Below are 57,671 nucleotides of genomic sequence, written 5' to 3' on the forward strand. Positions count from 1 at the left end.
CCTCGTCGCGGCATCGATCGGTGCGCCGTTGTTCGCCGCATGGGTCGTGATCGACTATCGGCGCGTGATGCGCCGCGCTGCGCAGCCTGTGCCTGAAACCAGCCAGATGTGGGCCAGCGAGTAAGTCATCCATGAGCACGCCCACCGAAGAAGTCGCAATGTCCGAAGCCTCTTTCGCCGCCACGCCCGCATCGCTGGGCGCGACGCCGGCCACCGCGCCGGATCCCGATTCCGCCATCGCAAGCCGCACCCACACGCTCGACACGCCGTCGCTGCGCAAAGACTTCGTCGATCAGGACGCGTTCCTGTATCTCGACGATTTCCTCGCGCCGGAAGTCACCGCGCAACTGGCGCACAGCGCGCGCGAACTGCTCGACAGCGTGAACCGCAATTTCCTGCCGGGTCACAAGCAGGGCGGCAGCGTCAGCCGTCATACGATCGATCGTCTCGCGCCGTTTATCGCGGATCTGTATCGCTCGAAGGAACTGATCGGCTGGCTCGAACAGATCAGCGGCGACAAGCTGATGCTGTCGCCGGAAGACGATCCGCATGCGTACGCGCTGTATTACTACACGCGTCCCGGCGATCACATCGGCTGGCATTACGACACGTCGTATTACGACGGCCGCCGCTACACGCTGCTGCTCGGCGTCATCGACGATTCGTCGTGCCGCCTCGATTACGAACTCCACACGCGCAACCCGGATGTGCCGGATCAGCCGGGTTCGGTCCAATATCCGCCGGGCGCGTTGGTGTTTTTTGATGGCGATAAACTGCGGCATCGGGTCACGCCGGCAGGTCCGAACGAAATGCGCGTCTCGCTGACGTTCGAATACGTGACCGATCCGAACATGCGTCCGTGGCGCCGCTTCATCTCGAACATGAAAGACGCGATCGCGTATTTCGGGTTCCGGCAAGTGTTCCGTCAACTCACCGGCGCGCAAAAATCGCACGGCGGCAACGGAGCCGGAAAGTGAGTCGCGCGGCCGTCATTTTGTTGACGATCGGCGTCGCGCTGTTCGTTTCGCTGCTTGCATGGCAAGGGATGGGTTCGGTTGCGTCGACGCTGCTGAACGCCGGCTGGGGACTCGCGCTGGTCGCCGTGTTCCACCTGGTACCGCTGGTGCTCGACGCGGGCGCGATGTCGGTGATGTTCGACGCGCGCCGCGACACGCTCACGCAACGCGATGCGGTGTTCGCGCGCTGGATCGGCGAATCGGTGAACAGCTTGTTGCCGGCCGGACAGATCGGCGGACCGGTCGTGATGGTCCGTCAACTGTCGCAACGCGGGATGCGGATGCGCGACGCGGCGGCCGCCATCACGGTGAGCACGACCTTGCAGGCGATCGCGCAGATCGTGTTCGCGCTGCTGGGCCTTGCGCTGTTCGGCATTTACGCGTCGCATGGTCCGTTGCACGAATTGCGCACCGCGACGCTGATCGCGACCGTCGTGCTCGGCGGCATGATCGGCGGGTTTTATTACGCGCAACGGCGCGGCCTGTTCGGCCGGATGTTGCGCGTGCTGTCGAAGGTATTCGGCAAGCGCGACTGGTCTTCGCTGACCACCCGCGCCGATGCGGTCGACGAAGCGGTGCAAACGCTGTATCGTCAGCCGCGCCGCGTGGCGGCGAGCTTTGCGCTGAGCCTCGTGGGCTGGATCGTCGGCACGGTGGAAGTGTGGCTCGCGTTGCGTCTGCTCGGCCATCCGGTCGACTGGGTCGATGCGTTGCTGCTCGAAAGCATCGGTCAGGCGATCCGTGGCGCGGCGTTCGCGATTCCCGGCTCGCTCGGCGTGCAAGAGGGCGGTTATCTGCTGCTCGCGCCGCTGGTCGGTTTGCCGCCGGAAGCGGCGCTCGCGCTGTCGCTCGCGAAACGCGCGCGCGAATTGCTGCTTGGCTTGCCCGGCCTGCTGTATCTGCATTTCAGCGAAAGAAACTGGCGGCGGCGCGCGACGCGCGTGCCCGTCGTCGATTAACCCGATTTTCAATAAGGACCGCGCATGCGTGCCATCATTCTCGCTGCGGGCCTCGGCCTGCGTCTCCAGCAACCGCCGGAAGCCCAGTTCCCGAAATGCCTGTTGCGTTTCGACGGCATGAGCCTGCTCGAACGCCATCTGCAGATGCTGTCCGCCGCCGGTGTCACCGAAGTCGTGCTCGCGCTCGGCTTCGAGCCGGAACGCGTGCGTGACGAACTGAAGGACATCGCGTGGCCGCATCCGGTCGAAACCGTCATCAACGACCGTTACGATCTGGGCAGCGTGCTGACCGTGCACACGGTCGCCGAAGCGATGACGCGCGGCGGCGACGTGTTGCTGATGGACGCCGACGTGCTGTACGACGAGCGCATCCTGAGCGCGCTGGTGGTTGGCGAAACGGTGAATCGTCTGCTGATCGACCGCGATTTCGAAGCGGGCGACGAACCCGTCAAACTGTGTCTGAAAGATGGCGTGCCGGTCGAACTGCGCAAGCAGCTCGCGGTGAACGTGGACTACGACACGATCGGTGAATCGGTCGGGTTCTTCCGCTTCACGCAGGCCACCGCGACCCGTTTCGCGGAAATCGTCGCAGGTTATGTCGAGAGCGGCCGCGCGAACCTGCCGCACGAAGAAGCCGTGCGCGATCTGCTGCTCGAACGCAGCCAGGTGTTCGACACCGCCGACGTGACCGGCGCACCGTGGGTCGAAATCGACTTCCCGGGCGACGTGATCCGCGCCACCAACGACATCCTGCCGCAACTGCAACCGCTGGTCAGCGCCTCGCGTTGAACGTCGGCCGATGCGGCCTGAAACCGTACGCCGGGTCGCCCCGGCGTACGGTTTCGTCGTTTTGGGCCGTTGATTTTCAGCGCGTCGTGCGCGCTTTCCGTCGTTCAAGAACTCCGTCATGCCTCTCGCACTCGGCACCTTTATCGTCCCGCTGATCGTCGCGTGCGCGATGTTCATGGAAAACGTAGACGGCACGGTGCTCGTGACATCGCTGCCGGTTCTGGCCCGCGATCTCGGCCACGATCCCGTCACGCTGAAGCTCGCGGTGACGAGCTACGTGATCGGTCTCGGCGTGTTCATTCCGATCTGCGGCTGGGTCGCCGACCGCTTCGGTTCGCGCACCGTGTTTCGCACCGCGATCGGTATTTTCATGGCCGGTTCGTTGATGTGCGCGGTGTCTACATCGCTGGTGACGCTCGTGATCGCGCGGTTCATTCAGGGCATCGGCGGCGCGATGATGGTGCCGGTCGGCCGGATCATCATCTTCCGTTCGGTGCCGAAATCCGACTTCATTCGCGCGGTCAACTATCTGACAGTGCCGGCCTTGCTCGGGCCGGTGGTCGGGCCGCCGATCGGCGGTTTCATCACCACGTATCTGCATTGGCGGCTGATTTTCTTCGTCAATATTCCGATCGGTATTCTCGGCATCTGGCTCGCGAACCGGTACATCCAGAACGTCCGCGAAGCCGATCCCGGCCCGCTCGACTGGCTCGGCTTCGTGCTGTCGGCGGGCGGCGCGTCGCTGTTTATGCTCGGGCTGTCGATGGTCGGCGGCGAACTGGTCTCGAACGTGGTGTCGGTCGGCATGTGCGTCGTGGGCGTCGCGTTGCTGGCGATGTACGCGTGGTACGCAAGCCGCGTCGAACGGCCGGTGCTCGATCTGCGCTTGCTGAAGATTCCGAGTTTCCACGCGAGCGTCGCGGGCGGCTCGCTGTTCCGGATCGGACTCGGCGCGGTGCCGTTCCTGCTGCCGCTGGCGTTGCAGGAAGGGCTCGGCATGACCGCGTTTGCCGCCGGATCGATCACCTGCGCGTCGGCGTTCGGCTCGATCTTCATGAAAGCGGCGGCCTCGCGAATCCTGCATCGCTTCGGCTACCGGACCGTGCTGATGGTCAACGCGGCGCTCGCGGGAATCGTGATTGCCGGATACGGGCTGTTTTTCCCCGGCACGCCGCTCTGGCTGATCTGGATCGTCGTGCTGGTGGGCGGCTTTTTCCCGTCGCTGCAATTCACGTCGCTGAATTCGCTCGCGTACGCGGATATCGACAGTCGCGACGTCGGACGCGCAACCAGCGTGGCCAGCGTGATCCAGCAGCTTTCGCTCGGTCTCGGCGTGACGATAGCGGGGATCGTGCTGCAAATTTCCCATCAGACGCAGGGTCATTCCACGTTCGTCTGGACCGATTTCTGGCCCGCATTTCTCGCGGTCGGACTGCTGACTTTCGCATCGATTCCGGTCACGGCGCGCTTGCCGCACAACGCCGGCGACGAGCTCGCGCGCGGCGGCCGCGGCGACGCGACGATCAATCGGGACACCGGCAAAGCCGCCGCCGAAGCCACCCAGCCGGACGCATGAAACGGTAAGTCAACCGTAATCGCTCGGGTTCGCAAACCGGTTCTCGCGTGATATAAGCCGAAGACGGACTTTTCACGAACATCTGAAGCATTGCCTTGGGAGAGAGTCGATGTCGTCAATCGGTAGAGTCAAGTCGTCCGCAACAGGCTTCGCGCTGATCGCGCTGGTCGCCGTATCCACCGCCTTCGTCGATACCACGCCCGCGTGGGCCAAAACGACGGCCAAACATTCCACCCAGACCCAGCAATCGGCGAAGAACGCGCCGGCCGTGCTCAATGCATCGGCGATTGCCGTCGCCGACAAATACAGCGCCGACGCCGCCGAGCAGATCTTCAAACAAGGCGGCAATGCGGTCGATGCGGCCGTCGCGATTGCGTTCACGCTGGCTGTCACGTATCCGGAAGCGGGCAATATCGGCGGTGGCGGTTTCATGACGCTTTACGTCGACGGCAAACCGTACTTTCTCGACTATCGCGAGCGTGCGCCGCTCGCTGCGACCCGCAACATGTATCTCGACGACAAGGGCGAGATCATCAAGGGCATGAGCCTGTACGGCTATCGTGCAGTGGGCGTGCCGGGCACCGTCGAAGGCATGTGGGAGGCGCAGAAGCGCTTCGGCAAGCTGAAGTGGAAACAGGTGCTCGCGCCGGCCATCAAATACGCAACCGACGGTTTCGAAGTCGACGAGCAGCTCGCGCAGCGCCGCGACAACGCCGCGAAGGATTTCGCCGGCAAGACCAACTTCGATCTGTACTTCGGCAACCTCAAGCAGGGCGTCAACTTCAAGCAGCCGGACCTCGCTACCGTATTGACGCGCATCTCGACCCAGGGCGCGAAAGACTTCTACAACGGCAAGACGGCCGACCTGATCGCCGCGTCGATGCGCGGTCACGGACTCATCACCAAACGCGACCTGCAACAGTACAAGGCCGTATGGCGCGAGCCGGTTCAGGCCGACTGGAACGGCTATCACGTGATCACCGCGCCGCCGCCGAGCTCGGGCGGGATCGGTCTCGTCCAGTTGCTGAAGATGAAGGCCGACCGCGCGTCCGATTTCAACAATGTCGCGCTGAATTCAGCGCAGTACATTCACCTGATTTCCGAAATCGAGAAACGCGTGTTCGCGGATCGTGCGCAATATCTTGGCGATCCTGATTTCTACAAGGTGCCGATCGCGCAACTGATCGACGACGGCTACCTGGCCAAACGCGCGTCCGAGATCAATGTGGACACGCCGTCGGATACCAAGAGCGTGCAGCCCGGTTTAGGCACGACGATGCCGGAGAAGGCGGAAACCACGCATTTCTCGGTGATCGACAAGTGGGGCAATGCCGTCTCGAACACGTACACGATCAACGGCTACTTCGGCTCGGGTGTGGTCGCGGAAGGCACGGGCATCGTGCTGAACGACGAAATGGACGATTTCGCCGCGAAACCGGGCGTGCCGAACATGTTCGGCGTGGTGGGCAGCGACGCGAATTCGATCGAACCGAAAAAGCGTCCGCTGTCGTCGATGACGCCGACCATCCTGACGAAGGACGGCAAGGTGTCGCTGGTGATCGGCACGCCGGGCGGATCGCGGATTTTCACGTCGATCTTCCAAGGTGATCAACAATCTCTACGACTTCAACCTGCCGTTGAACGAAGCGGTCGAAATGATGCGCTTCCATCATCAGTTGCTGCCGCCGAACACGATTTTCTGGGAGCCGTACAAGCCGATCGACGGCGAACTCGCGAAGCAACTCGAAGCGAAGGGCTACGTGCTGCAGAAACAGGGTTTCAACGGCGATATTCAGGCGATCAAGGTGAACGGCGAAACGCCTGAGGCGGTGTCGGATCCGCGCGGCCGGGGTGTGACGCGGGTGATCCCGTAAGCGGCCCGCTTGCGCGTCGGTGAGCGTGCGGGCGGGGCGGCATCGTGAGCGCGGATCGCAGGTCCGCGTCACGATGCCGGTTCGACAATCAAACCCGCAGGCTCAGTCGCGCGCGGTACGCGCCTGTTCGAGCGGCGTCAGCGTCAATTGCAGACGCTGCGCGCCGCGCAACACCGTGACCTCGACCTCGCGCTCGATCCGCGATGCATCGAGCGTGCGCTGCAATGCATCGACGCTATCCACCGGTATCGAATCGATCATCACGATCGTGTCGTCGGTTCGAAGGCCGCCCGCTGCCGCCGGACTGCCTTTGACCACTTCCATCACGTGCACGCCGGTTGCCAGGTCGAGACCGAAATAGCGCTGCACGCGCCGCGAAATTGGCTTGGTCGTGCCGGCCACGCCGATATACGCGCGACGCACGCGGCCATGCGCGAAGAGTTGCATGATGACCCACTTCGCGGTGTCGATCGCAGTGGCGAAGCAGATCGCCTGCGCGCCCGGAATGATGGCCGTATTCACGCCGATCACCTGACCCGCCGAGTTGATCAGCGGACCGCCGGAGTTGCCGGGATTGAGTGCGGCGTCGGTCTGGATCACGTCGTAGATCATGCGGCCCGAATTCGAGCGCAGCGTGCGTCCGAGCGCCGAAATCACGCCCGTCGTGACGGTTTGCGCGAGCCCGAGCGGATTGCCGACCGCAATCGCGATCTGGCCGACGCGCAATTTGCCCGACTCGCCGAGTTCGACGTGCGGCAAGGCTTCCGCCGAGCCGATCCGCAGCACGGCCAGGTCGCTGTGCGGATCGTCGCCGACCAGATCGGCGTCGAACGTCGCGCCGTCGGCGAGCGTCACGCGAATGCGCGTCGCGCCGTGGACGACGTGGCTATTAGTCAGCAGATAGCCGTCGGGCGTGAACAGAAAGCCCGAGCCGGTGCCTGCCGGCGCCGCGCGGCCGGCCGGATCGCCGGGCATGCGCCGCTCGACGGAAATAAAGGCGACCGCCTGCTGAACGCGCTCCAGCGCGCCGATCACCGTGCGCGAGTAGGCGTCGAGCAAGCCGGCGTCGTCGGGTGAATCGAGGGTGTTTAATGGTTGTTGAGGATGTTGCGGGTCGTGCGGATCCGGCGACGCGTGCGCCAGATCGTCGATGAAGCGGGGACGGCTTCCCATGACGAAGCTCCGGATATTCGGGCTGCCAGATGCAGGGCCGTCGGCGCGTTTTCAAGGCGCGAGCCGTGCTTGTGAGAAACTGGATACGACGCGCAGGGCCGCGTCACGGAGAGCGCCAACCATGAACGAGACACACGCGGCATCGGCTGCATCGGCGGCGGCGGATGCGCCGGGAATCGAATCGTTGAGCGCGATTACGCTCGCCACGCGCGACATGGCACGCGCGGTCGCGTTTTACACCACGCTGGGTTTTCCGCTGAAGTTCGGCGGCGCGAACGAGGCGTTCACGTCGTTCGCATTCGGCGGATCGTTTCTGAACCTGATTGCCGACGAGCGTCCGGTGCAATGGTGGGGACGTGTGATCGTCCACGTGACGGACGTCGATGCGGTGTATCACGCGGCATTCGCGGCGGGCTATGCGCCGCAATTCGCGCCGACGGATGCGACGTGGGGCGAGCGCTATTTCCACATCACGGATCCGGACGGCCATGAGCTGAGTTTTGCGAAACCGCTGAAAAGCTGAATTGTGACGGCGCGCGTTTTCCCGTTCGGGATTGTCGCGACTTAACACGGCTGACACGTCGCGCCGTCACAATCGTGTCACCGACGCTGCGGGTCACGCAGCGTGTCAACCTGTTGCCATCGTCGAGGAGAGTCGCGATGAAAGAGCTGGACCCGAGAGCCGACGTCACCGACGCAGCGTCGCAAGCCGAACGGCAGCGGCGCTTCGAGGAAGATCTGATCGATGCGTACGACGAAGAACTCGAAATGGAAGTCGACGACCGCATTCTGGACGGCGAGTCGGCGTTTTCGAGCGAGCAGCGCGAAACCCGCAAGATGTACTTCCGCGAGCTGTTCCGTTTGCAGGGCGAACTGGTGAAATTGCAGGACTGGATCGTGCATACCGGTCACCGGCTCGTCGTGATTTTCGAGGGACGCGACGCGGCGGGCAAGGGCGGCGCGATCAAGCGCATCACGCAGCGCCTGAATCCGCGCGTGTGCCGCGTCGCGGCATTGCCCGCACCGAACAACCGCGAGCGCACGCAATGGTATTTCCAGCGTTACGTGTCGCATTTGCCCGCGGGCGGCGAGATGGTGCTGTTCGACCGCAGCTGGTACAACCGCGCGGGCGTCGAGCGCGTGATGAATTTCTGCACCGACGACGAATACGAAGAGTTTTTCCGTTCGGTGCCGGAGTTCGAAAAGATGCTGGCGCGCAGCGGCGTGCAGATTCTGAAGTACTGGTTTTCGATTACCGACGAAGAACAGGAAATCCGCTTCCAGACCCGTATTCACGATCCGTTGAAGCAATGGAAGCTCAGTCCGATGGATCTGGAAAGCCGTCGCCGCTGGGAGGCGTACACGCAGGCGAAGGAAGTGATGCTGCAGCGCTCGCATATTCCCGAAGCGCCGTGGTGGGTGGTGCAGGCCGTCGATAAAAAGCGCGCGCGGCTCAACTGCATCAATCACTTGCTCAGCCAGGTGCCGTATCACGATGTCGAGCATTCGAGCGTGATCTTGCCGTCGCGCGTGCATAACAGCGAATATATCCGTCAACCGGTTCCGGAAAGCATGATCGTGCCGGAGATCTATTGACGTCGTGACCGACGGACCAACGGTCCGTCATCCGGAATAAAAAAGCGCGGCATAGGAAACCCTATGCCGCGCTTTTTTGCTTGAGATGCGCCGGTCAGAACACCATCCGGAACACCCAATACAATCCGGCCGCCAGCGCGATCGACGCGGGCAAGGTCAGCACCCATGCCAGCACCAGACTGCGCACGGTGTTCCACTGCAAGCCCGAGCCGTTTGCGGCCATCGTCCCGGCGACACCCGACGACAACACGTGCGTGGTCGAAACGGGCAGGCCGTACGCGTCGGCGGCGCCGATCGTCAGCATCGCGACCAGTTCGGCCGATGCGCCTTGTCCATACGTCAGATGCTGCTTGCCGATCTTTTCGCCGACCGTCACGACGATCCGCTTCCAGCCGACCATCGTTCCAAGGCCGAGCGCGATCGCGACCGCCACCTTCACCCAGGTCGGGATGAATTTGGTCGAGTGATCGAGTTGTCCCTTGAAGTTGTCGATCGCCTTGCGGTCGTCGGCGCTGAATGCCGGTTGCTTTGACTTGTCCATCAGACGGATCGCTTCCGACGCTACGTACATGTTGTTGCGCACGTTATCGACGATGCTTTGCGGCACGTTCGCCATCGAACCCGACGCAGCGACCTGGTTGCCGATCACCTGCGACAACGCCGCCAGCGCGGGCACCGTGGCCGGCGTCAACTGCTTCGTGCGCACGTATTCCTCGACTTCCGCGCGGGCGTTCTGCGAAGGCGCGACGCCGTTCGTGTACTTGGCCAGCACGGCCGTGGTCTGTTGCGCGACGGCGAGAAAGGTCTGCGTTTCAGCGGGCGTGACAGCCTTGTTCAACGCGTAGGCGGTCGGCACCGTGCCGATCAGGATCAGCATGATCAGGCCCATGCCTTTCTGGCCGTCGTTCGAACCGTGCGCGAACGACACGCCGGTACAGGTCAGGATCAGCAGGCTGCGAATCCAGAACGGCGGCGGTTCCTTGCCCTTCGGTTCCGCGTACAGCGCCGGAATCTTGACGACGGCCTTCAGGATCATCAGCAGCAAACCCGCTGCGAGAAAGCCGACCAGCGGCGAAAACAGCAGCGATTTACCGACGCCGAGCGCCTGATTCCAGTCCACGCCGCTGGCGCCGCTCGAACCGTGCACCAGCTGGTTCATCAGACCCACGCCGATGATCGAACCGACCAGCGTATGCGAACTCGACGACGGCAAACCGAGGTACCACGTACCGAGATTCCAGATGATCGCGGCGATCAGCAGCGCGAATACCATCGCGAAACCGGCGCTGCTGCCGACCTGCAGGATCAGCTCGACGGGCAGCAGTTGCAGGATGCCGAAGGCCACCGCGCCGCTCGACGTCAGCACGCCGAGGAAATTCCATGTACCCGACCAGACCACCGCGAAATTCGGCGTCAGCGAGTGGGTGTAGATGACAGTCGCGACTGCGTTGGCCGTGTCGTGAAAGCCGTTGACGAATTCGAATCCGAGCGCAATCAGCAATGCCACGCCAAGCAGAATGTACGGCAGTACCGACGATTGGCGCACCACTTGCAGATCGTCGAACAGGTTGATTGCGCAATACACCGCGCCGATTGCGATAACGATGAGAAACACGATCAGGCCCATACTGCGGCCTCGCCCGGCTGCTACATCGGGTTGCGGATACGAAAGTTCCGGCATGAGAGTCCCCTGGTTGGTCGCGTGAACGTCCGATCCTGCGGGGCGTGTGTGTCGTCACGATGACGGTCGCGTGACGACCTTGGCCCCTATTGGATGTTGCATATGGAGCAGTCGCGTAAAATGGGTGTGCGTGTATGAAACGCTTGGTATTCCTCGGTTTTTTGCGGGTAAACGTGGGGCAAAACTGGCGTCGATCGTGACGGCGGCGGTGAATGTGGCGATCGATGCACTCGTCGCGTTCACGCGCGCGATGGACGCGCCCTAGAATGGTTTAAACAACCGGCCGCGCGCTCGATCAGCGGCGTTGCGTGCTACGTTTTCGGACGACGGCGCGGCAAAGGAGGGGACACGTCAGTGTCATTTCGAGTATTCAGGGTGCGCCGACGGTTGCGCCACGCGATGCGCGCGGTCGGCACGCGCGTGTCGCATGCGATCGGCAATCATCCGTTCGTGACGGGTCTGACCGGCACCGTCGTCGCGCTTGCAATGGGCGCGCTGACCTTCACGACGCTCTACGCGGGCCGCGCCGACGCACTCCAGCATGCAAGGGAAACCTCGGAGAACCTGGTTGCGATCATCTCCGGCGACCTCGAACGCAACATCGAAATTTACGACCTCTCGTTGAAAGCGATGGTCGATGGCGCGCGCGATCCCGTGCTCGGCACGTTGTCGCCGGACGTGCAGCGCGCGGTGCTGTTCGATCGCGCAACCACCGCGGCGTTTCTCGGCGGCGCGTATATCCTCGACGCGAACGGCAAGCTCACCGCGTCGCAAGACACCGATGTCAGCACGTCGCAGTCGTTCGCCGACCGCGATTACTTCAGCGTGCATCAGCGCAATCCGTCGGTCGGCCTCTACATTTCGCATCCGTACCGGTCGCGTCTGCGCGACGACAAATGGTCGATCGGGCTGTCGCGCCGGATCGATTCGGCGAACGGCGGCTTCGCCGGTGTGGCGTTGCTGGCGATCCGGCTGGACTACTTTCGCGGCCTGCTGGATCGCATCAACACCGGTCATGCCGGCTCGGTGTTCATCCTGCTCGATGACGGCACGATGATCGCGCGCAAGCCGTTCAACGGCAGCGATATCGGCTCGAACGTCTCGCACTCGCCGACCTTCGTCAACATGGCGTCGGGCGAAGCGGGTTCGTATGCGTCGGTGTCGCCGATCGACGGCGTGCGCCGGATGTTCACCTATGCGCACGTGCCGGGCACCCCGCTGATCGCGGCCGTCGCGCCGGCCGAAGACGACGTGCTCGCGCCGTGGCGGCGCCGCAGCGCGATCGTCGGCGGGTTGACGCTGTGTTTCGGCGCGGTGTTCGTGCTGGTGTCGTGGCTGCTGGCGTTTGCACTGCGCGACAAGCTGAGCGCGCAAACCGAGCTGATCCGGCTCGCCGCGACCGATCCGCTGACCGGCCTCGCCAATCGCCGGCTGCTCGACGCGCGACTCGACGACGAATGGCAGCGCGCGCGGCGCACCGGCAGTCCGTTGTCGGTGCTGTTTATCGATATCGATCACTTCAAGCGTTTCAACGATACACACGGACACGCGTCCGGCGACGACGCGCTGGTCGCGGTGGCGGAATGCATCGCGTCGACGGTGCGGCGCTCGGTCGATCTGGTGGCCCGTTACGGCGGCGAGGAGTTTGCGGTCGTGTTGCCGGACACGCCTGCGGACGGCGCGGCGACGGTCGCCGAATCGATCCGCCGCAAGGTTCAGGCGATGCAGTTCGACGCCGGCATCGGCGCGATCGCAACGGTGACGGTGAGCATCGGCAGCGCGACGGGTGCGCCGGATAGCGTCGGCAGCGCACTCGCGCTGCTCGCCACCGCCGACGAGCGTCTCTATCTCGCGAAGTCGGCGGGACGGAACCGGGTTGCGTCGGGCATGAGCGCGGGCGTCACGTAGCGGCTCGCGCGGCAATCAATGCTTGCCGCCTTCGCCCGCGCGGCGCGGCGCGAAACTGCGTACGGTGACGGGTTCGTCTTTGCGCTCGACGCGGGTTTTGGCGCGGGGCGTGCGGCCCGTGGCGGCGTCGGGCATCCACAGCGGCTCGACCGGATAGCCGCGCCGTTCCCACGCGTCGAGACCGCCGCGCAGCGCCCGGATTCGCGTGAACCCTTTCTGGCGCATTTTCATCGTGATGTCCTTCGCGGCGGCGTCGTTCGGACACACGCAATAGACGACGATATCGTGCGCGAGAAGCGCGTCGTCGACCTTGCCCGGTGAGTCGAGATCGAGCGGCAACGCGCCCGGAATCTTGCGCGGTTCGTCGTTGCGCACGGTGGATGGCCGCGCGTCGAGCACGACGGGCGGCGTCGGCGAACGCATCATCGACTTCAACTGTTCGGGCGATACGCGAGTGCGTTCGATCCAGCGTTTGAAACGCCACCGCTGCACCAGCCGGTAGACGAAATAGATCAGCGCGGCGGCGGCCAGCAGATCCAGCACCGTGCCGCCATGCGCGCGCGCCTCGGTCACGAGCCGACGCAACTGACGCTCCGCCGCCGCGCCGCCGAGCAGCCAGAACGCCGCCCATGCGGACGTGCCGACGACGTCCCACGTGAGATAGATGCGCGTATCGACGGGCGTGGTGCCCATCAACGGTGGCGTGATAAAGGCGAGACCCGGCACGAACTTCGACAGCGACACGAGCGGCACGCCGAAGCGTTCGAACATCGTGCGCGCCTGCGCGAGCTTGCTTTCCACCAGCGGCGACAGTTTGCCGAGCGTGGTGAACAGACGTCGTCCGTAGACACGGCCGGCGGCGAACCAGACGCTATCGCCGAGCATCGCGGCGACCACGGCGGCCAGCAGGATCGACCAGAACGACAGCGCGCCGTGCGCGATCGCGGTGCCCGCGAACAGCAGCACCGGCACAGCCGGAATCGGCACGCCGAGGCGGGTGATCAGCACGTTGAGGAACACCACGGCCGCGCCCCAGGTGCCTATCGCGGTGGTCGGGATTTCGATCAATTGCGATGCTCCGGGATAGGACGATCGAACCGGTGAAGTGTCGCTGTCAGGCGAGCTCGGATGAGTGTTGCATCGTGTGGCGTCATGCTCGCCGGATCAGTATCGCATGCACGGCGAATCGGCACTTGCGCGCGTATGCCGGCGAGCGCAATGCGTGGGACGCTACGCAATTCGTGGCTGTCCCGCAGTTTTCGGGCCCGCCCGCTTCGAGTCGCCGGGCGCCATTGCAATGCGGCGATGTTCCGTCAGCGCTCGAGATCAGGTTTCGTCCGGGAAGACGGCCTTGCCCTGGGTCATGTCGAACAGTTCGTGACGGGCGGCTTCGACGGCGGTGACGGGCAGGCGGATCGAGAGCCGTACGTCCATCTGGTATCCGCTGTCGGCAAGCGCGTACTCGTTCGATTCGATCCAGCGACGCACCCGCGCTTCGTCTGCGTAGCCGACTTCGACCGTCAGCTGCGCGAATGCGATCCGTTCGACGCGCGGCGCGTCCTGCAGCGTTTTCGCGATCGCGTCCGTGTACGCGCGCACCAGGCCGCCCGCACCGAGTTTGATGCCGCCGTAGTAGCGCACGACGGCGGCCAGCACGCCGTCCAGATCGTGATGGCGCAGCACTTCGAGGATCGGCCGGCCAGCGGTTCCGGACGGCTCGCCGTCGTCCGACATACCCGACTGGCCGCCCGCCAGCAGCGCCCAGCACACGTGCGTCGCGCCCGGATGCAACTCGCGCAGCCGACGCAATTCATCCATCGCGGCGTCGCGGTCGGCGACGGGAATCGCGTATCCGATGAAGCGGCTTTTGCGGATTTCGAGTTCCGTGGTGAGCGGAGCGGGCAGCGTGTAAGTGGGCAAGGCGCGAGTCGAAGAAAGAGGACGAAGGCAACATGTTAGCGGAAGCATCGACGGCGGCGATGCGTGCGTAATCCGCGCTTCATCCGGTACGTCGCGTCAGATTGTTGCGATGAAACCGCGATGCTTGTTTAACATGGCGGATTCGTTTCGACTCAGGAGGACAACGATGCAGCAGGTGACGGTGACGTGGGAAAGGGCAGCGCGAATCTGGTGGGCGTTTACGTGGCGGGCCACGCTGGTCGCGCTGGCGAGCGGCGTGCTGGTGGGATTGGTGTTCGCGATCATCGGCAAGCTGACCGGCACCACGACGGACGTCTGGGTGACGGGCGCGTGGTCGCTGCTGAGCGGGGTCGCCGCGTCGCTGTACGGCATGCGCCGGGCGATGAGCAAGCGCTACGCGGATTTCCGGATCGTGCTGGTTCAGGACGATCCGGCTGAAGACACGGCGCGCCCGACGGGCGTGTGAACCCGTAGAAAACAGAAAGCGCGACGGCTTGCGGCGTCGCGCTTCTGGGCGGGGATTACTTGTCGGTGTGCTGGCAGAACAATCTGCCGGGTACGTGAGAGACGACGGCCTGGGCGATTTCGAGCGGGGTGCTCTCCGCAGGAACGACACGCCGGCACGATTCGGGCACGTGCTTCAGCGTCCATTCGACGAGTCTGACCGAGCGTCCCCAGGGCGGTTGAAGGGGATCGGAGATCGTGCACGAGTGGATCTGACGAACCCATTCATTGCCGGGCATCGCCCGAAGGTGTTCGAATACCGCGTCTTCTACCATGATGTGGCTCCTTGCTCGCTGGCCTACGCAGTGTTGTGCGACGCGTGTGTATCGCCTAAAAAAATGCCGCCGGTGCAACGGCGGCTAACAGGGGATACTGAGCGTGATAGTTGCAGCAAAGAATTAAGCCAAACTTAAAAGCACGTTTCGACGTGCGATCAGGCATCCGGCGGCACACCGAGCAATTGCAGCGCACCCCCTGCAACACCGCTGAAAACCGGTCCCGCGACCGTGCCGCCATAAAACGCCTTGCCCGCAGGGTCGTCGATCATCACCGCAACGATCAACCGTGGATCGCTCATCGGCGCCATGCCGACGAACAACGCGCGATAACGGTCTTTCGCATAACTCGCGCCGATCTGCTTGCGCGCGGTGCCGGTCTTGCCACCAATCCGATACCCTTCGATCGCCGCCGCACGGCCGGTGCCGCCAGGACCCGTGGCCATTTCGAGCATCGTGCGAATCTGCCGCGCGGTGGCGGCGGTCGTCACACTGCGCGGCTGGGCGAGCGCGGACGTGCCCGATGCGTCGTCGTCGGCGGGAAGGTCGATCAGCAGACGCGCGGGATGCAGCACGCCGTCGCCCGCATACGCGGTGTAGATCTGCGCGATCTGCAACAACGATGCCGACAGCCCGTAGCCGTACGCCATCGTCGCCTGTTCGATCGGGCGCCAGCGTCCGAACGGACGCACCTTGCCGGCCGCCGCGCCGGGGAACGTCAGCGAAGGTTTCTGGCCGAGCCCGTAATCCTGATACTTGTCCCAGATCGTTTCGGCGCGGAAGGTCAGCGCCAGTTTGGCGAGCGCGATATTGCTCGATTTCTGGATCGCTTCCTGGATCGTCATCGTGCCGTGATTCGACGTGTCGTGAATCACGGCAGGCCCGATCCTGTACCAACCGGGCGACGTATCGATCCGCGTTTGCGGCCGCACTTTGCCCTCGTCGAGCGCGAGCGCGACCACCAGCGGCTTGATCGTCGAACCCGGTTCGAAGGTGTCCACCACCGCGCGATTTCGCAACTGACGACCCGTCAGCCGCTTGCGGTCGTTCGGATCGAAACTCGGATAGTTCGCGAGCGCGAGAATCTCGCCGTTGCGCGCGTCGAGCACCACGACGCTGCCCGCTTCCGCGTGGTGGGTTGCGATCGCCGTCTTCAACTGGCTGTACGCGAGTTGCTGGATGCGCCGGTCCACGGTCAGCCGGACCGTCGCGCCGTTGTGCGCGGGCACGCTCGGCCGCGTCTCCAGCACCACGCGGCCGAGCCGGTCGCGGATCACTTCGCGCTGGCCCGGCGTGCCGGACAGATGATCGTCGGCGGCGAGTTCGACGCCTTCCTGACCGGCATCTTCGACGTCGGTAAAGCCGACCACGTGCGCCGCCGATTCGCCTTCCGGATAGAAGCGTTTCGAATCGGCGACGCGGGTGATGCCGGCCACGTCGAGCCGGTCGATGTGGCCGACGGTGTCGGCATCGACCTGACGCTTCAGCAGCACCAACGAGCGGTCGCCGGCGAGGCGTCGGCGCAGTTCGGCGACCGGCATGTCGAGCAAGCGCGCGAGCGGCCCGAACGCGGCTTCATCGACGAGTTTCGGCGTGGCCCAGATTTCGTAAGTGACCAGGCTGACCGCCAGCAGCGAGCCGTTCCGATCGACGATCCGGCCGCGCATCGCGTCGAGTTCGAGCGTGCGTTGATAGCGCTTCTGACCTTGCACGACATAGAACTCGCTGTCGATCACCTGAATCCACAACGCGCGTGCGATCAAGGTTGCGAACGCCGCGAACATCAGCATGATCACCAGCGTCGAGCGCCATTTCGGCAGGCGCGACGCCAGCACCGGATGTTTGGCGACAGGCGCGTAAGTGTCGGACGGCGGCGATTTTCGGCGATGGATCATGGGCGCTCGGTGAATCGTGAAGCCCACATGCTGGGCGAATCTGGATGACTGTAATGCTAACGTAAGAATAACGTGCCACTCAAGCAAGGATTCGGCGTGCAGTGCGTGGCGATCTGCCCGCGAGTGCGCGGCAGATCGACCGGAAGCGGGCGAACCGGCGTTGCCGCGCGCGTTCGGCCGGCCAAATAAAAAAGGCGCGGATATTCATCCGCGCCTGAAAACCTCGCCAGTGCTTCTCTGTGCTGCGTTTTTTCTAATACCCCGCGCGCCTTCAATCTGAATTGGGCGTGTGTTAAGTGTGGTGGAATTCCCTGTCGCGACTTTTATTCGCCGCTTTAATCGTGTGCGATTCGATTCGAATCACGTTCTAAAACCGGTCAGGCGGGTAATGCAAAACTGCCAATGGCGTCGCGCAGTGCGCCGACCTGATCTTTTAGCGAATGGGCCGCCGCAGCCGCCTCTTCGACGAGCGCCGCATTTTGTTGGGTGACCTGATCCATTTCGCCCACGGCGCGATTCACCTGTTCGATTCCGGCGCTCTGCTCGCGTGACGCATTGCTGATCTCTTCGAGAATCTCGTTGACGCGATGCACCGATTGCACGATCTCGCCCATCGTCGAACCCGCGCTCGACACCAGCGACGCACCGGCTTCGACCGTACCCGTCGACGTTTCGATCAACGCCTTGATTTCCTTCGCGGCCGTCGCCGAACGTTGCGCGAGACTGCGCACTTCGCTTGCGACCACCGCGAAACCGCGACCCTGTTCGCCCGCGCGCGCCGCTTCCACGGCCGCATTCAGCGCGAGGATGTTGGTCTGGAACGCGATACTGTCGATCACGCCGATGATGTCGCCGATCTGCCGCGAACTCGTGGTGATTTCACCCATCGTGCGCACCACGTCGTCCACCACGCGACTACCGCGGGTCGCGACGTCGGCGGCCTGATGCGCCAGTTTCGCCGCTTGCAGCGCGCTGTCCGCGTTCTGCTTCACGTTGACGGTCATCTCGTCCATGCTCGACGCGGTTTCCACCAGCGCGGCGGCTTGCTGCTCGGTCCGCTGCGACAGATCGGTATTGCCCGCCGCAATTTCGCTCGCGCCGACGTTGATGTTTTCGGTGCCGCTGCGCACGCGCGACACCGTCTCGATCAGACCGGCCTGCATGGCTTGCAATGCATACAGCAGACTCGTGCGGTCGCCGGATTGCAGCGGCACGTGTTCGGCCAGATTGCCGCGCGCGATCCGTTGCGCGACCGTGACGGCCAGTTCGAGATCGCCGCCGAGCGAACGTCGCACGCTGCGCAGCACCAGCACCATCGCGAGCGTCGCGATTGCGCCGAGCACGGCGGTAATCAGCACCCAGCGCAACAGCGCCGCGTAGAACGCATCTTGCACGTCGTCCATATACATGCCGCTGACGACATACCAGTCCCACGGCGTGAAGTGCAGCGCGTAGCTGGTTTTCGGCACCGGTCGATCGTGGCCCGGCTTCGCCCACAGATAGTCGACGAAGCCGCCGCCACCGCCGCGATTGGCCGAGTTGACGATTTCGACGAACACATGCGTGCCGGCGGGATCGGCGAAGTTCGACATGTCCTTGCCGTTCATCTCTTTCTTGAACGGATGCATCACGATCACCGAATGCGAATCGTTGATCGACACATAGCCGTCGGTGCCGTAACGCAGGCTGGCGATCACGTCGAGCGCCTGCTTGCGGGCGTCGGCGTCGGACAGCGCGTGTTGCTGCGACAGCGTGTAATAACGGTTCGCAATGCTGGTCGCTTCCTCGACGACGGCGGTGAGTTGTTGACGGCGGTCGTCGAGCAGCGACGTGCGATGTTGCCAGGCGCCGAACCCGCCGATCAGGATCAGACCGATCCATAACACGGCGATCATCGAACCGAGCTTTTTATTCAGGGTCATTGGGGCCTCTTGTTGCGTATTCCAGTTGTCGTATTCATGCAATGCCTGAATGTGTTTACGGCAGCGCTTTACGCCGGAAATAGCAGGGGAAACCCGACAGCCCGTTTTGTGATTCTTCTGAAGGATCGAATGCAGCGATGTTTGAATGCGCATGCGGATTGCCATTCAATCGAATGAGCGCCGTTTGCGCGGGAATTAATCCGCTTTAAAAAAGCATTGATTAATACGGCGATAAAACCGCGTTCCATGCATCGCAAAAGATTTAAAACTGACAATTACAATACAACTTCAATTGCACATTTTTCCGAAAAATTCCAAATTTCGCCAATTATGTCCGCGAGAACCACGAGGCAAATTCATTTCCGCTATAGTCCCGTTTTTCAGCGATCACAATGCCGCCGGACGCAGCGGACAAACTGAATAAATCATGTGGCCGCTTAAGGCCAAGGAGTATCGAGTCAAATGAACGCCCCCGAAAACGCCTTTGTATCTCGTACCGCTTCGCGCAGCGAACGTCTGCGTCAGATGCTGACCAGCAACGAACTCGAGTTCCTGATGGAAGCGCATAACGGCCTGTCCGCGCGAATCGCGCGCGAGGCCGGATTCAAGGCGATCTGGGGTTCGGGACTGGCGATTTCCGCGCAGTACGGCGTGCGCGACAACAATGAAGCGAGCTGGACGCAAGTGGTGGACACGCTCGAATTCATGGCCGACGCCAGCGACTTGCCGATCCTGCTCGACGGCGACACCGGCTACGGCAACTTCAACAATGTGCGACGCCTCGTGCGCAAGCTCGAACAACGCGGCATCGCAGGCGTGTGTATCGAAGACAAGCAGTTCCCGAAGACCAACAGCTTTATCAACGGCGAGCGCCAGCCGCTCGCGGAAGTCGATGAATTCTGCGGCAAGATCAAGGCCGGTAAAGACTCGCAGACCGACGCGAATTTCTCGATCGTGGCGCGCGTCGAAGCGTTGATCGCCGGTTGGGGCATGGACGAAGCATTGCGTCGCGCGGAAGCGTATCGCCAGGCCGGCGCCGACGCGATCCTGATTCACTCGAAGCTGTCGCGCCCGGACGAAATCCTCGAATTCGCGCGCGAATGGGCTGGCCGCGGTCCGCTGGTGATCGTGCCGACCAAGTACTACAGCACGCCGACCGACGTATTCCGTGAAGCCGGCATCAGCACGGTGATCTGGGCGAACCATCTGATCCGCGCATCGACGTCGGCGATGCAAGCCGTGGCGCGCACGATCCACAGCAGCCAGACGCTGGTCGACGTGGAAGACCGGATTGCACCCGTCAACGAAATTTTCCGTCTGCAGGATGCGGACGAATACTCGGAAGCGGAAAACCGCTATCTGTCGAACTCGCGCACGTCGGCGTCCGCCGTCGTGCTCGCGGCAAGCCGTGGCGCCGGTCTCGAAGCGCTGACCGCCGAGCGTCCGAAAGTGATGCTGCCGATCGCCGGCAAGCCGCTGTTGCGCTGGCTCGTGGACGCATTCAAGAAGCAGGGCGTCAACGACATCACCGTGGTTGGCGGCTATCGCGCCGACGCGATCGACACGGCCGGCATCAAGCTGGTCGTCAACGAGCGTCACGAGCAGACCGGCGAACTCGGTTCGCTGGCCTGCGCGGTCGATGCGCTGCAGGGCGACACCGTCGTGTCGTATGGCGACCTGCTGTTCCGCAGCTACATCCTGCGCGATCTGGTGGAAAGCGAAGCCGCGTTCAGCGTCGTCGTCGATTCGTCGCTGACCGAGCCGGACAATTCCAGCGTGAAGGATTTCGCGTGGTGTTCGGCTGCGGACGATCGCGGTCTGTTCGGCAACAAGGTGCTGCTGCGTCGCGTGTCGAACGACGTGCAGGGCGACGGCAAAGAACAGCCGAACGGCCGCTGGGTCGGTCTGCTGAACGTGCGCGGCGAAGGACGCGAACGTCTGCAAGCGGTGCTCGGTACGTTGCGCGCGCGTCCTGATTTCGATTCGCTCGATATGCCGGCGTTGCTGAACGCGCTGGTCGAAGCGGGCGAACAGGTCGAAGTGCAATACGTGCACGGCCACTGGCGCGGCGTGAACGACCTCGACGATTTCCGTCGTGCGGGCGATTTCGCGCACACGCAGACGCCGTTCTCGGCGGAAGGTGCCGCGAACGGAGCCGCGCGATGATCGAAGCGGCACAGTTTGTCGAAGCCGCGCGCGAGCGGGGTTTCGACTGGTATGCAGGCGTGCCGTGTTCGTATCTGACGCCGTTTATCAATTACGTGTTGCAGGATCCGTCGCTGCATTACGTGTCGGCGGCGAACGAAGGCGATGCGGTCGCGTTGATCGCGGGCGTGACGCTCGGCGCGCAGAACGGCCGTCGCGGTATCACGATGATGCAGAACTCGGGTCTCGGTAACGCCGTGAGTCCGCTGACGTCGCTGACGTGGACCTTCCGTCTGCCGCAATTGCTGATCGTCACGTGGCGCGGCCAGCCCGGCGTCGCCGACGAACCGCAGCATGCGTTGATGGGTCCGATCACGCCCGCGATGCTCGATACGATGGAGATTCCGTGGGAGACCTTCCCGACGGAAGCCGACGCAATCGGCCCCGCGCTCGACCGTGCGACCGCGCACATGGATGCCACCGGTCGACCGTATGCGCTGGTGATGCAAAAGGGCAGCGTTGCGCCGTATGAGTTGAAAGCGGCCGCGCCGGCCGCGCGTCGCGATGCATGCGTGCCGCGCATGCATGCATCCACGCATGCGCCCGACGCATGGCCGACGCGTCATGCCGCGTTGCAGAAGGTGATTGCGCATACGCCGGTCGAATCGACGGTCGTGCTGGCGTCCACCGGTTTTTGCGGACGCGAGTTGTACGCGATCGACGACCGGCCGAACCAGTTGTACATGGTGGGCTCGATGGGATGCGTGACGCCGTTCGCGCTGGGGCTGGCGATGTCGCGCCCCGATCTGAACGTGGTGGCCGTCGATGGCGACGGCGCCGCGTTGATGCGGATGGGCGCGTTCGCGACGCTCGGTGCGTACGGCACGTCGAACCTGACGCATGTGTTGCTGGACAACGGCGCGCACGATTCGACAGGTGGCCAGTCGACGGTTTCGCCGCAGGTGTCGTTTGCGGGCGTGGCGTCGGCGTGCGGTTATGCGTCGGCGGTCGATAGCGACGAAGTCAGTGCGCTCGACGACGTGCTCGGCACGCCGGCATCGAGTGCATCGATTGCATCGACTACATCGACTACATCGAACGGACCGCGCTTCGTGCGCATTGCGATTCGCCGCGGTACGCCTGACGGCTTGCCGCGTCCCACGATTACGCCGCCCGAAGTGAAGACGCGTCTGATGCGTCACATCGGCGCGACCGATGTTATTGCCGTCACTGAAGGAGCGCGTTGATGCTGCTGCTGAACCCTGGCCCCGTCACGTTGACGGAGCGTGTGCGCAACAGTCTGCTGCAGGCGGATTTGTGTCATCGCGAGAGCGAGTTTTTCGATTTGCAGGACGAAGCGCGTTCGCGGTTGCTGGGCGTGTACGGACTGGACGGTTCGCAATGGCAGGCCGTGTTGATGACCGGTTCGGGCACGTCGGCGCTGGAGAGCATGATCGCGGCGATGGTGCCGGAGAACGGCAAGCTGCTGATCCTCGAAAACGGCGTCTATGGCGAGCGGATCACGCAGATCGCGACGCAGTACCGGATTGCGCACGAGAGCGTGAAGCATGACTGGATGCAGGCCATCGACCTTGCGCGCGTGACGGCGCGGCTCGATGCAGGCGAAGGTTTTACGCATGTCGCGGTGATTCATCACGAGACCACGACGGGTCGTCTGAACGACCTGAACGCGTTGGGTGCCGTGTGCCGGGCGCGCGGCGTGAAGTTGCTGGTGGACGGCGTGAGCAGTTTCGGAGCCGAAGCGATCGATTTCAGCGACACCAGTCTGGATGCGGTTGCAGCGACGGCGAACAAGTGTTTGCACGGCGTGCCGGGCGTGTCGTTCGTGATGGTACGGCGCAGCGCGCTCGACGCAGCCGCGAGCCGGACGTACTACCTGGATCTTCGACGTCTTGCGACGTTGCAGGATGCGCGGAGTACGCCGTTCACGCCGGCCGTGCATGTGTTTTATGCGTTGGTCGAGGCATTGCGCGAGTTCGAGGACGAAGGTGGGCTGGTGGCGCGGCACGAGCGGTATGCCGCGCTGGCGGAGCAGGTTCGCAGCGGATTTGCGGCGTTAGGGGTCGAGGGGGCGTTGCCGGCGGATGAATGTTCGGTGGTGTTGCGGGCTTATCGGTTGCCTGTGGGCGTCGATTATGCGTCGTTGCATGATGCGCTGAAGGCTCGGGGGTTTGTGATCTATGCCGGGCAAGGTGGGTTGTCGGCGGCGCTTTTCCGGATATCGACGATGGGGGCCATCGTGGGGGGGGATGTTGTTCGGTTGGTGGAAGGGGTAGGGGGAGTGTTGAAGTAGAGGTTCTGGTTTGGTTCTGGTTTTGGTTGTTCTTGGTTCATCGTGCGTGGCCTGTTTTCACGTTGGTTTGCCTGGATCGGCTTGGTCGTCCCGGTTTCGCGTTGGTTTGCCTGGATCGGCTCGGTTGTCCCGGTTTCACGTCGGTTTGCCTGGATCGTCCCTGTGCGGGACCGCACCTACTTTTCTTTGCTCGCGCAAAGAAAAGTAGGCAAAAGAAAGCGCGTTTACACCGCCACTTTGTAGCGAGTGGCGTCCTTCCAGAACGGGTAGTGGACCGCGCACGATTTGAGTTGTCGCACCGCTTAACCTGGTGACAAATGGTATGGACGCCTCCCCCTCGCGAGGGCTGCTGACCGAATGGTCGGGGCGCGACCAGGAAGGTGGGTTCTCGCAACCGACGGCCTCAGATGTGCCAGAGTGGAAGTTGGGCAACGTACCACTTGAGGAAGGAGAACCCAAATGAAGCTTACTCCGGTTGGTGTCGATATTGCGAAGCAGGTGTTCCAGGTCCACTGGGTTGATCCGCAAACAGGCGAGGTCGTCAGCCGGCAGATCCGACGCGCCACGTTTCTGTCGCACTTTGCAAATCGCGCGCCGTGCCTGATCGGCATGGAAGCGTGTGGCGGTTCCCAGCACTGGGCGCGTCATCTGGAGCAGATGGGTCATCAGGTGAAGTTGATGCCGGGCCAGGCGGTCAAGGCGTTTGTGAGCGGTAACAAGAGCGACGTGGCTGATGCACGGGCAATCTGGACCGCGGTACAGCAGTCGGGCGTGAGGTCCGTGACGGTCAAGACTGAATCGCAGCAGGCCGTGCTGGCATTGCACCGGATGCGCCAGCAACTGATCAGGTTTCGCACGATGCAGATCAATGGATTGCGTGGGCTGCTGACGGAATACGGTGAAGTGATGGCGGTAGGCCGCGCCGCGCTGAACCGGGCGATGGCTGATGTGCTGGCGCGCCTGGAGGCGCGTTTGCCCACGATGCTGGTGGACACGCTGCGTGAGCAGTGGCAGCGGCTTGACGTTCTCGATGAGCAGATTGCGCGAATCGAACAGCCAAACTCTCGGACTGGATGAAGGAAGAGCGTGCCTGTGGCAGATCGCCGACATTCCCGGCGTCGGGCTGCTGACAGCGACCGCTGCTGTGGCGACGATGGGCGACCCCAAAGCGTTTCATTCAGGACGTGAGTTTGCGGCCTGGCTGGGTCTGGTGCCCAGACAGACCGGCACCGGTGGCAGGATCAGACTGCATGGGATCAGCAAACGCGGTGATGTGTATCTGCGCACACTGCTGATCCACGGTGCACGATCGGTGCTCGCGCGCGCGAAAGAGCCAGGCCCGTGGCTCGAGCAGTTGGGCCGGCGGCGCCCGCATAACGTGGTAATCGTTGCGTTGGCCAACAAGATGGCCCGAACGATTTGGGCGCTGCTGGCGCACGGGCGTACGTACGAGAAAGGCTATGTGAGTACGCGAGCGGCGTAAGCGCTGCAATGACTGAATAAACCGGTTTTGCAGGAGATGGGATGTCAAAGGTTGCGCAAGGTAATTGAGTGTGATGGCACACAGGTCAGACCGGGACTCACCAAACCTGAACTGCCTTGCGGGCTAACAGCCCGTGTGTCAAGTGAGGCGTGAGCCAGCGGATTCCATCGAGGCCAGCGGGTTCGACCTGCAACAAGGCCGGATATAAAGCCGCAACCTTCCTGTCTACCAACACACACGAAAACCCTTGGCAAACGGGAGGCGTCCATATAAAGGCAGTCATTCGTTCCGGCTGTTCGCTCCGCGACAGCCGTTGGGCACAGCCCCGTCTTTTTCTCTCGGCGCTCTTCGCGCGCTGCACTCCGTTTGTCACAACATCCATTTTCCTGGCATGCGCCGGTCCGTTCTCGCGCGCAAAATTCCTGGCTACGCCGAGCGTCGAAACCATCGTGAAGACGGGTAAATGCCATGGCGCAACCAGGCCTTGAGACGGACGCCGGAGCCGTCGAGAAGGCCGAAAAATAGCGTGGCGAAAATAGGTTTTTAAAGCAGGCTACCGCCGCGAAGCGGGCGGGATGTGCGGGCGCGGACCACCGGGAAAAACGGACCGCCGAGTCCAAACGTGCGCGGTCCACTACCCGAAAGTCAGTAGACGCCACTCGCTACGAAGCGCGAGGTAAACGCGCTTTCTTTTGCCTACTTTTCTTTGCGCGAGCAAAGAAAAGTAGGTGCGGTCCCGCACAGGGACGATCCAGGCAAACCGACGTGAAACCGGGACGATCGAGCAAAACCAAACCGACCGACGTGAAACCGGGACGATCGAGCAAAACCAAACCGACCGACGTGAAACCGGGACAACCGAGCAGACCAGCGCAAAGACAGGCCACGCACGCCAACACAACAACAACCAAACCAACCCCAAACCCAAAGTCAACCCCTGACCACAGGATCCTTATCCGGCGGCCCTTCCGGCCGCTGCGGCTCATCGTTATGATGCCCTGGCGACGCCGGCGAAAGCGGATCCCCTTCCGGATCACGGGTCGGATCAGCGAGCGGATCGGGTAACGGATTAGTGTGCATATAAAACATGATCGAATAACCTCAAAAGAAATCCCACCGCGCAGCGGTACATCAAAAGCGTAGACGATCCCCACCTCGATAGAGAACCGATCGCAAAACAAATCCCGCGCCACTTTCAGTGACGCCCCAAACCCCGCCGCGTCACGTTCAAACTCCAGAACCGCTCGTCCCCGAACACGTCGCCATACCCGTCGGCGCCGAACGCCCTCAACTGACTCCCATACGCACTCACCGCCTCGCGCTTCAACGCGTCGCGCCGCTCGTCGTCCAGCGCAAACCGCGCCCACGGCTGCGCGGGTGTCGCCACGATCCCGCGCTTCGACAGATCGGCGAGCCGCGCATCCACGACGCCCGGCTGACACCGATGGATCGCTTCCGCATACGCGAACCACGCAAGATGCGACAACCTCGGCACCAGCTCACAACACGCTTCATACACGAGCTGGTGATCCGGATGAAACAGCCCCAGCGGCATCAGCAAAACATTCGCCGTAGACCGGTAAATCGTCTCCTCCAGCGCGGCCGCCAGCCGGTCGATCGACGGCGAATCCGCATACTGGCAATCGCGAAACGGCATGCGCAACGGAATCGCATCCAGCACGTCGAGCGCATTGTCGTCCTCCACCGTGCGCGCATGGATCGCATCGTGCGAGTCGGCAAAACCGGCTTTCATGTCCCACTCGGTATGCATCGGATGCTCGGGCGGCGCGGCGAAAACGGTGCACACGGCGGCGTCCGGATGCGCAGCCATCAACGCGCCGCAACTGAATACGGCGTCGTCGAAATGCGGTGATACGACAAACAGGCGCGGACTGGTTTCGCTCATACGTTCTCGACGGATTTCATCGGTGAAAGCACGACATCGGCATGGATCGAAAGCCCCACATGAGCTTAGACAAATTTCTCGCGAATTGCGCAACGCATGTCCCGTCCGCAAACCTCATGCCAGCACGCCAACACCAGAATCGATGCGGACTGAACTCGAGCCTCGGCTGGCGAGTCCATCGGAAAAGCGGCATCCTGACGGCAACGCGAAAGGAGGGCGGTTGAAATCATCGACACGTGCGAATCCGGCGTCCACACAAGCCGAACTGTCCGGACCGGACCCGGCGTCGAACGACGCCGACGCCGCGCCCGACGACGCTGTTCCCGATACGTCGACGCCACAGCCCGCCACGCGCCGCGCACCGCGCGCCCGTCGGGTGCCGAAGACCCGCGAGCAACAGGCGAAGGACGACGCGCGCGCGGCGGCCGCATTCCATTCCGAACCGTTTTCCGTCGATACGACTGCGGCCGCCCAGCCGTTCGAGACGCGTCTGCAACGCTGGTTCGACGTGCGCCGCTGGCAAGCGTTCGATTTCCAGCGCACCACATGGCAGGCCATCGTTCGCGGCGAAAGCGGGCTGCTGCACGCGACCACTGGCTCCGGTAAAACCTGGGCGGTCTGGTTCGGTGCGCTGGCCGCGTTCGCCGACCACGCGGCGCGCGGCGTCGACACGCGCAACCCGCAAGCCGATCCGCTGACAGTGCTGTGGATCACGCCGATGCGTGCGCTCGCCGCCGATACCGCGCGTGCGCTGCAATCGTCGGCGCTCGAACTGGCGGTGCCGTGGACGGTCGGCCTGCGTACCGGCGACACGCCTTCGGCCGAACGCGCGCGGCAGAATCGACGGATGCCGTCGGCGCTGGTGACGACGCCCGAAAGCCTGTCGCTGATGCTGACGCGCGCCGATGCCCGCGAAGCGCTCGCGCACGTGCGGCTGGTGGTCGTCGATGAATGGCATGAACTGATCGGCAACAAGCGCGGCACGCAGACCCAGCTGGCGCTCGCGCGCCTCGCGCACTGGCGCGCCGGTCTGCAAATCTGGGGCGTGTCGGCGACGCTCGGCAATACGGCTTTCGCCGCCGACGTGCTGCTCGCGCCGACGAACACGCCGCGCGCGTTCGTGCCCGGCGCGCAGCCCAAAACGCTGATCGTCGATACGCTGATTCCCGACACCATCGAACGGTTTCCGTGGGCGGGACATCTCGGCACGCGCCAGGTCGAACGGGTCGCCGACGAACTCGACGCGGCAGGGACGTCGCTGGTGTTCACCAACACGCGTTCGCAGGCGGAGCTGTGGTATCGCGCGCTGCTCGAAGCGCGTCCGCAATGGGCCGGGCTGATCGCGCTGCATCACAGTTCGCTCGATCAGGACGTGCGCGAATGGGTCGAAAACGGCCTGAAAGACGGCAAGCTGAAAGTCGTCGTATGTACGTCGAGCCTCGATCTCGGTGTCGATTTCCTGCCGGTCGAGCGTGTGTTCCAGATCGGCTCGCCAAAAGGCGTGGCCCGCTTGATGCAACGCGCGGGACGCTCCGGTCATGCGCCGGGACGGGTCTCGCGCGTCACCATCGTGCCGACTCACGCGCTCGAACTGGTCGAAGCCGCCGCCGCGCGCCGCGCGGTCGAAGCGCGTCAGATCGAAAGCCGCGATATGCCGCACAAGCCGCTCGACGTGCTGGTCCAGCATCTGGTGACGGTGGCGATCGGCGGCGGCTTTACCGCGGACGCGATGTTCGACGAGGTGCGCACGAGCTTCGCGTATCGCGACCTGACGCGCGCGGAGTTCGAGTGGGCGGTTGCCTTCGTCGAACGGGGCGGCACGTCGCTGACCGCGTATCCGGATTTCCACCGCGTGGTTCGCGACGACGACGGCATGTACCGCGTGCCGCGCGTCGATCTCGTGCGCCGTCATCGCAACAACATCGGCACGATCGTCGCCAACGCGACGATGCAGGTTGCGTACGTCAACGGTTCGCGCATCGGCGCGATGGAAGAGTCGTTTATCTCGCGGCTCAAACCCGGCGATGTCTTCACGTTCGGCGGCCGCGCGCTCGAACTGGTGCGGGTGCGCGAGATGACCGCCTACGTCAGACGCGCAACGTCGACCCGTGGCGCGATGCCGCGTTGGGCGGGCAGCCGGATGCCGCTGTCGTCGGAACTGGCGGACGCGATGCTCGCGATGTTCGAGGAAGCGGATCACGACATCTACGCAGAGCGCGAAATGGAAGCGGTGCGGCCGCTGCTCGAATTGCAGCGTGCATGGTCGGCGTTGCCGGAACCCGGCGTGCTGGTGGTCGAGCTGTTGCGTTCGCGCGAAGGCCATCACCTGTTCTGCTATCCGTTCGCCGGGCGCACCGCGCATATCGGACTCGGCGCGTTGCTGGCGTGGCGCGCGGCGCGCGAGATGCCGGGCACGTTTTCGATTTCGATGAACGACTACGGCTTCGAACTGCTGTCCGCGCAGCCGTTCGACTGGGCGTCGCTGTTCGATGCGCAACTGCTGTCGGCGGACGGCCTCGAACACGATCTGTTCGCGAGCCTGAACGCATCCGAACTCGCGATGCGGCGCTTTCGGGAAATCGCCCGCGTCGCCGGACTGGTCTATCAGGGCCATCCCGGACAACACAAGAGCGCGCGGCAATTGCAGGCGTCGAGCGGACTGTTCTACGAAGTGTTTCGCCAGCACGACAGCGGCAATCTGCTGCTCGCGCAAGCGGACACGGAAGTGATGCTGCAGGAACTGGAGGTCGTGCGGATTCGCGATGCGTTGGTGCGCATGCGCGCAAGCCGCCTCGTCATCAAACGTCCAAAGAAGCCGACGCCGTTCGCATTTCCGCTGATCGTCGGACGGATGCGCGAAAAAGTCAGCACGGAAAAGCTCGCGGACCGCGTCAACCGGATGCTGGCCGAACTCGAAAAGGCGGCCCGATGAACGTGCGTCGCGACGCGTCCACGCTGACCGTGACCGTGCACGGTCATGACTTGATTCTGTCCGCGCATCGCGCCGCATTCGATCCCGCACTGAAGCTGTTGCTGGTCGCCGACGCGCACTTCGGCAAGGACGCGGTGTTTCGCTCGCACGGCATTCCGGTGCCGGTTGGTTCCACCGACGAGAATATCGCGCGGCTCGATGCGTTGATCGCCGCGCATCGGCCCGCGCAGATCGTGTTTCTCGGCGACGTGCTGCACGGCGCGCAGTCGCACGCGCCGGAAGTGCTGGATGCGCTGCACGCATGGCGCGCGCGGCACGCCGGAATCCGGCTCGTGATCGTCGAAGGCAATCACGACCGGCACGCGGGTTTGCCGCCCGTCACGCTCGACTACGAAGCGGTCCAGGAACCCTGGCGGATCGGACCGTGGGCGCTATGCCACCATCCTCAGCAGGTGGCGGGCGCGTATGCGCTGGCCGGACACGAGCATCCGGTGTATCGCGTGACGACGCGTATCGAATCGGTGCGTTTGCCGTGTTTCCGGTTCGGTGCGGAAAGCGGCGTGCTGCCTGCGTTCGGTAGTTTTACCGGTGGCTTCGTCGTCAATCCGGGCGGCCGGGCGAGCGCCGGCGACGATGCCGTGTATGTCGTCGCGCAAGGCCAGGTGATGGCGGTCAAGCCGCCGACCGGATAACCCGGGCCCGGTCTATGCTGGCCGCCGGGTCCGCCGGACGGCTGTCAAATTCGCATGCAAAGCTATGTCTGGCGGGGTACGCGGGATAAACTTGCGTATTGACTACGATTCGCGGCGCGCCTTGCCTCGACATGCCAAAGGACATCACCATGGTGGCAAGCAGGGAAGCGCCTCGCGGCGACGAAACCGGCAGCCCGGCCCACGAAGCCGCGCCGGGTCCGTCGTCGCCCGATTTTCCTGTGGTGGGAATCGGCGCGTCGGCTGGCGGCGTGCAAGCGTTGCTGCGGTTTTTCGAAAACGCCCCGGCCGACATGAACATGGCGTTCGCGGTCGTGCTGCATCTGTCGCCCAAGCATGAGAGTCTGGCCGATCAGGTGCTTCAGCGCGTCACGCAGATGCCCGTCATCCAGGTCACGTCCGAAACGCACATCCGCAAGAATCACATCTACGTGATTTCGCCCGCCAAAGATCTGGCCATGCGCGACGGCATGCTGAGCGCGTCCGACGCGAGTCACGCGCGCGGCCGTCCGGTATCGATCGACCGGTTTTTCCGCAGCCTGGCCGACGCGCATGGCGAACGCGCAATCAGCATCGTGATGTCGGGTTCGGGCAGCGACGGCGCGGTGGGTATCGGCCGGATCAAGGAACAGCTCGGCATCACGCTCGTGCAGAGTCCGCTCGACGCCGAATATCCGGAAATGCCGCAAAGCGCGATCGAAACCGGCATGGTCGATTTCGTGTTGCCCGCGGTCGAGATGCCGCAAAAGCTGATCGAGCTGTGGCGCATCGCACAGGCCATCGAACTCTCCGACAAAGACGCGAATACCGATGAGCCGGTGATTGCGAGCACGGGGTCGCTGCATGGCACGCCGGTCATCGAGCGCGCGCTGTCAGGCATCCTCAAGCAGTTGCGGGTGCGCACCGGCCACGACTTCAGCCACTACAAGCGCGCCACGGTGTTGCGCCGCATCGAACGGCGGATGCAGGTCAGCGCGCTAACCACGCTGCCCGATTACCTCGACTATCTCACCGGTCAGCCCGAAGAAGCGCAGGCGTTGCTGCGCGATATGCTGATCGGCGTCACGCACTTCTTCCGCGATCGCGAAGCGTTCGAGGCGCTCGAACGCGAGATCGTGCCCGCGCTGTTCGAAGGCCGTGCGGCCGAAGACAAGATTCGTGTCTGGGCGGCCGGCTGTTCGACCGGCGAGGAAGCCTATTCGCTCGCGATGCTGCTGGCCGAGCAACAGGCCGAACGCGCCACGGAACTGCATCACGAAGTCCCGCCGTTCCAGGTGTTCGCCACCGACATCGACGAACGCTCGATCATGGCGGGCCGCAAGGGGCTGTATCCCACGTCGATCATCACCGACGTGCCGCCTGCCCGTTTGCGCCAGTTCTTTATCCGGGAGCCGCTGCATTACCGGGTGGTGAAGCCGCTGCGCGAGCGTCTGCTGTTCGCGCAGCACAACGTGTTGCGCGACCCGCCGTTTTCGAGCGTCGATCTCGTGTCGTGCCGCAACATGCTGATCTACCTGGACCGCGACGCGCAACGTCAGGTGCTGCAGCTGTTCCACTTCGCGCTGCGTCCCGGCGGCGTTCTGTTTCTCGGGACTTCCGAATCCGCGGAAGTCGCTAACGAGCTGTTTATCGCCATCGACAAGAAAAATCGCATTTTCCGCGCCCGTCCGTCGGCCCGTAAAGTTCATCCGCAGCCGACCGTCCCGGTGCCGCCCGCCACTCAGGCGCCGCTTGCGCTGCTTGGCGTCGTGCTGCCGCAATTGCCCGGCCGCGTGTCGTTCGCTGCAGTGCATCAGCGTGCGCTGACGCAGTGCGGCCCGGCCAGCGTCGTCGTCGATCACGCGTCGGATATCGTGCATATGTCCGATCAGGTGGGCCGCTTTTTGCGATTCACCGGCGGCGAGCCTTCGCAGAACATCGTCGATATCGTGTTGCCGGAATTGCGGCTCGAACTGCGCACCGCGCTGTTCCAGGCTACGCAATCGCGACGCAGCGTCGACGCGCGGCGCGTGCGGATCGTCACCGATTCCTCAACGCGCTACGTGAACATGACGGTGCGCCCGTATCACGACGACATCGCGAACGCCGACTTCGTGCTGGTGCTGTTCAGCGAGGTGGACGACGCGCCGGCGTCGCTCGCGGGCGATGCGGCACCGGTCGCGGCCGACCCGCTGGTCGCACAACTGGAAGATGAACTGCGTGGCACGCGCGCGCAATTGCAGGCCACCATCGAGCATGCGGATGCTTCGACGGAGGAATTGAAAGCGTCGAACGAAGAATTGCAGGCGATCAACGAAGAACTGCGCTCGGCCACCGAAGAACTCGAAACCAGCAAGGAAGAGCTGCAATCGACCAACGAAGAACTGTCTACCGTCAACGGCGAATTGCGTGCGCGGATCGACGACGCGAACAAGGCCAACGACGATTTGCAGAACCTGATTTCGTCGACGGAAATCGCGACGATCTTCGTCGATCGCGCGATGCGCATCAAACGCTTTACGCCGAAAGCGGTCGATCTCTTCAACCTGATTCCGTCCGACCTCGGCCGTCCGCTGTTCGACATCACGCATCGTCTCGACTATCCGCAACTCGCCGCCGACGTCGCCGCCACGATCGATTCATTGCAGGTGACCGAACGCGAAGTGCACGGCATCAACGGCGCCGTGTTTCTGAGCCGGATGCTGCCGTATCGCACGGCCGATCACCGGATCGACGGCGTCGTGATGACGCTGATCGACATCAGCGCGCGGCTCGACGCCGAAGCGCAGGCGCGTGAAAGCGAAGAGCGCCTGCAGGTCGCGGCGCAGACCACGCAGGACTACGCGATCATCGTGCAGGACACGCACGGTCATATCGTCACGTGGAATCGCGGCGCCGAGCGCATGTTCGGCTATCTGGAAGCGGAAGTGACCGGCGAACTGATCGACACGATCTTTCTGCCCGACGACCGGAATATCGGCGTCGCGGCGGCGGAACGGCGTCGCGCGCGTATCGAGGGACGTTCGAAGGACGAGCGCTGGCATGTGCGCAAAGATGGTTCGCGGCTGTTTTGCGGCGGCGTGACCACGCAGATCGAAGCGCGTAACTTCACCGGCTACGCGAAGATCATGCTCGACATCACCGATCGCAAGGTCGAGGAGAGCGCGCAGCATCTCGAACTGATTCACGAGCGGACGGTGCGCGAAAAAGTGGAAGCCGCGAACCGGCTGAAAGACGAGTTTCTCGCGGTGCTGTCGCACGAACTCAAGCATCCGCTGAACCTGATTCAGGTGAAGGCGGAACTGCTCGCGCGCGTGCCGGAAGCGCGCGGTCTGCCGGTCGTTCAGGAAGCCGCCGAAGCGATCCGCCACAGCGTCGCCGGGCAGGCCACGCTGATCGACGATCTGCTCGACCTGTCGCGCCTGCGTACCGGCAAGCTCGCACTGCATCCGGCCGCCACCGATATCGCGGCGTTGCTGAGGTCGGCGGCGGAGACGATGCAAGCCGATTTCACCGGCCGTGGCATCGCGCTCGACATGCAGGGCGTCGCGGAGCCTTTCACCGTGGATGCCGATCCGGTGCGGCTCGAACAGATCGTCTGGAATCTGGTCAGCAATGCGCTGAAGTTCACGCAGCAAGGCGGCCGGATCAGCGTGACGCTGTCGCGCGACGGCGACTCCGCCTGCATCGAAGTGCGCGATAACGGTCAGGGCATCGACCAGGCGTTGCTGCCGAGCATTTTCGACATGTTTATCCAGGCCGAAGGCGTGACCAGCCGACGCCGCGGCGGATTGGGCATCGGTCTCGCGCTCGTCAAGCAGTTGACGGAACTGCACGGCGGCCGGGTCGCGGTCGAGTCGGGCGGCGCGGGAATGGGGGCGCGGTTTCGCATCTGGTTGCCCGCCAGCCGCGACGTGACGCTGTTACCCAGCGTCACGCCGGACGGCCTGCACAGCGATCCGAACCTGCTGAAAGGCAAGCGCCTGTTGCTCGTCGACGACGCAACCGACGCGCTCGACGCGTTGCGCACGCTGCTCGAACTCGAAGGCGCGAGCGTGCGCGCGGAGTCGAGCGGGGCGGCGGCATTGCGCGCGGTCGGCGAGGAGTCGTTCGATCTCATCGTGTCCGACATCGCGATGCCCGGCATGGACGGCTATGAACTGATCGCGCAATTGCGGCGCGCGGCGGCCACCGCGCAGGTGCCGGCGATCGCGTTGTCGGGTTTCGGGCGGCGTCAGGACGCGATGGCGGCGCGCCAGGCCGGATTCGACGCGCACCTCGGCAAACCCGTGTCGCTGACCACATTGCTGCAGACCATCGGCGGGGTAATGCGCAATCGCGTGGCGTGAGCGTCATCGGTTGCCGGGCGGTGTTTCCGCCCAATGTTCACGCACCGTTGCCGCGCATCAATCCAGCGGTATTTCCAGCGCCGCCATCGACATGCCCGCCATATAGCTCGTATGAAAATAGCCGCAGCGCGCAAACGCGGAAATGCGGGCGAGCCGTTCGGTTTCCGGGCATCCGTCGTCGGGATCGGACAGCGTGGTTCGCACCGTCGCGGTGCTTTCCGTGCGGGCAGGTGACGACGGTTGCGCCGTCGGTGAATCCGGACGGAACGCGGCAATGCCGCGTATCGACAGACTTTTTTTCAGCAAGGCGGTAAGCGTGGGCATCGCGCGGGTCTCCGTGCGGGAAGAGCGTCTGTTGAATCTAGACGCTGCGGTGCACAATCGCAAATACGCTTTCGTGAAATGCTTTGCAATGGCGGTTCGATACGGAAATCTGCCGTGTCGGAGGCGGCGCCCGCCGATGCCATTTCGAACCGTTAGAATGCGGAATCGTCCACGAGAACAGCGCGTTTTTTCAACCGACCTATGCATCCGAACCACCCTGCACGACAACTCGACATCATCCCGCACGACCAGCTGTCCGACCGCTTGCCCGCACGCGTGGCCGACACCGTGACGCCGCACGAAGTCGTCGTGTTTGCCGTCACCGACGACGCATCCGACACCGCCGCGTTCAGCGAACGCTACGGCTTCGGCCTCGAAGACTGCGCGAACACCATCGTGCTGCGTTACAAAAAGGAAGGCGCGGAGCATTATGCGGCGGTCGTATCGCTCGGCTCGCTGCGGCTCGACATCAACGGCGCGGTGAAGGCGCAGCTCGGCGCGCAGCGACTGTCGTTTGCGAAACGCGAAGACGCGGTCGAACACACGGGGATGGAATTCGGCGGCATCACCGCGTTCGGCATTCCGGACGGCTGGCGCATTCTGGTCGATAGCGCGGTGATGGAACGCGCGCAGGTCGTGATGGGCGCGGGCGTGCGCGAAGCGAAACTGCTGTTGTCGCCCGCCGTGCTGCAACGCCTGCCGGGCTGCGAAGTCGCGCCGCTGACGCTGGCCGTCCAGTAAGCGCGGCACGGCCACCGGCCGCGCGCATCGAAATAAATACGCGAACATCACCGGTCAGGCACGCGATCTGCTGACCGGGCTCGGTTGCACGCGCGCTCGATGCGGCGTCGGCCGTAGGAAGGACAACAAACAGGGGATGCGTTGTGTCGAGGAGAGTGTGTTGAAGAATCCGGCTGAATCGGTGACCGGCGCGACGAACGCCGGCGCGGCGCCTGCCTTTCTCGCGGGCGGCGGCGAGATGGGCGCATTGATCCGTGCATACGACTGGGCCGCGACGTCGATCGGCGCCCCTGAAAACTGGCCGCAAGGTCTGAAAACCGCAATCCGCATCATGCTGACGTCGCGTCAGCCGATCTGGATCGGCTGGGGACCGGAACTGCTGTTCTTCTACAACGACCCGTACAAATCGATCATCGGCGGCAAGCATCCGGTCGCGCTCGGCGAGCCGACGTCGGTGGTGTGGCGCGAAATCTGGCCGGATATCAGCCCGCTGCTCGACACCGCGTTAAACGGTTCCGAAGGCACCTTCGTCGAGCAGAAGCTGCTCATCATGGAGCGCAACGGCTTCCCCGAAGAAACCTATTACACGTTTTCGTACAGTCCCGTGCCGGGCGAAGACGGCAGCGCCGGTGGCATCATCTGCGCGAACAGCGACGACACCGCGCGCGTGGTCGGCGAACGCCAGTTGACGTTGCTGCGCGAACTCGGCGCATCGGTGACGGACGCGCGCACGTGGCGCGACGCGTGCGAACGCAGCGTCGGTGCGTTGCGGGTCGATCCGCAAGATATGCCGTTCGCGATGCTGTATGCGCTCGACACCGAGCCGACCGCACATGCAAGCGCTACGAGCCCTACCAACGCCACGCACGGCCCGCGCGCGAGCCTGATCGGCGCGAGCGGGATCGCGCACGGCCATCCGGCCGCGCCGGAATGGCTCGATCCCGCCGACGCATCCCCGTGGCCGCTGGCCGACGCGTTGCGGATGCAAACGCCGTTGCTCGTCACCGATCTCGCGAGCCGTATCGACGGCGCGTTGCCGTCCGGTCCGTGGCATCTGAAACCGACTCAGGCCGTGATCGTGCCGGTATCGCCGGGCGGCGATTCGGGGCGCGCGTACGTGCTGATCGCCGCGCTCAATCCATGCCGTCTGTTCGACGACGGCTACCGCGCGTTTCTGAATCTGGTCGCGGGCCAGATCGGCGCGGCGATCGCCAACGCGCACGCTTACGAGGAAGAACGCCGCCGGGCCGAAGCGCTGTCCGAAATCGACCGCGCGAAAACCACTTTTTTCTCGAACATCAGTCACGAATTCCGCACGCCGTTGACGCTGATGCTCGGGCCGCTCGAAGAACTGCTGGAAAAGCCCACGCTCGACGATCCGGACGACCGCAAGCTGATCGAAGTCACCCATCGCAACGGCTTGCGTCTGCTGAAACTCGTCAATGCGCTGCTCGATTTCTCGCGCATCGAAGCCGGGCGTTTTCAGATCGATCCGCAACCGACCGACATCGCCGCCTTCACCGCCGAACTCGCGTCGATTTTCCGCTCGGCGATCGAAACGGCCGGGCTGCAACTGGTGATCGATTGCGGTGACGAACCGGCGATTGCGGCCGTAGATCGCGACATGTGGGAAAAAGTCGTGATGAATCTGCTGTCGAACGCGTTCAAGTTCACGCTGTCCGGTTCGATCGCGGTGTCGGTGCGCGTCGCGGCGGACCGTGGCGTCGAAGTGAGTGTTGCGGATTCCGGCATCGGTATTCCGGAAGAGGAAATCCCGCGTCTGTTCGAACGCTTTCATCGGGTCGCGGGCGCGGCGGGGCGTTCGGTCGAAGGCAGCGGGATCGGGCTTGCGCTGGTGCACGAGCTTGTGAAGCTGCACGGCGGCACGGTGCGCGTGGACAGTACGCTCAACGTCGGCAGCCGCTTTACCGTGGCATTGCCGCCGCTGTCGGCGGGCGTGCTCGCGAACGACGCGGCAACGCCCGCGCCCGCATTGACGAGCGCGAATGCCATTGCCTATGTCGATGCCGCGTTGCGCTGGATGCCCGACGCGCCCACGCTGGTTGCGCCGGACGAACCCGCTTCGCTGCTCGCCACGGATGCGTCGGCGGCAACGTCGGGGGCGCGTGCGATCGGCCGGCTGCTGGTGGTGGACGACAACGCGGATCTGCGCGACTACATGCGCCGCATCCTGAGCGCGGCGGGCCATGACGTCAGCGTCGCCGAAGACGGCCAGGCCGCGCTCGACGCGGCGCGCCGCGCGCCGTTCGAGCTGATCGTCAGCGACGTGATGATGCCGCGCCTCGACGGGTTCGGGCTGCTGCGCGAACTGCGCGCCGACGCCGAACTGCGCGATACGCCGGTGCTGCTGCTGTCGGCGCGCGCCGGCGAGGAAGCGCGTGTCGGCGGTCTCGATGCGGGCGCGGACGACTATCTGATCAAGCCGTTTTCCGCGCGCGAACTGCTCGCGCGCGTCGCGGGCAATCTGCAACTGGCCCGCCTGCGACGCGAAACCGAGCGCAATCTGCGCGAGGAGTCGCGCACGCTCGAAATCCTGAACCGGGTCGGCAAGGCGGTCGCCGCCGAACTCGATCTGAGCCGCGCGGTGCAAGTCGTCACGGACGCTGCGACCGAGCTGACCGGCGCGGCATTCGGCGCATTCTTCTACAACGTGCGCACCGAGGACGGCGGCAGCTACATGCTGTACGCGCTGTCGGGCGTGCAGCCGGAGGCGTTCTCGCAGTTCCCGATGCCGCGCAACACGGCCGTGTTCGCGCCGACATTCAACGGCGAAAGCATCGTCCGTTCCGACGACATCACGAAAGATCCGCGCTACGGTCACAACGCGCCGCATCACGGGATGCCGTCGGGACATCTGCCGGTGGTCAGCTATCTGGCCGCGCCGGTCGTGTCGCGTACCGGCGAGGTACTGGGCGGTCTGTTATTCGGTCATCCGGAACCGGGCGTGTTCACCGCGCGCGCGGAACGGATTCTGGTCGGCATCGCCGCGCAGGCCGCGATTGCGATAGACAACGCGCGTCTCTATCAGGACGCTCAGAACGAGATCGTCGAGCGCACGCGCGCGCAGGCTGCGCTGCGCGAACTGAACGAAACGCTGGAACGGCGCGTCGTCGAAGCCGTCGCGGATCGCAACCGGATGTGGGATCTGAGCGAGGATCTGCTGGTGGTCGCGAGCTTCGACGGCACGCTGCAGCGCGTCAGTCCGTCGTGGACGCGCGTGCTCGGTCATCAGCCGCACTGGCTGGTGTCGCAAGGCTCGTTTGCGCTGGTGCATCCGGACGACGTGCCGGCCGTCAAACAGCAACTCGACCAGTTGCGGCGCACGGGCACGCCTGTGCTGCACGAGACGCGCCTCAGGCGGATCGACGGCTCGTGGCGCTGGATTGCATGGACGCTCACCGTCGACCCCGCCACGGACCGCGTACACGGCGTAGGACGCGATGTCACGACCGACAGGGAAACCACCGAAGCGCTACGCAACGCCGAAGAAGCGTTGCGGATGGCGCAGAAGATGGAAGCGATCGGCAAGCTGACCGGCGGTGTCGCGCACGACTTCAACAATCTGCTGCAAGTGATCGGCGGCAATCTGCAATTGCTGGCGAAAGACGTCGCCGGTTCGGACAAGCCGGAGCAGCGCGTGCGCAATGCGCTGGCGGGCGTTGCGCGCGGCGCGAATCTGGCGTCGCAACTGCTCGCGTTCGGCCGCCGTCAGCCGCTCGCGCCGAAGGTCGTCAACCTCGGCCGCTTTATTCGCGGTCTCGACGACATGTTCCGCCGCGCGCTGGGCGATGGCGTCGAAATCGAAACGGTGGTGTCGGGCGGCTTGTGGAACACGCTGGTCGATCCGTTCCAGGTCGAGAACGCACTGCTGAATCTCGCGATCAACGCGCGCGACGCGATGAACGGTCACGGCAAGCTGACCATGGAAGCGGGCAACGCATCGCTCGACGACGCCTATGCGCAGCGCAACGCCGATGTCGTGCCCGGTCAGTACGTGATGCTCGCCATCACCGATACCGGCGCGGGGATGCAGGCCGATGTGCGTGAGCGCGCGTTCGAGCCGTTCTTTACGACCAAGCCGGAAGGTCAGGGCACCGGGCTCGGTTTGAGCATGGTGTACGGCTTCGTCAAGCAGTCCGGCGGTCACGTGAAAATCTACAGCGAGCCGGGTCACGGCACGACGATCCGGCTGTATCTGCCGCGCGTGCGCGAAGAAGAGGACCGCGAAACCGATGTCGAAGCGGGACCGGCGAAGGGCGGTGCGGAAACGATTCTGGTGGTCGAAGACGATGAGGACGTACGCGCAACCGTGGTCGAAATGCTGTCCGATCTCGGCTATAGCGTGCTGAAAGCGAAAGACGCGCAAAGCGCGCTGGCGATCGTCGAAAGCGGCGTGGCGATCGATCTGCTGTTTACCGACGTGGTGATGCCGGGACCGTTGCGCAGTCCGGAACTCGCGCGCAAGGCGCGCGAACGTCTGCCGTCGATTGCAGTGCTGTTCACGTCCGGCTATACGGATAACGCGATCGTTCATGCCGGCCGTCTCGACGAAGGCATCGAACTGTTGAGCAAGCCTTATACGCATGAAGCACTGGCGCGCAAGGTGCGTCACGTGATGCGCACGCAAGCGGCCGAAGCGGTGGCCGAAGCCGAAGCCGCCGCACAGCAGACGCAAGCCGACGATGTGCCCGCCACCGTGCTGCCGACCGACGCGATCGGCAGTTTGCGCGTGCTGTATGTCGAAGACGACGAACTGGTGCGTTCGAGCACGACCGAATTGCTGGGTCTGTTCGGCGTCGATGTGGTCGAGGTCGATGGCGCGGCGGCGGCGATGCGAATCTTGCAGAGCGAGCCGGTCGATGTGCTGTTGACCGACGTTGGATTGATCGGTACGTCCGGCGTCGATCTCGCCATCGACGCCTGCAAGTTGCTGCCCAACCTGCGCGTGATCTTCCTGAGCGGCTACGACCTCGTGCTCGATCACGCCCAACGGCAAGCGTTGCCCAACGCAACGCCGCTGCGCAAACCGTACGATCCGCAAGCGCTGGTCGATGTGATCAGGCGTACGGGAAGCTGACCGGCTTTACGCAGTGCATCCGGTTGGTTTAGCGCTCCGACCACGCCGGATCGCGTTCGCTTGCAAACGCATTGCTGGTTGCAGGCGCAACGTTTCGCGCAGCACTCGGCGACGGCGGGACGGCCTTCGCCGAGCCTCGGGATTTCAGCCTGAGAATCGGCGCTTCGATCAGTCGCCATGACAGCATCGCGATGCCCAGCGACACGAAGAACGACAGCGCAATGCCGATCCCGTGCGCCCACACGGGCACATGTCCGCCGAACAGCGCATTCACACGCCGCGTACGGGTCGGATCGGGAATCAGGTTGTGATACAGATAGAAGCCGTAGCTGATACGGCCGAGTCCCGCGAGCCAGCGCATCTCCAGAAAGCCGATCACGGTCGCGCTGCTACAGCATGCAATCGAGCAGACCAAGGCGGCGATAGACGCGCCGTAGGTCGCGCATACGGCCGTATAAAACAGCGCATTGTCGAGCGTGCTCCATACGGGTTCCAGCGCGCCGAACGCCAGTACGCAAGCCGCCAGCGCAAATACCGTGGACGGACGCGCAAGCGCGATATGAAGCCGGGTCTGTTCGTTGCCGATCAGCAGACCGCCTGCGCCGCCTAGCGCGAGCAGCCAGAAATTCGTCAGCGGACTCGTATAGACCGTGATTTCGGGCCAATGCGCGGCGCGCATCGCAAACACCGATGCAAGCCCGATTGCCACGATCAGACCGCACACCACGCGATGCCAGCGCATTGCCACCACCAGCAGCAACGGCGCGAACACCAGATAGAACTGCTCTTCGATCGCGAGACTCCACAGATGCGAGTAGCGTCCCGGCCAGTAATGCAACACCGACCCGATCCAGATATTCGACAGGTAAGCGAAATGAAACGGCATGCCGCTCGCAAGCTCGGGACTGGCGAATCCGAAAGCCATCAGCGCGCACATCACGATCAGCATCAGGTAGTAGATCGGAAAGATGCGCAGCGTGCGGCGGAACAGAAAGCGCTTGAGTTCGATCCAGAACGTGCTGCCCGCGCGTTCGATTCTCGCGCGTTGCGACGACAGGATACGGATGATCAGAAAGCCGCTCAGCGCAAAGAAAATCCATACGCCGAGATGCCCGATCTCGCCGACATCGTCGAACAGACGGTGCTGAAGAAACACCATCAATACAGCGATGGCGCGCAAGCCGTCGAAGCCTGAGATTCGTTTGTTCATCGTGCCTGATATCCCACGCCGGCGCGCATCGACGCCGCGATTGATTGCGTAGCGGAGACCGGGCGCGTGACGACAGGAAGCGTCGGATCGACGCCTGGGCGTGCTGCTGAACAGACGCCGGGCCGGTAGGTTCCGCTGCTGATGAATGGCGGCCGTCGTGTCGATTGGCGAGCTGGCGCTACGACGCGACGGGCGGGTGTGAATCAAGCCTACGAGAAAAAAAATGCGAAAAAAATCGCGAAGTGTGGATTGATCTATTTTTATTGCGCACGACGGCACACCACTCGCATTACATCGCGTAAACCGCTTGAATTGCGGGTCGAAATTACTGGCGAGAGAAGTGCGCGCGTCAGATATTGCCGGTGATTAGCGATCCGATATAAACGTCGGCTCGAATGCGGGATCGCACCGGTTGCGGTACAAAATGCTTACACGTGGCGAAGGTCGTCGGGTGTATCGACGTCGCGAATGATGCCTGGATCGTCGACATCGATGCGGGTCACGCGATGCGATGCAAACAATGCGCGTGCGCCCGTATCGCCGTCGAGCGACAGCAATGCGTCCCGATGCTCGACACCGAAGCCGACCGGATGGCCGCGCTGACCCTGATAAAACGGCGCGACGATCGACGCACCTTCATCGAGCGTGCGCGCGACGGCTTCGATTGTGGGCAATGCGATACGCGGCATATCCGCCAGCGCAACGATCCAGCCCTCGGCGTCGGCGCTGGCGTGAATGCCGGCAGCGAGCGTTGCGCCCATCCCGCGTTCGGCGTCGGCGGCGAACATCACGTCGCAGCCAGCATCGTTCAGTTCGCGGGCAAGCAGTTCGGAGCCGGGCCGCACGATCGCGACCACACGCGTGACCACCTGTAGCAAACGTTGTGCGGATTCATGCGCGAGCGGCATGCCGTCGGGCAGCCGTGCAAGGAGCTTGTTGTGAATGCCCGACGGGTCGAAGCGCGAGCCGTAGCCGGCGGCGAGCAACACGCCGGTTGCGAGCGAGGCATAGGCCATGACGGGCACCATGAAGAGGGGAATGCGCCGATTGTGCGGTGCAATCACACAGCGCGCAAGCGTCAATCCGCACGGCGCATGCATGCGTTGTGCGCATGCAGCGTCGTGTGCCTCGACAGGGTCCGCGATGACTTCGCCGGTTCAGGTGCGCATCACCTTGTCCAGCGTGATGGGCAGATCGCGCACGCGCACGCCGGTTGCGTGATACACCGCATTTGCAATCGCCGCCGATACGCCGGTAATTCCGATCTCGCCGATTCCCCTGACGCCCAGTGGATTGATATGAGGATCGGGGCGATCGATAAACGTGATGTCGAGCGCGCCGATGTCCGCATTCACCGGCACGTGATACTCGGCAAGATTGGCGTTGGTAAAGCGGCCGTAGTGCGGGTCGAGCACCGTCTCTTCCTGCATCGCCGCACCGATCCCCCACACGATTCCGCCGATCATCTGGCTATGCGCGGTCTTTCGGTTCAGCACGCGACCGACATCGTAGACACCCACCACGCGCGCGACGCGAATCGTGCCGAGGTCCGCATCGACGTGCACCTCCACGAACACCGCGCCGAACGAGTGAAACGCGTACTGCTGTTTCTCCGCGCCGGGTTTGACGGTCGCGACGACTTCGATCGGCTTGCCGCCCGCGCGCGCCAGAATCGCGCCGGTCGGATCGCGTCGCGACGGATCGGTGCGACTGACCACCCAGCCGTTTTCGACGGTTACGTCGTCGATGGCGGTGCCGTGGATCGGCGACGCCGCATCGGCCAGCGCCAGCGCGATCAACTGGTTGCGCGCTTGCAGACAGGCTTCGCGCACGGCCGGCGAAACGCTCGCGGCAGACTGCGAGCCGCCCGATACCGGCGCCTTGGGTAACGACGAATCGCCCAGCGCGAAGTGGATGTTTTCCGGCGCGAAACCGAGCGCGTCGGCGGCGACTTGGGTCATCACCGTGTACGTACCGGTGCCGAGATCCTGAGTGCCCGACGCGACCATCGCCGTGCCGTCCGGCTGGATTCGCGCGAGCGCCGCCGCTTCGCTGCGGTTCGCCGGATACGTCGCGGTCGCCATGCCCATGCCGATCAACGTGTGGCCGTCGCGCATCGAACGCGGCGTCGCGCTGCGCTTCGACCAGCCGAATTTTTCCGCACCGATGGCATAGCAGTCGCGCAAGGATTTGCCCGAAAACGGCCTGTGCTCCTGCGGCTCTTCTTCCGCATAATTCTTGATGCGCAGCGCGAGCGGGTCCATCTTCAGCGCCCACGCAAGCTCGTCCATTGCCGACTCCAGCGCGAACGAACCGGTCGTTTCGCCGGGCGCGCGCATGAAAGTCGGCGTGCCCAGATTCAACTGTACGAGTCGATGCGACGTCACCTGATTGGGCACGGCATACGACATCCGCGTCACCATGCAGCAGGTCTCCGTCCAGTCCTCGATCATCGACGTGTTCGAGAAACTGTCGTGCCGCATCGCCGTGAGCGTGCCGTCGTGCTTCGCCGCGAGCGTGAAATGCTGTTCGGTATGCGGCCGGCTGCCGACCGGGCCGAACATTTGCGGACGTTCGAGCGCGATCCGCACCGGACGCCCGACCTGTTTCGCAGCCATCGCGCACAGCACGACGTGCGACCACGCCGAGCCTTTGCAACCGAATCCGCCACCGACAAACGGCGAGATCACGCGAACATTGTCCGGGTCGATGCCGAGCGTTTTGGACACGGCGGTCCGGGTGCCGGTCACGCCTTGCGTCGAGTCGTACAACGTCAGTTGCGGGCCGTCCCACTGCGCCATCGTCGCGTGCGGTTCCATCGGATTGTGATGCTCGATCGGCGTGGTGTAGACCGCGTCGATGCGCACCGGGCCGTCGGCGAGACCTGCTGCGAAGTCGCCGCGCGTGGTGTCGGTTTGACGCCCTTGCGGTTTGTCGGGCGCATGCGCATTCGCTTTGGCGCGGGTGAAATCGAGCGTTGCCGCCGTGTCGCGATAGACGATCCGCAACTGATGCGCGGCGTCGGTCGCGTGTTCGAGCGTGTCGGCGATCACCACCGCGACCGGCTCGTTGTTGTAGTGGACTTCGTTGTCCTGCAGCAGCGACAGGTGGCGGCCCGCGGGCGGCGCGAGTGCGGGCCGTCCGCCGTTCGGCAGACGCGGCGCGTTCTGATACGTCATCACCAGCAACACGCCCGGTAGCGATTGCGCGCGGCCAGCATCGATCGACGCGATGCTTCCGCGCGCAATCGTGCTCGTCACGATGACGCCATGCGCGAGCCGCGCGCCGGGGAATTCCGCCGCGTAGCGGGCCTCGCCGGTGACTTTCATCAGACCGTCGATGCGGTCGAGCGGCTGGCCGACCAGCGGTTCGTTCATCTTCATGCGACACCTCCGGTCCCGCCTGCGGCCAGATTCACCGCGCGCACGATGGCGCGTTGCGCGAGCTGCACCTTGAATGCGTTGTCATGCTGGGGCCGCGCGTCGCGCAACGCCGCTGCGGCTGCGCGGTTCAACGCGGCGTCGGTCAACGGCTGGCCGCTGAGCATCTGTTCGGCGACGCTCGCGCGCCACGGTTTGTGCGCAACCCCGCCCAATGCGATGCGCGCCTGTCTGATGGTGCGGCCATCGAGTTGCAAAGCAGCCGCGACCGACACCAGCGCAAACGCATAGCTCGCGCGATCGCGTACTTTCAGATAGTGCGCGTGATCGCCGAATAGCGGCGGCGGCAGATCGACTGCGGTGATCAGTTCGCCGGGCAGCAGCGTCGTGTCGGTATCGGGACGATCTTCCGGCAAACGATGAAACGCGGCGAATGGCACGACCCGTTCGCCGCGCGGTCCGACGACCCGCACGACCGCGTCGAGCGCGGCCAGCGCCACGCTCATGTCGGACGGATTCACCGCGATGCATTGCGCGCTCGCGCCGAGAATCGCATGCGTGCGGTTATGGCCTTCGATGGCCGCGCAGCCGCTGCCCGGCGTGCGCTTGTTGCATCGATCGAACGCGATATCGTAAAAGTACGGGCAACGTGTGCGTTGCATCAGATTGCCGCCGACAGTCGCCATGTTTCGCAATTGCGCGGATGCACCGGCAAGCAATGCTTGCGACAGCAACGGATACTGCGTGCGGATCGCCATGTGATTCGCGGCGTCGCTATTGCGCACCAGCGCGCCGATCCGAAGCCCGCCGTCCGGCAAGCTCGCGACGGTATCGAGTCCGCCGATATGCGTGATATCCACCAGCCGCATCGGCCGTGCGACACCGCCTTTCATCAGATCCAGCAGATTGGTGCCGCCGCCGATATACATCGTGCCGGGTTGTTGCGCGGCGCGCAGCGCGCTCGCGACGTCGCCCGCGCGTTCATAGGAAATCGCTTCCATGCCGGGCCTCCGTCAGCTATTGCCGGGCGTGCCGTCATGCGCGGCGCGCACAGCGGCAACGATGTTCGAATACGCGCCGCAGCGGCAGACGTTGCCGCTCATGCGCTCGCGAATCTCGTCATCCGTCAGATGCGCTGGACGCATGCGAACATCCGCGCTGACGGTACTGACGGTGCCGTCGCGGAATTCGCTCAGCAGCGCGGTCGCCGAACACAATTGACCGGGCGTACAGTAGCCGCACTGAAACGCATCGTGTTCGACGAACGCGCGTTGAATCGGGCTCAACATGCCGTTGCTCGCGAGTCCTTCTACGGTCGTGATGGCTTCGCCTTCGTGCATCACAGCCAGCGTCAGGCATGAATTGATCCGGCGGCCGTCCGCGATCACCGTGCATGCGCCGCACTGGCCACGGTCGCAACCTTTCTTCGTGCCCATTAGTCCCGCGTATTCGCGCAGCGCATCGAGCAGCGTCACGCGCGGTTCGAGATGCAATGCATAGTCGCGGCCGTTCACGTTCAGTGTGACCGCGCGCGGCGGCGCGGACGGACGCGCTTCCGCAGGCGGCGCGACAGCGGGTGATTGCGCGCGCGCGTGCGGTGCTGCGCTTACGGCGGCAGCGGCCGCCGCCGATTGCAGGAAGCGCCTGCGCGCGGGGCGGCTCGGGGATGATTCGCACGCGGACGTCGCGCATTCATCACGCGTCGCGGCGTTCGAATCCTGGCATACGGGGACTTTGGACATGACGTTCTGCTCGCTCCGTGAAAGGTCGTTGCAGGCTGCGCGTACTGTCGGGACGAATGGGGAAGGCGAACGGCGCAGCGATATCGATGCGTCCAGCAATTTAAGTGCCTTGTTTACACGCGTTGCAGTGCGTTATGGCGCTGCGGGTCGGGCGCACTGACGACGACAAGCAATATAAACACGCGCCGCGGCCGCGCACGGTCGCAATCGCGAAAGACTGTGTTGTGTGGAATGCGGGGAGTGGGATGGGTTCGCATGCGTGTGGCGCATGCGTGCAACGGGGCATGCATGCGCATGCCCCGCGTACCGGCTTCAGTCGATGCCGTGAAATACCGCGTCGTCCGGACCGAGATACGCAGGCGGACGCCACGCGGCATCGCGCATCGAATGCTGGACCAGCCGTTCGACGCCGAGCAGTACCGCGAAGATCGCCATCCGGATCGGGATGCCGTTGTCGGTTTGACGGAAGATCGCGAGTCGCGAATCGTGATTCAGATCGACGCTCAGATCGTTCGCGCCGGGCCGGCTGTCGCGCGGCAACGGATGCATGATCAGCGTGTCGATGCCGCAGGCGGTATCGACCAGCGCCTGATTGATCTGGAAGTCGGGCGTATAGCCTTCGAACGATTCGTCGGTAAAGCGCTCTTTCTGGATGCGCGTTGCGTACACGACGTCTGCGCCGCGCAAGCCTTGCGAGAGGTCGTGGGTCTGCTCGATCACGTGGTCGTTACGCGAAATCTGCTCGATGATGTAGCTCGGCATTTCGAGCATCGGCGGCGAGATCAATGTGAACTTGATGCCGCGATACAGCGCGAGCAGTTTCACCAGCGAGTGCACCGTGCGCCCATATTTCAGGTCGCCGACCAGTGCGATATGTGCGCCGTCCACGATTTTCCCCAGCCGCGAAAACTCGCGCTGGATCGTGTACAGGTCGAGTAGCGCCTGGCTCGGATGTTCGCCGGGACCGTCGCCGCCGTTGATCACCGGCACGTTGGTCGCCCGCGCGAATTCCGCGACCGAGCCCTGGTCCGGATGACGGATCACGAGTGCGTCGACGTAGCCGCTCATCACGCGGCTGGTGTCGTAGATCGACTCGCCCTTCGCCATTGATGAAAACGTGAAGCCGGTGGTGTCGCACACCGAGCCGCCGAGACGGCAGAACGCCGCGCCGAAGCTGACGCGGGTTCGCGTGCTGGCTTCGAAGAACAGGTTGCCGAGCACCGCGCCTTCGAGCACGCGCGAGATTTTCCGGCGTCGTGCGATGGGCTGCATGATGTCCGCGACGCGAAACAGCGCTTCCACCGATTCCCGCGAGAACTGATCCACCGAAACCAGCTGCGGCTTGCCTTCATACAGCATCTGACTCGCCAGCGACTGCGAATCTACGCTTTGCGTATAGTTGTCGCGCGGTTCGGCTTGCACGATCTCCGACACGAAGCGCTCGACGATCTCCGGCATGGCCCGCGATTCCTGCGAATCGTCAGGTAAAAGCCAGGTGTCGAGTGCCCGGCGAGAGACGCCGATACGGGTCGCGAACGCGTCGCGCGTCATGTTCATGCGGCGCATCGCGTCGCGGAGGAAGGCTTGTTGCGGAACGCTCATCCGGGCCACCTGTTGTCTTGTTAAATGTACGCGGTGCGTATATTAGTTCGGCGCTGGATGAAGTCAAGATATTTCGCGTTTTGCGCAGGTTCGGGCGCGTCGTGACGTGGGCTCGTTGCGTGGTCTGTCACCAATGGTTTGCGGAAACGTTGCAAACGCGGCTAGACTAATGGGCATGCAAAACGGCCAAACGTCCTCGAATCGTCCGCTGCGCGTCGTCCTGACGACCGCCGCCGACGCACGTCGGGACGCGGCGGTTCGTGTCGTTGCCGGTTTCGAACCCGCGTACACGACCGGTTCCACGCCCGTTTTCGCTAAAGCCAAAAAACAGCCGCTCATCTGACCGGAGCTTGCTGTTCCGTCAGATGTGCGACGGAGCAGCCGGTCACAGTCCTCTTCGACTTCCCTGATTTGCTTGTCCTGCGCACCGCTGACGGTCCGATACGGTCGCGTTAGAGGTGAAGTCATGTCTATTTTTTCGGGTATCTGGGTGCCGTTGGTGACGCCGTTTGCCGATGGTGTCGTCGATCACGCGGCGTTGCGCGGACTGGTGCGGCTGTATCGCGACGCCGGTGTGTCCGGGCTGGTGGCGCTCGGCACGACCGGCGAACCGGCGTCGCTCGACGAAACCGAACAGCGCGCGGTGCTCGCGACCGTGCTCGCCGAGGCGGGCGCGCTGCCGGTTGTCGCCGGCGTGTCCGGCAACAACACCGCGAGCCTGCTCGCGCGGATCGCGGAACTCAACACGCTGCCGGTGGCGGGCGTGCTGGTGTCCGCGCCGTACTACATCCGGCCGTCGCAAGCGGGGATGATTGCCCATTTCACCGCGCTCGCCGACGCCAGCACGCGGCCCGTCGTCCTCTACGACATTCCGTACCGGACCGGCGTGCGGCTCGAACTCGACACGCTGCTGACGCTGGCCGCGCATCCGCGTATCGAGGCCATCAAGGATTGCGCCGGTTCGCTCGACACGACGCTCGCGCTGATTCAGGACGGCCGACTCCAGGTGCTCGCCGGTGACGATATCAATCTGTTCAACACGCTGTGTCTGGGTGGCAGCGGCGCGATCGCCGCGTCGGCGCATCTGTGGCCGGAGCGGTTCGTGGCGGTGTATCGCGCGTTGCAGGCCGGTCGGCTGGCCGACGCGCGGACCATGTTCTACACGCTCGTGCCGCTGATTCATGCGCTGACGTCGGAGCCGAATCCTGCGCCGGTGAAGGCGGCGCTCGCCGCGCAAGGGGCCTTGCACAACGCGCTGCGCGCCCCGTTGACGCCCGCGTCCGAAGCGCTGGCGTTGCGTTTGCGCGAGATGCTGGCGGCTTGATTCAAGCGTCGATCACGCTTGATCCGGGGTCGCTTCCGACCTGACCGACTTTGGCTGGACGCGGATTCATCGGTGATGAATCCGTGTGGATCGACGCGCCGTCGTGTCCCCGAATTTGAGATGCTGCTTCGACGAGGCCCGTCATAATTTGGCCCTCGTCTTTTCAAATATCGTCGGTTTTCGACGCAAGCAGCATGCTGTTCATCCTTATTGTGTCTTCTCCTCGTGATGTCGTGTGCGTGCTGCCGTGCGAAGGGAGCCGCTGATGGCGGCGATCGCCGGCACCGGCCGTAAGCTCAGCAGCGGCGACGTCCGCTTCGTCACGCGGCGCCGCGCGCTTGGCGTGACGCTTGCCGTCGCGTGTGCGGCCGCCGTGTTCGCGCTGGGCGTCGGCGTGGCGCTGGGCGCGTATTTTCTTCCGCGCGTTTTCCTGCGCGACGCGATCCACGATGCCGCCGTCGAACCCAAGACAAGCCGCGTCGAGCGCGACTACACGATCGACCAGCTCGGCAAACTCGACGCGTCCGTTGCGCAGATGGCGCCGCGAATCGCGCGTCTTGCGGCGCAGGTCGGCGCGCTGAGCAGTTTCGAGGCGCGGCTCGGGACGCCCCGGTCCGCGCCGCGTCCGGCTGTCGCGCCCGCTGGCGGTGGCAGTCGTGACGAAGACGCGGAGGGCGGTCCGTCGTTGCCGCCGCGCGATTGCGTCGCTCCGCCGGCGAAGCGCGCGCGTGTGGATGCGGCAGCGACGCGCCGGCAACTCGATTGCCTCGGCGCGATGCTATCGATGCTCGAACGCGACACGGCCGCGCACGCGATGGTCTACGCCGCCTTTCCCGGCCGGATGCCCGCCGATGGCGCGCGTTTCGGTTCGCCGTTCGGCAATCGCACCGATCCGTTCGACGGTCATCTCAGCTTTCATCCGGGCATCGATCTGGTCGCGCCGACCGGCACGCCGATTCTCGCGGCGGCAGGTGGTCGCGTGATTTTCGCCGGGCAGAAGAACGGCTACGGCAACTGCATCGAAATCGATCACGGCAACGGCCTGATCACCCGATACGGCCACGCGTCGCGACTCATCGCGCATCAAGGCGACCTCGTGCTGCCGCTTCAGCGCGTCGCCGATGTCGGCTCGACCGGTCGCTCGACCGGGCCGCATCTGCATTTCGAAGTGCTGGTGAACGGCGCACCCGTCGATCCCGCCGCCTATCTGATGCTGTTCGGCGGAGCGCGCAATGGCTGACCTCCGCGTTGCTCAGCGCGCTTACGCGTTGCAGCCGGTGCGATCGCGCGCGGTGCGCGTCGCGCGTTCGGTGCTCGCGTTCGTGATTGCCGCGGCGCTGGGCGCCGGCGCGCTGCACCTTTACGCGAGCGCGCATGCGACGTATGCCGACGCGTCGCCGGGTGCTTGCGTGACCGCGGCTCCCGTCGCGCGCGACGCGTTGCAGGCCGATCTCGAGCGTGCGCAACTCGCGCTGGCACAGGAGTCGGCGTCGCGGACAGCCGTGCAGAAATCGGCGGATGCGGCGGCCACCGAAGTCGCGCGGCTCAACGGCGAACTGCAATTCCTGCGCGGCCAGGCGCTCGCGCAGTCACCACGGACGCGTCGTTGACGACGCCAGGTTGATCGATCCGGCGCGCCGTCCGGACTTACCTGGCGCGCCGCAATTTTTATTTTTCAGTTAGAGATGGCTATGTTCAGCAAGAAAAAACCCACCGGCGTTCAGCACACCAGGCTCGCCACCCTGATCGCTCATGACGTGCGGATTGCGGGCGATATCGAGTTCAGCGACGGTTTGCGACTCGACGGCGCGGTGAAGGGCAACGTCTGCGGCAAGAGCGGCGTGCAAACCCTGCTCGTACTCAGCGATCGCGGGTCGATCGAAGGCAATGTGCATGGTTACGATGTCGTGGTGAACGGCAAGATCGTCGGCGATCTGATTGCCGATCACTTCGTCGAACTGCAACCGAACGCGCACGTGACGGGCAATATCTACTATCAGCAGTTGCGGATGGATGTGGGCGCATCGGTGGATGGCAAGCTCACGCGGCGCGAAGCGCCGTCGTCCGATGCGGACACCGGCGAGCCGCAAGCGGCGTGACACCAGCCGCGCGGAAAGCGAAACGGCGCACCACGTGGTGCGCCGTTTTGTTTTCTGGCGTGTGAAACAGGCTGCGCGCCGGTTCGTCAGGCGGCTTCGATCCGCTCTTTCAGCAGGTCGGCGAATGCGTCGGCGGTCAGTGGTCTGGCCAGCAGAAAGCCTTGCAGTTCGTCGCACGCCATCTCTTTGAGTTTGTCGCGCTGCGTTGCGGTTTCGACACCTTCGGCGACCACGTCCATATCGAGCGAGTGCGCCAGTGCGATGATCGCCGACACGATCGCCGCGCCGCCGGGGCCGCCGCTATCGAGACCGTTGGTGAAGAAGCGGTCGATCTTCAGTTGCTTGACGCGGAATCGCTGCAAATACGCGAGGCTCGAATAACCGGTGCCGAAATCGTCGATGGCGATTTCGAATCCGCATGCCTGAAATTCGCGGATCATTTCCGTCGTGCGCTGCGCGTCGGTCATCGCGACGGTCTCGGTGATCTCGAACATGATCTGTTCGCACGCAACGCCTTCCGCCTTCACGATCTCCAGAATTTTCGACACGAGCTTGGGCTGCGAAAGCTGACGCGGCGACAGGTTGATCGCCACCTTGACCTGCGGCAGGCCGTCGGCGGCCCACCGGCGAATCTGGCGGCACGTCTCGCGCACGACCCAATATCCGATCTGGACGATCTGCCCCGAACGTTCGGCAATCGGGATAAATTCGAGCGGGCCGAGCAGGCCGAGCTGAGGATGATTCAGCCGGATCAACGCTTCCGCGCCCGCCAGTTCGTCGCCGTCGCCACGGAATTTCGGCTGGAAATGCAGCGAGAAATATCCTTTGGTCATCGCGTCGTGCATCGCGTTCTGGATATTCAGCGTGCGGGTTGCCGCTTCGTTCATCTTCGCTTCGAAGAACCGGTACGTGCTGCGGCCGCCGCGTTTGGCTTCATACATCGCGGCGTCGGCGTTCTTCAGCAGTTCGTCGACGGTTTCGCCGTCTTGCGGAAACAGCGCAATCCCGATGCTCGGCATCACCTGCAACGGCTGGTTGTCGGTCCACACGCCTTTGCGCATCCGTTCCAGCACGGTTTCCGCGATCTTGCCCGCGTCGTCGTGACTCGTCAGGTTTTCCGACAACACGACGAATTCGTCGCCGCCGAGCCGCGCCACCGTGTCGCTGGAGCGCACGCACAGTTGCAGCCGCTGCGCGAACGACGCCAGCACTTCATCGCCGGCCGAATGTCCGAGCGAATCGTTGATCGTCTTGAAGCCGTCGAGGTCCATGAACAGGATCGCGAACATTCCCGAACGGCGGCGCGACTGATCGATCGCGCGTTCGATCCGTTCTTTCAGGGTCTTGCGGTTCGGCAGGCCGGTCAGCGTATCGATGGTGGCGAGCCGGACGATCTGTCCGTTCAGGCGGCTGACGGCGCCCATCAAGGTTGCCGCGCGTGCGTCGAGGCGTGACAGGATCAGCGTGAGCGCGATCACCGCGAGCGAAAACAGCGTGACGACGGCCGCCAGCCAGTGCGAGTCGACGCCGCCGGCCGCACCGCAAATCGAGCCGGCCGGGAAGCCGACGCCCTGCATGCCCGAGTAATGCATGCCGCTGATCGCGATAGCCATGATCAGCGCCGCCGCGCAGCGCTTGCCGAAGACGTTGTGCTGATCTTCGTCGCGCAAGGTACGCGCAATCCACAACGCCGCCGTCGCCGCACCGATCGCGATCACGATCGACGCCGCGTACCAGCCGGTCTGATAGTGGATCGCCGGGTCCATCTTCATTGCGGCCATGCCGGTGTAGTGCATGCCCGCGATGCCCAGTCCCATCAGCAGGCCGCCGCACAGCAGGTGCGGCGTGGTCAGTACCTTGCGCGTCGTGACGAACAGCGCGAAGTACGACACCACGATCGCGAGCGCGAGCGACAGCCCGGTGATCGCGAAATCGTAGCCGAGCGGGATCGGCAGCGAGTACGCGAGCATCGCGATGAAGTGCATCGACCAGATGCCGACGCCCATCGCCACGGCGCCGCCGGCGAGCCACGCGTGCCGCAGCATCGGCGAACCGACGCGCAGGATGCGGCCCGTCAGGTCGAGCGCGGTGTAAGACGCGAGCAACGCGACGACGAACGAGGTGGCGACAAGCCAGAGGTTGTAGGAACTGATGAGCATGAGAATTCCAGCCGCGAAAGGGTTTGCGGCTGCACATGTTATCGACCTCCAGCGGAAATAGTTGAGGACTTTCTGCGGTGAATTCTTTCTATTGCTGCAATTTTCTTTAGCGATCCGCCGATCCGGCCGTGTCGGGTCGCGGCGGCACGGCCAGTTCGAAGCCTTCATCTAGCCAGCCGGTCACGCCGCCGATCATGATTTTGACCGGGCGGCCCAGCCGTGCGAGCCGGATCGCGCCGCGCGTCGCGCCGTTGCAATGCGGTCCGGCGCAGTAGGTGACGAACAGCGTGCCCGGCGCGAAAGCCGTCAGTTTCGACTCGACGATCTTGCCGTGCGGCAGGTTGATCGCGCCCGGCACATGGCCTTGCGCGAACAGCGCCGGGCCGCGCACGTCGAGCAGGACGAAGCCGGGCGTCGCGCGTTGCAACGCGCTGGAAACATCGGCGCAATCGGTTTCGAAGCGCAGCGACGCCTCGAAGTGCGCGAGCGCCGACGCGGCGTCCGCAGCGGTCACGGCGGTGACGCTGTTGATACCGTCGTTTGAAGCGTCGTTTGAAACGACGTTTGAAGATGCTGCGACGACAGAACCGGCGAGTGTGGACATGACAGTGAGCCCCGAAAAGTTGAGTTGAAAATCGCGTCGATGAGGCTCCACTATCGCCTGCGCCCACTTCTGGCGACAGTGGCGTAATCGTCAATCTTCGGTAACATCACGCCATGCACAATCACCTCGTCGTTGCGCTGGTCTACGACCGGCTCTGCACCTTCGAATTCGGCTGCGTGACCGAAATGTTCGCGCTCGAGCGTCCGGAACTGGAGCGCGACTGGTATCGCTTCGCCGTCTGCGCCGCCGAGCCGGGGCCAATCCGCGCGGCCGGCGGGATCACGCTATCCGCGCCTTACACGCTGCAGATGCTGGATCGCGCGGACACCATCGTCGTGCCCGGCTGGCGCGATCACACTGAACTGCCGCCCGAGCCGCTACTGAAGAAAATCCGCGCGGCATCGCGGCGCGGCGCGCGGCTGTGCTCGATCTGTTCGGGCGTGTTCGTGCTCGCGGCAGCGGGTGTGCTCGACGGCAAGACGGTGACGACGCACTGGCGTTACGCGGACGCGTTGCAACGGCGTTATCCGGCGCTGCGTGTCCAGCCGGACGCGTTGTATGTCGATGAAGGGCAGGTGATCACGTCGGCGGGATCGGCGGCCGGGCTGGATATGCTGCTGCATCTGGTGCGCCGCGACCACGGCGGCGCGGTCGCGAACCGCGTCGCGCAACGGCTGGTGGTGCCGCCGCATCGCGAGGGCGGACAGGCGCAGTTCGTCCCGCGTCCGATGCCGCGCGACGAAAGCGGGCGGCTCGCCCGGCTGATGGACTGGGTCCGCGCGAATCCCGCGCTGCCGCACACGCTGACCACGCTCGCCGAGCGCGCGGCGATGAGTCCTCGCACGCTGCAACGGCAGTTTCGCGACACGACCGGCATGGCCCCTTACGACTGGCTGCTGCGCGAACGGGTCGCGGTCGCGCGCGAGTTGCTCGAAGCCGCGTCGCCGCTGCCGATGGCGCGTGTCGCGCAACTCGCCGGCTTCGGTTCCGAAGAGTCGTTACGACGCCATTTCCGGCGTATCGCGTTGACGAGTCCAGGCGCGTATCGCAAGGAATTCGGCGCGCACGGCGCTGAACTTTGACGCGAAGCGCTGCGCAGGGCATGCCTTTGCGCGCGGTTCCGTTCGCTATGCCACGCGCCGCGTGCGCTGTGCTTACCCGCGCCGGATCATTTTCTGTCACGATCATTAGACGAATCCAGGCAACCGCTGTCTAACGGACGCCCGGTGACTCACGTTGATGGTGTCCATCCATGACTACACGTCCCTTCGCTGCTGCAACCGCCGCTGCCGTGACTGCGGCGGCGATGGCTGCGATCGGCGTGCCGTCGGCCGGTGTGGCGCAAAGCGAGGGCACGGGCGCGCCGTCGCGTGCCGAGTTGTATCGCCGGCATTTGCTGGCCGGCACCGACGTGCCGTGCCGCACCAATGCGTCGTGCGCGGCATTGGGCGCCGAAGCGCTCGAAGCCGGACGGCTCGACGACGCCAAAGCGCTGATCGCGATGGAAGCGCAACTCGCCGACGCCGCGAGCCTCGAAGCCGCCGACCAGAACGCGTGGAAAGCGATCGTCGTCGCGCAGGCGCGCGCGGCGATGGCGTTCGTCCATCAAGGCGATCTCGAAGTGCGGCTTGGCGCGTGGACCAACGCCCGCGCGTATTACCGCAGCGCGATCGGGCGCGGCAACGACTATCCCGACGACCCATCGCTGGCGCGTGCCGTCCAGCTCGCGCGTGCGCGTTATCAGGCGATCGCGCACAAGAGCGTGATCGCGGGGCTGCCCGCATCGGGCGCGCGGTTCGAGCGCTATCTGTCGCCGGGTGCGCGTGATGTCGTGACGTTGACGCCGGTGAAAGGGCGGCGCGGCGTGTACCGGATCGACGGCAGTTTTCTCGACCCGGTCGTATCGAACGACGGCTGGCCGCGCGCGAATACCGGTAGCGTGATCGCGTATCTGCGCTTTTACGACGGCGTCGCGCGCGTGCCGCTTGCCGAAGGCCATAATGGCACCGACGCCGCGCCGCTGGACGCGACCGCACGCATTGCTGACATCGGCGCGGCGCGACGTCAGCGCGAGCGTTGCGTGATCGAATTCGATCTCAGCGCGCCCGAAACGCTGGACGTCGTGACGCACGGTCCGCTGGTGCTGTGCGGCTTTGGACTCAACGTCATCGCGGATGGTCGCTACTATCTGAAGAGCGGCACGTAAGATCGAAAAGGAAACCCGGATGTCCGACACTGTCGAAGCGATCGCCACCTATAACGCCGGTCGCGATCCCGAGCGTTTGCGGATGAAGTACAGCGCGATGCGCACGACGCCATTCGTGTTTTTACGCGGTACATGTCATCTGTTTTACGCGCATCTGCCGCCGGCCACGGTGCTCGACGATGCACCGCCGGTCTGGATCTGCGGTGACATGCATCTGGAAAATTTCGGTAGTTACAAGGCCGATAACCGGCTGATCTACTTCGACATCAACGACTT

41 protein-coding genes and 2 pseudogenes (2 of these 43 cut by a window edge) are annotated in these 57,671 nt (G+C 64.0%); 26 read left to right on the forward strand and 17 right to left on the reverse strand.

Annotation, left to right across the window (positions count from 1 at the left end; translation table 11 throughout):
* From PW947_RS17520 to ggt, 6 genes and pseudogenes are all read left to right on the forward strand, one after another.
* Nucleotides 1–124, forward strand: partial view of a CDP-alcohol phosphatidyltransferase family protein gene (locus tag PW947_RS17520; protein WP_299633609.1) — the final stretch only. The gene continues 560 nt to the left of window position 1, outside the view; the window shows 124 of its 684 coding nt (coding positions 561–684); its start codon lies off the left edge, out of view; the stop codon is at nt 122–124.
* 7 nt (nt 125–131) lie between these two features.
* Nucleotides 132–977: a 2OG-Fe(II) oxygenase family protein gene (locus PW947_RS17525; RefSeq protein WP_299633610.1), complete on the forward strand. Its 846-nt coding sequence runs from the start codon at nt 132–134 to the stop codon at nt 975–977.
* Nucleotides 974–1,975 carry a flippase-like domain-containing protein gene (locus PW947_RS17530; protein WP_299633611.1) on the forward strand — a complete coding sequence of 334 codons (1,002 nt, stop codon included), beginning with the start codon at nt 974–976 and terminating at the stop codon, nt 1,973–1,975. The genes PW947_RS17525 and PW947_RS17530 overlap by 4 nt, the downstream gene beginning before the upstream one ends.
* Before the next feature lie 24 nt (nt 1,976–1,999).
* The gene (locus tag PW947_RS17535; protein WP_299633613.1) at nt 2,000–2,764 is read left to right on the forward strand and encodes a phosphocholine cytidylyltransferase family protein; all 765 of its coding nucleotides are present in this window, start codon (nt 2,000–2,002) and stop codon (nt 2,762–2,764) included.
* 118 nt (nt 2,765–2,882) lie between these two features.
* Nucleotides 2,883–4,340: an MFS transporter gene (locus PW947_RS17540; protein WP_299633614.1), complete on the forward strand. Its 1,458-nt coding sequence runs from the start codon at nt 2,883–2,885 to the stop codon at nt 4,338–4,340.
* 109 nt (nt 4,341–4,449) lie between these two features.
* Nucleotides 4,450–6,214: pseudogene (gene ggt / locus PW947_RS17545) on the forward strand (gamma-glutamyltransferase).
* A gap of 102 nt (nt 6,215–6,316) precedes the next feature.
* Here the strand turns inward: ggt and PW947_RS17550 are convergent.
* Complete coding sequence (locus PW947_RS17550) at nt 6,317–7,387, reverse strand: trypsin-like peptidase domain-containing protein (protein WP_299633615.1); 1,071 nt, start codon at nt 7,385–7,387, stop codon at nt 6,317–6,319.
* Nucleotides 7,388–7,508: 121 nt separating this feature from the next.
* On the opposite strand from PW947_RS17550, the gene PW947_RS17555 reads away from it, so the two are divergent.
* Both PW947_RS17555 and ppk2 read left to right on the forward strand, forming a co-directional pair.
* Nucleotides 7,509–7,910, forward strand: a complete 402-nt coding sequence (locus PW947_RS17555; RefSeq protein ID WP_299633616.1) for a VOC family protein — start codon at nt 7,509–7,511, stop codon at nt 7,908–7,910.
* A gap of 137 nt (nt 7,911–8,047) precedes the next feature.
* A complete protein-coding gene (ppk2, locus tag PW947_RS17560) occupies nt 8,048–8,983 on the forward strand; it encodes a polyphosphate kinase 2 (protein WP_299633617.1) in 936 nt (311 codons plus the stop codon).
* A gap of 94 nt (nt 8,984–9,077) precedes the next feature.
* On the opposite strand, the gene PW947_RS17565 is transcribed toward ppk2, so the two are convergent.
* On the reverse strand, nt 9,078–10,664 hold the full coding sequence (locus PW947_RS17565) for an inorganic phosphate transporter (RefSeq protein WP_299633618.1): 1,587 nt from the start codon (nt 10,662–10,664) through the stop codon (nt 9,078–9,080).
* 399 nt (nt 10,665–11,063) lie between these two features.
* Between PW947_RS17565 and PW947_RS17570 the strand changes: the two genes are divergently transcribed.
* On the forward strand, nt 11,064–12,572 hold the full coding sequence (locus PW947_RS17570) for a sensor domain-containing diguanylate cyclase (protein WP_299633692.1): 1,509 nt from the start codon (nt 11,064–11,066) through the stop codon (nt 12,570–12,572).
* Nucleotides 12,573–12,587: 15 nt separating this feature from the next.
* Here the strand turns inward: PW947_RS17570 and PW947_RS17575 are convergent, their stop codons facing one another.
* Both PW947_RS17575 and PW947_RS17580 read right to left on the reverse strand, forming a co-directional pair.
* Nucleotides 12,588–13,640 carry a VTT domain-containing protein gene (locus tag PW947_RS17575; RefSeq protein ID WP_299633619.1) on the reverse strand — a complete coding sequence of 351 codons (1,053 nt, stop codon included), beginning with the start codon at nt 13,638–13,640 and terminating at the stop codon, nt 12,588–12,590.
* A 258-nt stretch (nt 13,641–13,898) separates the two neighbouring features.
* Complete coding sequence (locus PW947_RS17580) at nt 13,899–14,540, reverse strand: YigZ family protein (RefSeq protein ID WP_299633620.1); 642 nt, start codon at nt 14,538–14,540, stop codon at nt 13,899–13,901.
* Nucleotides 14,541–14,658: 118 nt separating this feature from the next.
* Here PW947_RS17580 and PW947_RS17585 point away from each other — a divergent pair, with 118 nt between their 5' ends.
* Nucleotides 14,659–14,958 carry a hypothetical protein gene (locus PW947_RS17585; RefSeq protein WP_299633621.1) on the forward strand — a complete coding sequence of 100 codons (300 nt, stop codon included), beginning with the start codon at nt 14,659–14,661 and terminating at the stop codon, nt 14,956–14,958.
* Between the two features lie 55 nt (nt 14,959–15,013).
* Here PW947_RS17585 and PW947_RS17590 read toward each other — a convergent pair whose 3' ends face one another.
* From PW947_RS17590 to PW947_RS17600, 3 genes are all read right to left on the reverse strand, one after another.
* A complete protein-coding gene (locus tag PW947_RS17590; protein ID WP_299633622.1) occupies nt 15,014–15,271 on the reverse strand; it encodes a DUF2866 domain-containing protein in 258 nt (85 codons plus the stop codon).
* 158 nt (nt 15,272–15,429) lie between these two features.
* Nucleotides 15,430–17,166: a penicillin-binding protein 2 gene (locus tag PW947_RS17595; protein ID WP_299633623.1), complete on the reverse strand. Its 1,737-nt coding sequence runs from the start codon at nt 17,164–17,166 to the stop codon at nt 15,430–15,432.
* Between the two features lie 377 nt (nt 17,167–17,543).
* Nucleotides 17,544–19,088 (reverse strand): methyl-accepting chemotaxis protein, encoded by a 1,545-nt coding sequence (locus tag PW947_RS17600; protein WP_299633624.1) that lies wholly within the window; start codon nt 19,086–19,088, stop codon nt 17,544–17,546.
* 462 nt (nt 19,089–19,550) lie between these two features.
* On the opposite strand from PW947_RS17600, the gene aepX reads away from it, so the two are divergent.
* The 4 genes and pseudogenes from aepX to PW947_RS17620 all read left to right on the forward strand — a co-directional run bounded on the left by aepX (nt 19,551) and on the right by PW947_RS17620 (nt 25,030).
* The gene (gene aepX, locus PW947_RS17605; protein WP_299633625.1) at nt 19,551–21,254 is read left to right on the forward strand and encodes a phosphoenolpyruvate mutase; all 1,704 of its coding nucleotides are present in this window, start codon (nt 19,551–19,553) and stop codon (nt 21,252–21,254) included.
* The gene (gene aepY / locus PW947_RS17610) at nt 21,251–22,480 is read left to right on the forward strand and encodes a phosphonopyruvate decarboxylase (RefSeq protein ID WP_299633626.1); all 1,230 of its coding nucleotides are present in this window, start codon (nt 21,251–21,253) and stop codon (nt 22,478–22,480) included. Before aepX ends, aepY begins: the two co-directional genes overlap by 4 nt.
* Nucleotides 22,480–23,547, forward strand: a complete 1,068-nt coding sequence (locus PW947_RS17615) for a 2-aminoethylphosphonate aminotransferase (protein ID WP_299633627.1) — start codon at nt 22,480–22,482, stop codon at nt 23,545–23,547. Before aepY ends, PW947_RS17615 begins: the two co-directional genes overlap by 1 nt.
* 459 nt (nt 23,548–24,006) lie before the next feature.
* Nucleotides 24,007–25,030: pseudogene (locus PW947_RS17620) on the forward strand (IS110 family transposase).
* A 1,195-nt stretch (nt 25,031–26,225) separates the two neighbouring features.
* Here PW947_RS17620 and PW947_RS17625 read toward each other — a convergent pair.
* Complete coding sequence (locus tag PW947_RS17625; RefSeq protein WP_299633628.1) at nt 26,226–26,936, reverse strand: PIG-L family deacetylase; 711 nt, start codon at nt 26,934–26,936, stop codon at nt 26,226–26,228.
* A gap of 376 nt (nt 26,937–27,312) precedes the next feature.
* Here PW947_RS17625 and PW947_RS17630 point away from each other — a divergent pair, with 376 nt between their 5' ends.
* From PW947_RS17630 to PW947_RS17640, 3 genes are all read left to right on the forward strand, one after another.
* Nucleotides 27,313–29,868, forward strand: coding sequence for a ligase-associated DNA damage response DEXH box helicase (locus PW947_RS17630; RefSeq protein ID WP_299633693.1), 2,556 nt, complete (start codon nt 27,313–27,315; stop codon nt 29,866–29,868).
* Entirely contained in the window at nt 29,865–30,560 is a 696-nt protein-coding gene (gene pdeM, locus PW947_RS17635; protein WP_299633629.1) for a ligase-associated DNA damage response endonuclease PdeM, read from the forward strand. Before PW947_RS17630 ends, pdeM begins: the two co-directional genes overlap by 4 nt.
* 149 nt (nt 30,561–30,709) lie before the next feature.
* The gene (locus PW947_RS17640; RefSeq protein ID WP_299633630.1) at nt 30,710–34,906 is read left to right on the forward strand and encodes a CheR family methyltransferase; all 4,197 of its coding nucleotides are present in this window, start codon (nt 30,710–30,712) and stop codon (nt 34,904–34,906) included.
* Nucleotides 34,907–34,963: 57 nt separating this feature from the next.
* On the opposite strand, the gene PW947_RS17645 is transcribed toward PW947_RS17640, so the two are convergent.
* Nucleotides 34,964–35,230, reverse strand: a complete 267-nt coding sequence (locus PW947_RS17645) for a hypothetical protein (RefSeq protein ID WP_299633631.1) — start codon at nt 35,228–35,230, stop codon at nt 34,964–34,966.
* Between the two features lie 201 nt (nt 35,231–35,431).
* Here PW947_RS17645 and PW947_RS17650 point away from each other — a divergent pair, with 201 nt between their 5' ends.
* Together PW947_RS17650 and PW947_RS17655 are read left to right on the forward strand one after the other, a co-directional pair.
* Nucleotides 35,432–35,971, forward strand: a complete 540-nt coding sequence (locus tag PW947_RS17650; RefSeq protein ID WP_299633632.1) for a YbaK/EbsC family protein — start codon at nt 35,432–35,434, stop codon at nt 35,969–35,971.
* Nucleotides 35,972–36,209: 238 nt separating this feature from the next.
* A complete protein-coding gene (locus PW947_RS17655; RefSeq protein ID WP_299633694.1) occupies nt 36,210–41,069 on the forward strand; it encodes a response regulator in 4,860 nt (1,619 codons plus the stop codon).
* 28 nt (nt 41,070–41,097) lie between these two features.
* Here PW947_RS17655 and PW947_RS17660 read toward each other — a convergent pair whose 3' ends face one another.
* From PW947_RS17660 to PW947_RS17685, 6 genes are all read right to left on the reverse strand, one after another.
* On the reverse strand, nt 41,098–42,279 hold the full coding sequence (locus tag PW947_RS17660) for an acyltransferase (protein ID WP_299633633.1): 1,182 nt from the start codon (nt 42,277–42,279) through the stop codon (nt 41,098–41,100).
* A gap of 428 nt (nt 42,280–42,707) precedes the next feature.
* On the reverse strand, nt 42,708–43,295 hold the full coding sequence (locus PW947_RS17665; RefSeq protein WP_299633634.1) for a nucleotidyltransferase family protein: 588 nt from the start codon (nt 43,293–43,295) through the stop codon (nt 42,708–42,710).
* A 141-nt stretch (nt 43,296–43,436) separates the two neighbouring features.
* Nucleotides 43,437–45,656 (reverse strand): xanthine dehydrogenase family protein molybdopterin-binding subunit, encoded by a 2,220-nt coding sequence (locus tag PW947_RS17670; RefSeq protein ID WP_299633695.1) that lies wholly within the window; start codon nt 45,654–45,656, stop codon nt 43,437–43,439.
* Between the two features lie 2 nt (nt 45,657–45,658).
* The gene (locus PW947_RS17675) at nt 45,659–46,660 is read right to left on the reverse strand and encodes a xanthine dehydrogenase family protein subunit M (RefSeq protein ID WP_299633635.1); all 1,002 of its coding nucleotides are present in this window, start codon (nt 46,658–46,660) and stop codon (nt 45,659–45,661) included.
* A gap of 12 nt (nt 46,661–46,672) precedes the next feature.
* A complete protein-coding gene (locus PW947_RS17680) occupies nt 46,673–47,401 on the reverse strand; it encodes a 2Fe-2S iron-sulfur cluster-binding protein (protein ID WP_299633636.1) in 729 nt (242 codons plus the stop codon).
* Nucleotides 47,402–47,713: 312 nt separating this feature from the next.
* Nucleotides 47,714–49,003 carry an aspartate carbamoyltransferase gene (locus PW947_RS17685; protein ID WP_299633637.1) on the reverse strand — a complete coding sequence of 430 codons (1,290 nt, stop codon included), beginning with the start codon at nt 49,001–49,003 and terminating at the stop codon, nt 47,714–47,716.
* A 466-nt stretch (nt 49,004–49,469) separates the two neighbouring features.
* Between PW947_RS17685 and dapA the strand changes: the two genes are divergently transcribed.
* The 4 genes from dapA (at nt 49,470) to PW947_RS17705 (ending at nt 52,426) form a co-directional block, all read left to right on the forward strand.
* The gene (gene dapA, locus PW947_RS17690) at nt 49,470–50,327 is read left to right on the forward strand and encodes a 4-hydroxy-tetrahydrodipicolinate synthase (protein ID WP_299633638.1); all 858 of its coding nucleotides are present in this window, start codon (nt 49,470–49,472) and stop codon (nt 50,325–50,327) included.
* Between the two features lie 265 nt (nt 50,328–50,592).
* Complete coding sequence (locus tag PW947_RS17695; RefSeq protein WP_299633639.1) at nt 50,593–51,567, forward strand: M23 family metallopeptidase; 975 nt, start codon at nt 50,593–50,595, stop codon at nt 51,565–51,567.
* Nucleotides 51,560–51,937 (forward strand): hypothetical protein, encoded by a 378-nt coding sequence (locus PW947_RS17700; RefSeq protein ID WP_299633640.1) that lies wholly within the window; start codon nt 51,560–51,562, stop codon nt 51,935–51,937. Before PW947_RS17695 ends, PW947_RS17700 begins: the two co-directional genes overlap by 8 nt.
* 81 nt (nt 51,938–52,018) lie before the next feature.
* The gene (locus tag PW947_RS17705; RefSeq protein ID WP_299633641.1) at nt 52,019–52,426 is read left to right on the forward strand and encodes a polymer-forming cytoskeletal protein; all 408 of its coding nucleotides are present in this window, start codon (nt 52,019–52,021) and stop codon (nt 52,424–52,426) included.
* An 86-nt stretch (nt 52,427–52,512) separates the two neighbouring features.
* On the opposite strand, the gene PW947_RS17710 is transcribed toward PW947_RS17705, so the two are convergent.
* Together PW947_RS17710 and PW947_RS17715 are read right to left on the reverse strand one after the other, a co-directional pair.
* A complete protein-coding gene (locus tag PW947_RS17710) occupies nt 52,513–54,585 on the reverse strand; it encodes an EAL domain-containing protein (protein WP_299633642.1) in 2,073 nt (690 codons plus the stop codon).
* Nucleotides 54,586–54,691: 106 nt separating this feature from the next.
* On the reverse strand, nt 54,692–55,189 hold the full coding sequence (locus tag PW947_RS17715; RefSeq protein ID WP_299633644.1) for a rhodanese-like domain-containing protein: 498 nt from the start codon (nt 55,187–55,189) through the stop codon (nt 54,692–54,694).
* Between the two features lie 113 nt (nt 55,190–55,302).
* On the opposite strand from PW947_RS17715, the gene ftrA reads away from it, so the two are divergent.
* From ftrA to PW947_RS17730, 3 genes are all read left to right on the forward strand, one after another.
* Nucleotides 55,303–56,271 carry a transcriptional regulator FtrA gene (gene ftrA / locus PW947_RS17720; protein WP_299633645.1) on the forward strand — a complete coding sequence of 323 codons (969 nt, stop codon included), beginning with the start codon at nt 55,303–55,305 and terminating at the stop codon, nt 56,269–56,271.
* A 170-nt stretch (nt 56,272–56,441) separates the two neighbouring features.
* Entirely contained in the window at nt 56,442–57,395 is a 954-nt protein-coding gene (locus PW947_RS17725; protein ID WP_299633646.1) for a hypothetical protein, read from the forward strand.
* Nucleotides 57,396–57,414: 19 nt separating this feature from the next.
* Nucleotides 57,415–57,671, forward strand: partial view of a DUF2252 domain-containing protein gene (locus PW947_RS17730; RefSeq protein WP_299633647.1) — the 5' end (the start) only. The gene runs 946 nt beyond the window's last position; the window shows 257 of its 1,203 coding nt (coding positions 1–257); the start codon lies at nt 57,415–57,417; the stop codon falls past the right edge of the window.

The organism is Paraburkholderia sp., from assembly GCF_028283785.1.
Lineage (GTDB): Bacteria > Pseudomonadota > Gammaproteobacteria > Burkholderiales > Burkholderiaceae > Paraburkholderia.

Bases quoted from the DNA above. Each gene is read 5' to 3' on its own strand.
- PW947_RS17525 (WP_299633610.1), top strand. From the start codon at position 132: ATGAGCACGCCCACCGAAGAAGTCGCAATGTCCGAAGCCTCTTTCGCC.
- PW947_RS17535 (WP_299633613.1), top strand. From the start codon at position 2,000: ATGCGTGCCATCATTCTCGCTGCGGGCCTCGGCCTGCGTCTCCAGCAA.
- PW947_RS17540 (WP_299633614.1), top strand. From the start codon at position 2,883: ATGCCTCTCGCACTCGGCACCTTTATCGTCCCGCTGATCGTCGCGTGC.
- PW947_RS17550 (WP_299633615.1), bottom strand. From the start codon at position 7,387: ATGGGAAGCCGTCCCCGCTTCATCGACGATCTGGCGCACGCGTCGCCG.
- PW947_RS17555 (WP_299633616.1), top strand. From the start codon at position 7,509: ATGAACGAGACACACGCGGCATCGGCTGCATCGGCGGCGGCGGATGCG.
- ppk2 (WP_299633617.1), top strand. From the start codon at position 8,048: ATGAAAGAGCTGGACCCGAGAGCCGACGTCACCGACGCAGCGTCGCAA.
- PW947_RS17565 (WP_299633618.1), bottom strand. From the start codon at position 10,664: ATGCCGGAACTTTCGTATCCGCAACCCGATGTAGCAGCCGGGCGAGGC.
- PW947_RS17570 (WP_299633692.1), top strand. From the start codon at position 11,064: ATGCGCGCGGTCGGCACGCGCGTGTCGCATGCGATCGGCAATCATCCG.
- PW947_RS17580 (WP_299633620.1), bottom strand. From the start codon at position 14,540: ATGCTTCCGCTAACATGTTGCCTTCGTCCTCTTTCTTCGACTCGCGCC.
- PW947_RS17585 (WP_299633621.1), top strand. From the start codon at position 14,659: ATGCAGCAGGTGACGGTGACGTGGGAAAGGGCAGCGCGAATCTGGTGG.
- PW947_RS17590 (WP_299633622.1), bottom strand. From the start codon at position 15,271: ATGGTAGAAGACGCGGTATTCGAACACCTTCGGGCGATGCCCGGCAAT.
- PW947_RS17595 (WP_299633623.1), bottom strand. From the start codon at position 17,166: ATGATCCATCGCCGAAAATCGCCGCCGTCCGACACTTACGCGCCTGTC.
- PW947_RS17600 (WP_299633624.1), bottom strand. From the start codon at position 19,088: ATGACCCTGAATAAAAAGCTCGGTTCGATGATCGCCGTGTTATGGATC.
- aepX (WP_299633625.1), top strand. From the start codon at position 19,551: ATGAACGCCCCCGAAAACGCCTTTGTATCTCGTACCGCTTCGCGCAGC.
- aepY (WP_299633626.1), top strand. From the start codon at position 21,251: ATGATCGAAGCGGCACAGTTTGTCGAAGCCGCGCGCGAGCGGGGTTTC.
- PW947_RS17615 (WP_299633627.1), top strand. From the start codon at position 22,480: ATGCTGCTGCTGAACCCTGGCCCCGTCACGTTGACGGAGCGTGTGCGC.
- PW947_RS17625 (WP_299633628.1), bottom strand. From the start codon at position 26,936: ATGAGCGAAACCAGTCCGCGCCTGTTTGTCGTATCACCGCATTTCGAC.
- pdeM (WP_299633629.1), top strand. From the start codon at position 29,865: ATGAACGTGCGTCGCGACGCGTCCACGCTGACCGTGACCGTGCACGGT.
- PW947_RS17640 (WP_299633630.1), top strand. From the start codon at position 30,710: ATGGTGGCAAGCAGGGAAGCGCCTCGCGGCGACGAAACCGGCAGCCCG.
- PW947_RS17645 (WP_299633631.1), bottom strand. From the start codon at position 35,230: ATGCCCACGCTTACCGCCTTGCTGAAAAAAAGTCTGTCGATACGCGGC.
- PW947_RS17650 (WP_299633632.1), top strand. From the start codon at position 35,432: ATGCATCCGAACCACCCTGCACGACAACTCGACATCATCCCGCACGAC.
- PW947_RS17655 (WP_299633694.1), top strand. From the start codon at position 36,210: ATGGGCGCATTGATCCGTGCATACGACTGGGCCGCGACGTCGATCGGC.
- PW947_RS17660 (WP_299633633.1), bottom strand. From the start codon at position 42,279: ATGAACAAACGAATCTCAGGCTTCGACGGCTTGCGCGCCATCGCTGTA.
- PW947_RS17665 (WP_299633634.1), bottom strand. From the start codon at position 43,295: ATGGCCTATGCCTCGCTCGCAACCGGCGTGTTGCTCGCCGCCGGCTAC.
- PW947_RS17670 (WP_299633695.1), bottom strand. From the start codon at position 45,656: ATGAACGAACCGCTGGTCGGCCAGCCGCTCGACCGCATCGACGGTCTG.
- PW947_RS17675 (WP_299633635.1), bottom strand. From the start codon at position 46,660: ATGGAAGCGATTTCCTATGAACGCGCGGGCGACGTCGCGAGCGCGCTG.
- PW947_RS17680 (WP_299633636.1), bottom strand. From the start codon at position 47,401: ATGTCCAAAGTCCCCGTATGCCAGGATTCGAACGCCGCGACGCGTGAT.
- PW947_RS17685 (WP_299633637.1), bottom strand. From the start codon at position 49,003: ATGAGCGTTCCGCAACAAGCCTTCCTCCGCGACGCGATGCGCCGCATG.
- dapA (WP_299633638.1), top strand. From the start codon at position 49,470: ATGTCTATTTTTTCGGGTATCTGGGTGCCGTTGGTGACGCCGTTTGCC.
- PW947_RS17695 (WP_299633639.1), top strand. From the start codon at position 50,593: ATGGCGGCGATCGCCGGCACCGGCCGTAAGCTCAGCAGCGGCGACGTC.
- PW947_RS17700 (WP_299633640.1), top strand. From the start codon at position 51,560: ATGGCTGACCTCCGCGTTGCTCAGCGCGCTTACGCGTTGCAGCCGGTG.
- PW947_RS17705 (WP_299633641.1), top strand. From the start codon at position 52,019: ATGTTCAGCAAGAAAAAACCCACCGGCGTTCAGCACACCAGGCTCGCC.
- PW947_RS17710 (WP_299633642.1), bottom strand. From the start codon at position 54,585: ATGCTCATCAGTTCCTACAACCTCTGGCTTGTCGCCACCTCGTTCGTC.
- PW947_RS17715 (WP_299633644.1), bottom strand. From the start codon at position 55,189: ATGTCCACACTCGCCGGTTCTGTCGTCGCAGCATCTTCAAACGTCGTT.
- ftrA (WP_299633645.1), top strand. From the start codon at position 55,303: ATGCACAATCACCTCGTCGTTGCGCTGGTCTACGACCGGCTCTGCACC.
- PW947_RS17725 (WP_299633646.1), top strand. From the start codon at position 56,442: ATGACTACACGTCCCTTCGCTGCTGCAACCGCCGCTGCCGTGACTGCG.